We start from the raw sequence: 53,627 nt of genomic DNA on the forward strand, positions 1-53,627 counted from the left end.
ATCAGAGATGTGTATAAGAGACAGTCTTTATACTGTCCTTTGACATCGAATTTCCGTCCCGTTCGCGGGTCGAGCGCGAAATGATCGGTCGGAACCGCCCGCGAGACCGCCCGTTCGATAGTCACCCCGGGACGTCGTGGGCTATCGTAGCAATAATATGATATAAACACAGAAGTCATTGCATCGGACACGTCCGGGTATGAGTCTCGAACAGGATCGTTCCGAGACGGACGAGGCCGACCCGTTCGACGCCTTCCGGCAGTTCTTCGCGCTCGAACGGGACGTGCTCGTGCTCTCGATCGCGATGTTCGCGTTCAGTCTCGGCTTTCAGATGACGAGTCGGTACATGGGCGAGTACATGTACGCCCTCGGCGGGACCGCGTTCGTCGTCGGCCTGTTCGGGACGTTCGGAAATATCATCAGCGCCGTCTACCCCTATCCCGGCGGCGCGATTTCGGACCGGATCGGCTCGCGGTACGCCCTCACCGCGTTCGGGCTCTGCTCGACGCTCGGCTTTGCGATCTGGCTCGCCGCGCCGCTGGTAATGGATGTCGCCGTCGGGCCGACCTCGCTCGGAATCCTCGCCGTCTTCGTCGGGCTGATCTTCTCGCAGGCCTGGAAATCCTTCGGCCTGGGGGCCTCCTTCGCGATCGTCAAACAGGCCGTCACACCCTCGCGACTCGCGGCCGGCTTCGCGAGCACCGAGACGTTCCGCCGAACGGCCTTCCTCGTCGGCCCGCTGCTCGCCACCGCGCTGTTCTTTCCGTTCGGCTCGACCGACGGCGAGGTACGACTCGCGTTCCAGTTCATCCTCGTCGTCGCCGTCGTCTTCGGCGTCCTCGGCACGATCGTCCAACACCTCCTCTACGAGGCCGACGAGGACGGTTTCGGCGAGAAATTCGAGGGCGTCTCCCAGTTGATCACCGATCTGCGGGAAATGCCCGCCGAACTCCGGCCGCTGCTGATCGGGGATACGCTCGTCCGCTTCGCCAACGGCATGGTCTACGTCTTCTTCGTCATCGTCGTCACTCGGTTTCGCGAGGTCGGGCTCACGCTCTCGCTGCCCGCGGCCGGGACGCTCGAACTCTCGCCGCAGTCGTACTTCGGCATCCTGCTCGGGATCGAGATGCTCGTCGCGCTGCTGGTGATGGTGCCGGCGGCCAAGGCGGCCGAACGAGTCGGACTCAAGCCGGTCGTCACGCTCGGCTTCGCAGTGTACGCCGTCTTTCCGGTGGTGCTCATCAGCGCGCCGCCAGACGCCGCCGTTCTCGCGGTTCTCTTTGCGTTCTCGGGACTGCGCTTTGCCGGACTGCCCGCCCACAAAGCGCTCATCGTCGGTCCGGCCGAAACGGGTGCCGGCGGCCGGGTAACCGGTGCATACTACCTGCTGCGGAATCTGATCGTCATTCCGAGCGCCGCGCTCGGTGGACTCCTCTGGGATGGTTTCGATAACCCGCTGACCGGCGACGCGGTCCTCACCGGCGATCCGGTACTCGCGTTCACCACCGCGACGGTTATCGGCCTGCTCGGCACCGCATACTTCCTCGTGTTCGGCGAGGAGTTCGATGCGTACCGGCCAAATCGCGCCTGACTGAGAGCGAAGGCGGCTCGTCCGCCACCTCGCCGTTCACGGAACTCAGCCCGAGCGACGATACACGGCGTACGAGATCGCGATCACCGCCGCAGCGACGCCGAGTACCGTCGGCACGAGTTCGGTCGAACCCCACTCCCAGCCGAGGACTTGCGTGCCGACGACGGCGATCAGGGCGACGAGGATGCCGAGCGTCGTGATGAGGTCGGATCGGGTTTCGACCAGGGCTCCGAGTGCGAGGACCATGGGTGACTCTATTGTTCTCGTATCACATAGTAGTTCCTCGAAAACGGCCGTGTAGCGGTGAGAACGCTCGGTTGGACCGAGAGCCGAGAGCCGGTAGTCGGGGGATCGAGAGCCGAGCCTACAGGAGCACGTCGTAGTAGTACGGACTCACGAAGCCCTCGATCACGGCCGCAATCGCGAGGAGGAGTCCCACGCCGACGAGCACCCAGAACGCTCGCTCGAGTTCGTCGGCGAACGCGACGCGGCCGGTTCGCCCGCGGAACGCGCGCCAGCCGGTCAGTCCGAGCGTGATGCCGACCGCGGAGGCGATGAAGATCGCCGGAATCTCGAAGATACCGTGCGGGAGGACGAACGCAACGAGATCGGCGAGTTCGGCCTCGGTCTGGGCGTAGAATCCCATGTAGACGCCGTTGAACACGAGCGAGGCGATCGTCGGGAGCACCAGCGCGAGGCCGCCGAAGGCGGTCGTGATCGCGACCAGCCAGTTGTTGGCGAAGAACTCGAGGGCCGCGGCCGGCGGGAGGTGGCCCTGGAGGCGGGCGGCGATCGAGGTTTCGACGCCGAGATCGGCGAGGGGGGCACCGGCCCGCCAGCCGACCCAGAAGCTCGCGACGGCGAGTGCGACGACCGTGAGTTGGAGCAGCGGCGTGTGGCGAACGTACGCGGTCATCTCGTGCCAGCCGCGGCCCAGACCGGCGCGGAGTTGTGACGGCACCGATCGGTCCGGCGGGGCGGGCGGCGTCAGCCGACCCCGATAGCCGACGTAGAGAGCGGTCTTCAGCAAGTCGAACGCCGGTAGCAGGACGAGCATCGTCAGCAGCGAGGGGAACGTGACCACATCGACGAGAAACAGGACACCCGAAACGGCCGACAGCGCGAGGAGCGAGCCGACGGCGAGGGCGTAGTAGAACAGCGCGCCGATCGGTTCCGACCGGATGAATCCCGCCGTTTTCGAAAGCGAGCCGAAAACGCCCGCGTCGTCGACGACGACGGCGACCGGCGCGAACGCGAACAGCGCTCGGACGAGTGCGAACAGCGCGATCATGACGAGCCCGCCCAAGAGGACGACGGGAATGCCAAGCGCCGTTGCATCCGTCGCCACCGCAACCGCGCCCGTCGCGACGGCCGTCCCGATTCCGACGACGAGGGCCACGACCATCCACAGGATGAACTCGAGGATGAACAGCCCGAGAATGCGTAGCCAGTAGCGGCGCGCGCCAGCGATACCGGCGATGAGTCCGCGTTCGTCGCGAACGCGACCGTAACAGGCCCCGAGCTGTGCCGCCGAAGTGATGGCATACAGCAGCGCCACGACGACCAGACTAACGAAAACCGCCGCGATGAGGAGGGCGATCGTCGCCGGCGTCACGAGGAGGTCGACGAGCGGCTCGAACTGGCTCGCCCAGGCCTCGAACGCCGCGGATTCCGGGTCGCTCGGCGGCGGTCCGAGGTTCATCTCCTGCAGGCTATTCAACAGCGAGTCGAGTCGGCTCGTTCCCGCCAGGTAGAGCACCCCGATCAGGAGTGCGGCCATCGGGACGACGCGGACGACGGCCGGAGCCGCGGCCCCGAGCAGGTACAGCGGGAGGAGGTCCGACGGACGACGCCGGAACACCGACACGACTGCACCGACGGCATCGGAAAGGGACATACCCCGCCTTCGAACCAGTATCAGTTAAATGAACCTATCGACCGCACGGAGCCTCATGCTTGGCTTCTCGCTCAGACGAACACCGTCATCGGCCGGGTCCGCTCGGCCAGTTTCCGGCATCGTGGCACCTGCGCGGCGAAACTTACGTCACTCGCGACCGTACGAATCACTATGGTCACCACACTCTCCGCCGACCGGCTCGCAGAACTCCGGGACGAAGGCGCCGAGTTCACCCTCGTCGATACGCGACCCGAGGACAGCTACGAAGCCTGGCACGTCCCCGGTGCGATCAACTTTCCGTTCGGGCTCAACGAAGCACTCGACGGCCGGCTCTCGGAGTTCGAGGAGACGGTCGGCGACGCCGAGCGGGTGATCACCATTTGCGCGAAGGGGCTCTCCTCGGGGAACTTCGCGACCGAACTCGAGTCGGCCACCGACGAATACGACGTCCAGACGGTCGACGGCGGCATGAAGGGTTGGAGCGGCGTCTACGACCACGTCGACCTCGGCGCTGAACTCGAATTTGAACTCGACGACCGCGAACTGACGATCGTCCAACTGCAGCGCCGCGCGAAGGGCTGTCTGGGCTATCTCGTTGGATGTGCAGAGACCGGCGAGGCCGTGGTTGTCGATCCAACCGCGGACGTCGACGAGTTCGAGGTCGCAGCCGAAGAGGCCGACCTCTCAATCGTCGGCGTGATCGACACGCACGTCCACGCGGACCACGTTTCGGGCGGCCGCGACCTCGCGGACAGCCTCGACGTACCCTACTATCTCGGCGCGCGAGCCGACGAACGCGATGTCGAGTTCGACTTCACGGGACTCGAGCGCAACGAGGTGCTTCCCGTCGGCGAGCGGGAACTCAAGGCCCTCGCCGCGCCCGGCCACACGAGCGAGATGATCAACCTCCTCGTCGACGACGCCGCGCTGTTGACCGCCGACACGTTACACGTCGACTCGACGGGGCGAACCGAACTCGAGTTCAATCAGGACGAGGGCGAGGAAGGCGCACGGATGCTCTACGAGACCCTCCATCGAACGATCCTCGCGGAACCCGAGAGTATCGTCGTCCTCCCGGGCCACGTCACGGTCACGCCGGAGGGCGAGTTCGAACACGGCGCGCCCGGCGACCCGATCGCGACGACCGTCCGCGACGCGCGAACCGGTATCGACCTGCTCGCGATGGATGAGGAGGCGTTCGTCGATCGCATGGCCGACGCCGGCGAGGAGCCCTCGAACTACGAGGAGATCATCGACCGCAACCGCGGCGAACTGGAACTGGCTCCCGAGGACCGAGTCGAACTCGAACTCGGTCCGAACAACTGTTCGGCGTGAGACGAGAGTATGGGTTTTTGTACTGTCACTTCGTAGTGTGTCTTATGGTATCATAGAGCGTGTCAGATCGACTCCACCGATTCCGGCAGTTTCTCGACGAGCATCCCGTAATTCGTTGGTTCGCTATCCCGCTCGTTTTCATGGGCAGCGTGATCACCGCCGTTTTGATGGTCTTCGCGAACGCGACGACGAACGAACTCGCCCAGATCGTCGGCCTGTTCCTCGTGCTCTCGGATGCCGTCGTCGCGCTCGGACTCGGGGTCGAACGGGCGCTTAAAATGGGTTTCACCCGAAACCGGCTCAGGCCACGTTAGCGCGAATACGTCTCGAGACGTTCGATCCGTGCTGTGCCTTCATCGACCGCGAAGAAATCCGCGAACTCGAACAGAACTGTCGAGGCGTTGCGGACCCGTCCGCGGACGGCGACCGTCGAACCGTCGTCGTCCCCGCTCTCGGCCGCAATCACCGCCTCCAGTTCGTGTGTCGTCTCCGAGTTCGGCCGCTCCTCGCGCATGAACGCGACGAACGCCGCCCGGCTCTCGAAGCGCCGATCCGGGCGGCGCTGGGTGAACTCGGGAGCGAGCACCGCCTCGAGTTCGTCGTAGTCGTGGGCGTCGAGCGCGTCGTAGTAGCGTCGAACGAGACCGGTGGCGTCCATAGCTGGCTGCTTTCGGCTCGACCGTAAAAAGGATGCGCGCCTGCGGTATTGATACTGGCAGTTGCGACTGGCTTCGGTTCCAGGAAGGCCATGAACTCGTGTTCAGTACAACGGTACAACGGTAGACCCTCGATCTATCAAAAATTTAATCAAGTGTGTTGTCAATATGCGCACATGGTGGAAAACGGATACCGCTCTGTGGTCGCCGTGACTCGCCTCCCGCCGCTCACAATCGGGAATCTGGCCCTCGCCCTCTTTGGATTACCGCTAGTTGTTATCCTGCTACGAGTGACTAATACGGAGATCACGCCGGTCGTTACGATCGGAATCTACTGGGCGCTGGCTCTCACCGTTATCGGGATCGCCGTGAGCGGCGAGGGCCTCTCGTTGCCCGACCTCGGGTTCCGGCGACCAGCCCTCGTCGATCTCGGATACATCCTCGTGACGAGCGTCAGCATTCTGTTCGTATACATTGTGACGCCACCGCTCATCGAGGCGGTGGGCCTCCCGGTGAGTGAGGGTGCTGGCACGATGGGTGCTGGTGTCGGGATCGGCATGGCGCTCGCTCAGTCCGTGACAGTCGGGATCGTCGAGGAGATTCTTTATCGAGGATACCCTATCGAGCGACTGCTTGCGTACACGGAGAGTTCGCTTGTCGCCGGCGGGATCACGTGGATCGCGTTCACGGTCGCACACGCTCTGAATTGGCCGCTTGGGAGCCTCCTTCAGACCGCACTGGTTGCCGCTGTTCTTACCGTCGTTTACCTCCGTCGGCGGACGCTCGTTCCCGTTGCCGGCGCACACGTCCTCGTCTGGGTCTTTGCGGCCCTTGGCCAGTTCTACGCCTAACCGTGTCGATGATATGGTTTTCTCATTTAGAATTCCGCCTCAAACCAAGGCGATTGATTCGGCACGTTCGTGTCCTCCAGTAACATATTTTCCAGTATCAAACCTATCGTTACTATGAACGCTGTGAAGGGCCTCTACAACCGCGCTGATGAATGGGCAAAGGGGCTCTCTCGCGTGTCGTATGCAGCCTTCTTAGGGCTGTCAGCAGGTATTGGTGTTCTCGTCGTCAATCTACTGTTGAGTGCCGAGCTCGCCCTCGTTCAGTCTCTCACGATGGCGCTCGTCATGTTCAGTTTGAAGTGTGTATTCGGGTTGCATCAGACGACCGAAGAGTGAACGCGATGACTACGTCCCGCACTTCTCACCGGAATCTCCGAATACCGAACTCGGCTACGTTCTCCCGAGAAAGACAATGGTGACAGATAGTCTACCAAAACGACGTTCAGCGAACGTTTACACGGTTCTGCGTCGATGCGTTCGGTATGGCAACAACCGACGAAGACGGCGACGGACCGGACGACGAGTTCAGTCCCGTCGTCGCACTCGATGAACTCGAGGAGGCGGGCCGCGAACTGGCGAGTATCGACGGCACGCCGCTGGCCATCTTCCACCACGAAGGCGAGATTCGAGCCGTAAACAACCGCTGCCCGCACATGGGGTTCCCGCTGGTCGAGGGCACGGTCGACGACGGCATCCTCACCTGTCACTGGCACCACGCGCGATTCGAACTCTCCTGCGGCGATACGTTCGATCCCTGGGCGGACGACGTACAGACCTATCCCGTTGCGGTCAGGGACGGCACAGTCTACGTGAACCCGAAGCCGACACGCGAGTTGCCGCCCGCGGAGCACTGGAGCGACCGCCTCGAAACGGGGCTCGAGGAGAACTTGCGACTCGTCACCGCAAAGTCTGCGATCGGATTGATCGACGCCGGCGTCGACTACCAAGAACCGATGGCGACGACGCTCGCGTTCGGGACCCAATATCGGGACTCGGGCTGGGGGCCCGGACTCACGATTCTCGGCTGTATGGCGAACCTGATCGACGACATCGACCCCGACGACCGAAAGCGGGCGCTGTACACCGGGGTTCGCCACGTTGCAGACGACTGCGCGGGCGAACCGCCGAGTTTCGATCAGCCCGCCTTCGACACGACAGAGGTCACCTTCGACCGCCTGCAATCCTGGTTTCGGGACTGCATCGAGGTTCGAGACGCCGACGGAGCCGAGCGCTGCCTCCGCACCGCCGTCGCGGCAGGCTATTCGAACGCCGAGGTCGCCGAACTGGTCGTCGCCGGCGCGACCGACCACCCCTACCTCACGACCGGCCACGTCCTCGATTTCGCGAACAAGGCCTTCGAGAGCCTCGAGCACACGGGCTGGGACCACGCCGATACGACGCTCGCGAGCCTCGTCGAACCGCTCGTCACCGCCTCGCGCAGCGACGAACAGTCGTCCTGGCGACAACCCGTCGATCTCATTTCCCTGCTCGAAGACGCCTACGGCGGCAGCGTCACCGAGACGAGCGGCCTCGAAGAACTCGCGGCAGCGGGCGACGACCGCTCGTGGAGCCCACCCGCCGACCTCCAGGAAACGCTCCTCGGCGACGACCCCGAGGCCATCGTCGACGCGCTCGCCGACGCAATCCGACAGGGGGCGACGCCCGCCGATCTCGCCGCCGAAGTCGCCCACGCCGCCGCGACGCGCGTCGCGCAGTTCGGCACCGCAAACGAGTTCAACGACTGGAACACCGTCCACCACACGTTCAGTTACGCCAACGCGGTCTACGGGTTCGCGCGGCGAACGGACGCGATCGAACTCTATCGCGGCGTCTTCGACGGCGCGCTCTCGGTTTACCTGGATCGGTTCCTCAACACGCCACCCGCGCCGATTCCACCGGTGGGCGAGAACGACACCGGCCGCGAGCCCGATGCCGTACTCGACGACCTGCTCGAGACGTTCGACGCCGAGGGCGAGGTAGATAGAGCGGGACGGCTGGTCGCCGAGTTCTTCGACTGCGGCGGCGACGCTGTCGACCTGAAACGGACGCTCGGCCACGGCCTGCTGCGCGAGGACGCCGGCTTCCACACGCTCCAGAACGTCGAGGCGGCGTTCCGGCAGGCTGAACTCGCCGACTCGTCGTCTGCCCCCATGTTGGCAGACAGCGGCGAGGGCGGCGAGAGCAGCGAGGACGGTGACGGCAGCGACGAGTTCGTTCCCGGCCGTGAGCAGCGTCGGCGAGTCCCGCTGATCGCGACCGCCCGCTATATGGCTGCCCACTTCCCGACCCGCCGGGAGGCCGAACAGACGTTTACGATCGCCGCGCGACTCAACCGCGGGGAGACGATCCACGAAGCGTAAGCCGGTATCGGGCGATCAGTGCGGCGAACGGCGTCGCCGGCGGTAGTGTCGGCGTCATCGTTGGCGTCGGCGTCATCGTTGGCGTCGGCCTCAGCATCGATGTCGGTCGCGGCGCTTTTGGTTCACCCCTGCATTGACACGCACGTGGAGTGTCACATCTACTACGAGGGCGACGACGACCCGGAGAAGTGCACCGCCCGCCGCCTCGAGCAGTTCGACGAGGCGACGCTTCACCGCACGATGGGGCAGGTTCCCTACGGCGTCGTCCTCAACCCCCACGCCGACCGGGCACTCTCGCCGGCCGACGCCGAGGACGGCCTCGGGACACTGGTCGCCCTCGACTGCTCCTGGGAGTCCGCCGAAGCGGCCTCCTTCAAAATGAACGGCGTCCACCGGGCCCTTCCCTTTCTCGTCGCCGCAAACCCGGTCAACTACGGCCGGCCGTTTCAGCTCACAACTGTCGAGGCACTCGCCGGCGCGTGCTGTATCTTCGGTGACCAAAGCCGGGCCGAGGACCTTCTCGAACCCTTCCGCTGGGGCGAAACTTTCCTGACGCTCAACGAAGAGCCGCTGCGCCGGTACAGCGAATGTGTGAACTCGAGCGACGTCGTCGCGGTGCAGGACGATTATCTGGCCGACGACGACCCCTCATCTGGCGAGGAGATGACATAGGTCAATGCCTGCTCCATGCGACAGCAGGTACGACGCCACGACAGGACCACAGCGGTTATATGCACCACGAGCAAACGGAGCGACATGCCAAGTTTCGACGCGGCCGAAGATCGGATGCTCCAGAAACTGATCTGCATGCGCTGTAACGCACGAAACGCACCGGAATCCGACCGCTGCCGCAAGTGCGGCTACAAGAACCTGCGACCGAAGGCCAAGGAACCGCGCGCAGCATAATCTGACCGTCTCTCTCCGCGTTCTCTCGCACCCGATAGCGTCTCGCTTCAGCTTATGGGTAGCTCAGCCCCATCTTTCTGCTCGATCGTATCGAAGAATTTAATTTATCTATGACTAACTTGCTACTATGTACACATCACATTTCGTGAGTGTTTGTGGAGAGAAATACCGCAGCCAGGACGGTGATCGCCAATGACGCCACTGGTCGTCGACGCGCTCCAAACCGAACTCGAGGCCGTCACTGTCGACGCGTTCGCGTTTCTCATGGCCGCGTTCGTCGCCGCCATCTTCATCGCCGTCGGCGTCTTCGCTGGACGCAAACTACAGCCGATCGTTCGTCGGTTCGGCCGGCGAATCGAACTCGACGCCCGCGTTCGCGAAACGCCGTTCGGTGAACTCTTTGCCGACGAGTCAACGGCGGTCTCGAACGCTGCAGGGGAACTTGCCAAGTACTACGTCGTTCTCCTGGCGGCCTTCGCCGCCGCGACGTATCTCGGCCTGTCGTCCGTGAGCGACTGGATCGAGTTCATCGTCGGCTTCGCGCCGAGGGGGGTCGCCGGCTTTGCCATCCTCGTCGTCGGATTCGTCATTGCCGACCCGATTGCGACGATCGTCCGCGAGGCGGAGGCGGTTCAGGAGAGCAGAGTTGCGCCCCTCGCTGGCGGTGTGACGAAGGCACTCGTTTGCTTCGTAGCCGCGGTTATCGGTCTCGATACGATGGGGTTGAACGTGGCGATCCTCTATACGTTCGGCCAGGCGTTTGCGTTCGCCGCCGCGCTTGGTATCGCCCTGGCGATCGGCATCGCCTTCGGCTGGGGGGGCAAAGAATACGTCGCTGCCAACGCTGACGACTGGTTTGGCCAGTCTCCGGAATCGCGCGCCGATCCAGCGGCGGTTTCGGACGACGACTGACGACTGACCGTCGATTTTCCCGCTATCGAGGGATGCTCGTCCCGCAAAACGCGTGCGACGAGCGGTGTGGAGTGCCAGCGGTAGGTACTGCCAGCGTCACTCGTCCGGATACTTCGGCTCGCGTTTCTCCGCTCGGTCGAGTGCCGTCTCGACGACATCGCGAACGTCACCCTGGAAGACGTCGCCGTGGCCCGCGTACATGTACTCGACGCCATCCGGTAGTCGATCGAGGAGTCGGTCGATGCTCTCGATGAGTTGTTCGCGGGACTGTCCCGCCATGTCGGTGCGCCCGAAACTTCCGTAGTCGAACGCGCCGTCGTCGTGGACGACCACGTCGCCCGAGAACAGCGCCGTCTCCGAGACGAACGACACGTGGTCGTCGGCGTGACCCGGCGTGTAGACGACGGTGAACTCGTCGTCGCCGATCTGGACGGTCTCCCCGTCATCAATCGAGTAATCCCGTTCGGGATGGTGATCGTAGGCGTACACCTCGGGGTCGAAGGCATCGCAGACGGCCTCGAGTTCACCGACGTGGTCGCCGTGCTGATGGGTCATCACGACAGTATCGACATCGTCCGTGTACGTGCGAATCTCGTCGACGACGCCGTCCCAGGCACCTGCATCGACGAGCGTCGTTCGGTCGCCGACGACGAGGAACGCGTTACACGTGAACGTTTCTGCGGCTTCCGTAACGTGGTGGACCTCCATGTGTGCCCAGTCGAGACCCGGCATCAAAATCGTGCCGTCCGCGGTCGCCTGTCGTCTTCCCGCTGAAATGGCTTATTCGCCGTTCCTCCCGGTATACCCCTCGATATCCGAGAATTCATAAACGAATATAAACGTGTACCCCCGGAACTTTTGAACCGGTAGGTCCAAGTAGATACTGTATGGGATTCGGGAGCTACGACGAATCCGAGCAACAGGAAGTTGATGCTGATTTTGACGACGATGACGCTGTCAAATCCGGAGAGAACAGCCACGACGGAACGATCGAGTTCGAAAACGGCGCGTCCAGCGACGAACTCCTCGACCGCCTCAAGGAGATCAAAGACGAGGACGACGACGGCTAACGCCGAACTCGATTTCAGCCAGTGCCGATGAAACCCGGGGGACGAGCACTGGGAATCGCCGAGTCGTATCGCAGGGACCACAGTCACGATTCGACGAGCGACCGCGATCGAAGTACGCTCGCAGGTGCCGTCGTTCGGGCCGACTGCGTCGTCGACGGGCTGGCCTACGAGCACTGTCGCGTCGGCGGAACCGATGCAACCGATAGCGTCGGCTCGCTCCTCGAGACGGTGGCTCGGCCCGACGTGCAATACGTCCTGCTCGGTGCCATCGCCCCGGCCTGGTACAATTTTTTCGACCTCGAACGGATTCACGAGGCCGCGGCTCGTCCAGTGATCGCCGTCACGTTCGAGTCGAGTTCAGGACTCGAATCGGGGCTTCGCGACGCGTTTTCGGGTCCCGAACTCCGGCAGCGACTCGCGGTCTATCGGCGGTTGCCGACGCGAACCGAACTGACGGTCAACGATGAGACGGTCTACGCGCGGTATCTGGGATGCGATCGCGCCGAGGCCGTCTCCGTTCTTCGTGCGTTTACGCCGGACGGCGGGCGTCCGGAGCCGCTTCGCGTCGCGCGGCTTGCGGCACGGGCAGGCGATTCGTACGTCGATGCGGTCGGGGCCGAGTAAGTGCACAGGAGTGATACGGACTGCTGTCAGTCATTTCCGGCGCAACCGCAGGACGGGCGCGGTTGCGCCGATAAATCGTTACAGCAGACCGTATGAGTCACCGCGAGTCGTCGCGAGTGCGCACAGGCCGGAGAGACCGGGGAGCTGTGGCGAGATTCATCGGCTGACATGACCACGGTGAGCGAGCGTTCGGCTACCGAGGCAGCAGCTGCGACCCGAAAGACGTAGTAGGTGGCCCGCGGACCCACACCCATGGGAGAGATGGAGGACTTCTGTGTCACCGAGTGTACGCGCTGTCCAGCACTCGTCGACTCACGCAGCCAAATCGTCAACGGCACCGGCCCCGAGGATGCCGACATCCTGTTCGTCGGCGAGGGCCCCGGTGCACAGGAGGACAGCCAGGGCGAACCGTTCGTCGGCCGCAGCGGCTCCGTCCTCGACGACCAGCTCCGAATCGTCGGCCTCGATCGCGACTCGGTTCGCATCACGAACTGCGTTCGCTGTCGCCCGCCTGAGAACCGCGATCCCAATACGGATGAACTCGAGAACTGTCGAGGCTACCTCGAGCAAGAAATCGACCTGCTCGACCCAGACGTAATCGTCACGCTCGGGAAGGTCCCAAGCGAACACCTGCTCGACCGCTCGGTTGCCGTCACGAAAGAGGCCGGCTCCGTCGAGGAGATTCGTCTCGGCGGCGCGCCCCGCCGGCTGCTGATCTGCGTCCATCCGGCGGCGACGCTGTACGATCGGAGCCAGGAGGAGACGTTCGAATCGGCGCTCGAACGCGCTGCCGACCTCGCCGGTGTCGACGGCAGCGCCGGTGGACAGACGCGACTCGACGGCTTCTAACGGCTCTAGACCTCGTCCCGATCCGTAAACGTATACCGCCGGGCGATTTGCCCCTCCTCGAGTTCGTGAACGTCGGCGAAGTCGAACTCGACGCGCTCGCCGTCCTGCACGCCGGAGAACGTACCCCGAACCGCTGCAGTGGTCCCGTCGACGAGGACGTCGTGGATTTCGTGGTTGCCGTCTTCGAGGGGGCGGCCGGTCAGATAGAACTCGCGGAGTTCCTCTCGACCGCTGATCGAACCCTGTCCGGGGCGTTCGTATCGAACGTCGTCGGTGAAGAGCGAGACGAGTTCGTCGTAGCGTTCGGCGTCGACGGCGTCGTAGTAGTCGCGGACGACGGCTTCCGGGTCTGCGTCGGCGGCATCAGTGTCGGTATCTGCCATACGGGAGCATCGTTGTCGGGAAGCCTAATGGCTGTGTTTTTCCGGAGTTGCGGGGGAAGAGTTGCGAGTTGTGAGCCGGGGGCCACGAATTGTGAGTCGAACATTGCACGAATGGCAATGCACTTCAACACGCCCCTCCGAGTTCAGGTATGAGCACCCTTGCTGCTGACACCGAGCAGTCCCTGGCCTCCGTCGTCGTCGTCGACTACGGACTGGGGAATCTGCGAAGCGTCACGCGCGGGTTAGAACGGGCGGGTGCCGACGTCGAGATCACCGACGATCCGGACGCGTTCGAAGACGCTGACGGCGTCGTGTTGCCCGGCGTCGGCGCGTTCCGCGAGGGCGTCGAGAACGCCGCCCCGATCCGTGAGGACCTCCTCGCGGTCGCCGAGCGCGGTCAGCCGCTGTTCGGCATCTGCCTCGGCATGCAGATGCTCCTGACCGCGAGCGAGGAGGGCGCAACCGACGGCGAGGCCGCCGTCGAAGGACTCGACCTCATCCCCGGAACCAACGTCCGATTCGACGACGGACAGAAAGTCCCGCACATGGGCTGGAACGAACTCGACGTCGAGCGCGATCACCCGCTCGTCGAGGGTATCGACGGGGAGTACGCCTATTTCGTCCACTCCTACTACGCGGTGCCGGACGACGAGTTCAGCGCGCTCGCGAGCACCGACTACGAACGCGAGTTCCCGTCGATCGTTGCCAACGAGGCGGGCAACGTCTTCGGGACGCAGTTCCACCCCGAGAAGAGCGGCGAGACGGGGTTACAGATTCTACGGAATTTCGTGGAGATTTGCGCTGACGCCGACACCGACACCGATACCGACTCGTAGGAACATTCACCAGCGCGGCTGTTTTCGCTCGGAGGGAATCCTAGGACAGGAGCGACTCGAAGCGATCGATCGGGGTCTCACCGCGACTCCTGCTGCACTCGAGCTCCGTGCCGCTCGAACGCCGCCACCACCTGCGGCGTATCGCACGCCCCGAGCATATCGACCGCGGTGAGCTGTGGCTGAAACGGCGGCAGCCGGCTGGTGGCCATCTCGGCGAAACTCGGGCCCAAATCGCGCGTCACGACCCGGTCGACACCGTCTCCGTCGGCGCCTTGGCGGCGTCGTGGTGGCCACAGAGAAAGAGCACCGCCGGATGCGGCCCGTCGCTGGCCGGAACGTAGCAGTTCGCCGTGACGTGGAAATTCGGTCGGCTCTCGAACACGACCGACTCGATGCGGTAGCCGTCCCGTCGGACGAGTTCAGTCGTCCGGACCGTCGGCTCGGTGACGCGGTCGGGAAGGCCGCCGAGACGCGACCGAAACAGCGTTCGCAGCCGGTCGCGCCGGTCTTCGAACGCAGCGCGGGAGTCGACCGTTTCTCGGCGCGCTCGGCTTCGAAATGTACGGCTGCTCGCGTGGAGACGTATCGCGGGAGTTGGTCGGCAACGTCGACGTACCCGTCCACGGCGGGTCCAAATCCGTCCATGGGCCCGCAATTATATGACAGCGGTGATAATTGTTCGGTGAGCGGTCCCGGCGACAGGCGATGGCGGCGCGCTCACGATGGCTGATCGCTTTTGTTTCTCACGCGCGTACGACACGACAACATGAGTCGGCTCCAGCGCCAGGTTAGCCTCGTGCTCGGACTCGTCCTGTTCGTCGTCTTCGGTGTCACCATCATCGGCGATCTGCTTGCGATCGAGCGGGGCATCATGCCGCTGCCTGAACTCGGAACTGGGCCCGGAACCGGACCTGGACCCGGCGTCGATGAGAGGGCCGATAGACCGATCCATCCCGAGGGCGCGCCACTCGCGCCGCTGTCAGTCGTCGGAGCCGTACTGGTCCTCCTCGGGACGAGTTCACTGTTCGTTGCCGGATGGCGCGAATCGGTACGGCTCGCGGGCAGAGAGATCGGCTGGTGGCAGTGGATGAACGTCGGATTCTGTCTGCTGGCGCTCGGCTGGATCGGGCCGTTGCTTTCGACGGTTCAACCGGCGATGATGTCCGGGCTCGTGGCCCTTGCCGTCGCCGTTGCGACGCTGGTGTTTGGAGCCGTTCGACTCACTCGAGAGCCGCCAGTGGAAATGGCTGACGGCGACCCGTTTCCGGTCGAAACGGCGACGACGGTCATCGTCAGCGGTGTGCTGGTGATCTTCTCGGTTCTGTACGTCCAGCTCTTTTTCGGTCTCCACTGACGCTGCGCCGCGGAAAATTAACCTCCTCCGCCCCAGCCCGCTCCTCACGCGTTCACAGTCACGGTCGCAGACAGCGGACCGCGACAGTCACGGCACAGTCACAGTAGCTCTCGAACGTCCGAATACCACATATCGTGGTAGTCGACGTGACCCACCCGGCGAGCGATCGCAACCGCGAGAACGTGCCAGCAGAGGTCGGTCGGGTCGTCGGCATCGAGATTGAACTCGCTATCCTTGCAGGTACAGCCGCCGTCCTCGACGATGTACTCGTCGTCGTAGCCGACGACGATCGTAAAGTCGCGGTAGGTCTTGACCCGGTTCTCGCCGACGGCCTCGATCGCCCGGACGCCGCGATCACCGTGGAGACGCGAAATCTGATCGACGAGTTCGGGCGTCAACTCGCTGGTTTCCTCGAGTCGGGCCTGCCAGCGCTCGACGGGCGTCGCATCCGGCACAGTCGTGACTGTGTCCCGGACTGTAAAGTCGGTTTGGTTGTCCGCGCGCCACGGACACCGGCAGGCCAGACCACGTCGCTTTTCGTCCGCTACCGACGAGAACCACTATGCGCGTCACCGAGGGTGAACTCGAACTCGAGGTCCCCGGAGAGCAGACGGACGGTATCGAGGAGTCGGTGTTCTACAACCCGCGCCAAGAACTGAATCGAGATCTGACGATCGCGACGCTGCGAGCCTACCGCGAGCGGGAGGACCGCGCAGAAACCTATCTCGACGCGATGACCGCCAGCGGAATCCGGGGCGTTCGAGCCGCCGCAGACGGCTGGGACGCGACCTGCTGTGACGTCAACGAAGACGCGGTCGAACTCGCACGGGCGAATCTCGCTCGCAACGACTGCGAGTCACGAGCGACCGTCGAACACCGCAACGTCAACGCCCTCATGCACGAGCAGGTCTTCGACGTGATCGACCTCGACCCCTACGGAACGCCGATGCCCTTCGCCGACGCCGCGTTCGCGAACTGCCGCGACCTGGTCTGTATCACCGCGACCGACACCGCCCCGCTGTGTGGCGCACACTTCAACAGCGGCGTTCGCTCGTACTCCGCAGTACCGCGAAACACCGACTACCACGCCGAGATGGGCGTCCGCATCCTCCTCTCCGCGCTCGCTCGCAGTGCCGCCCGCTTCGACGTCGGCGTCGAACCCATCCTCACCCACGCGACCAGCCACTACGTCCGCACCTACCTCGAACTCGAGCACAAGGCCACCGCCGCCGACGCCGCGATCGACACCCTCGGTCATATCTCCCACTGCGAGGACTGCCTCTACCGCGAACACGAGTTCGGGCTGCACGCCGATCCGATCGAGGAGTGCCCCCACTGCGGCGGGAATCGCATGCTCACCGCGGGGCCCGTCTGGCTCGGCTCGATCCGCGACGCCGCGTTCGTCGCCGCGGTTCGCGACGAAATTCCCGACGCGTTCGGCACGGCGGAGAAGGCGCGGGACTTGTGCACGACGCTCGAAACCGAACTCGACGAGCCGACCCACTACGACCAGCACAAACTCTGTCGCAACTGGGGCCTGCCCGCGAACGCGATGGACGAGTTCCTGGCCGACCTGCGGGACGCGGGCTATGCCGCCTCCCGGGCCCACTACGGCGGCACGACGTTCAAGACGGACGCGAGCGTCGGGGAGATCCGCGAGGCGACGGCGGCGAGCCTCGAGTGACGGCCTGACGCCCCACCCGTATTTGGTCGCTCCCCGCGTCTAGACGCACGTGCTCGATCGCAGGGAAGCTGAACTCGAGACGGCGAGACGGATCGTCAGCCTCGCACGGACCCAACAATTGACGCTGCTGTCGGCCGGCGTCGCCTTTTACGCGTTCATCTCGCTCGTCCCGCTGATGTTGCTCGCGCTCGGCGTCGCCGCAACGCTGGGTGGAGAAACGCTCGCGAACCGAATAACGACCGCAGCGAACGACGTTCTCACGCCGGCGGCCCAAGAGTTGCTCGCCGAAACGATCGTCGACGAGACGGGTCGCCAGAGCGCGACCGTCGTCGGGGCGCTTGGCGTGCTCTGGGGCTCGAGTCGCGTGTTCCGCGGACTCGATCGGGCATTCTCGGCGGTGTACGGAACGGTGGCGTCGAAGTCGTTTCTGGATACGTTCTGGGACGCGACGGTCGTCCTGCTCGTGATCGCGGTCGGGCTCACGCTGGTCGGCACGCTCGAAGTGCTGGTCGAGTTCGTCCCACTACTTCGCGTCATCGGGCCGCTGTTTATCGTGCTCGGACTGTTCGTCACGTTTCTCCCGCTGTACGTCGTGTTTCCCGACGCGGGCGTCGACGTTCGCGAGGCGACGCCGGGAGCGCTTCTCGCCGCGGTCGGCTGGTACGTGCTGAGTCACGCCTTCTCGCTGTACGTCGAGTTCGCCGGCGGCTATGCACTGTACGGAGCCCTCGGGGCCGTCTTTCTCGTCCTCATCTGGCTGTACGCCGGGGCGATTATCCTCGTCTTCGGCGCGGTCTGTAATGCCGTCCTCGCCGACCGTGAAGTGGATCGGCAGCTACAAAGTCCCGGCGCTCGACAGATTCGACCAGAAGCGATGACCGACGACGCCACGGGGGCCGACGAGGGGACGCCGGCGGACCGCTCGGACCCGACCGAAACGACCGCGAGCGACGGACCGGACGGATCGACTGACGAGTTCAGTCGCGCCGGCCAGGGGCGTGCGAGCGCTCGAACGCGAGATCGCTCGGACGACCCCGAAGCGCTCCGCGAGGAGATCGAGCGCCTGCGCGACCGCGTCGATACCTTCGAGTCGAACGTCGAGCGCCGAACCGTCGAGCGCGACTCTCTCGAAGGCGAACTCAAGCGGTACGTTCGCAGTCGCGTTCGACACAGCCACGCCCACGGCTGGGGGCCGTATCTCGTCTTGCTCTACGGAACGCTCCTGGCGATTGCCGCGTTTCGATTTCTCGACGGCGGGTGGGCGATCCTCGCGATGTTCGTCGTCTGGACGTCGACGCTCGGCGTCTACATCCTCATGGTCCTGATCGGAGCGGGCGTCTCGCTGCTCGGCTTGCCGGGCCGGTTGCGAAATCGGATCGGGCAGTGGCGGTCCTAAGCGGGAAACGGCGATTTACAGGGACCATCGACAGGAACCAAACAGCGAGCGACGAACAGAGTCTGTGTTCGGGTAGGACACGCAAAACGAAGACGCCAGATCCACTCCCATTCTCACTCCCACTTCTACTCCGACTCTCTCCAGGTACGTCCTCAGAACGTCTCGAGATACCGATCGAGTTCCCACTGGGAGACGTCGACCAGGTACTCTTCGAACTCTTGGCGCTTTGCGTCGACGAACTTGGAACTGACGTGTTCGCCGAGTGCGTCGACGATAGCCTCGTCCGCTTCCAAGGCGTCGACGGCCTCGCCGAGGTTCGACGGCAGCGTCGTGATGCCGTACTCCTCGCGCGTTTCCTCGTCGAACTCGTAGATGTTCTCCCGAACCGGATCGGGACACTCGAGGTCCTGCTCGATCCCGTTGAGGCCCGCGTGAATCATCGTTGCGATGGCGAGGTACGGATTACACGAGGGGTCCGGCGAGCGCAGTTCGACGCGCGAGGCGGCGGGAACGCGCGCGGCCGGCTTGCGGATCAGCGACGAGCGATTGCGGTCGGACCAGGCGACGTAGACCGGCGCTTCGTAGCCCGGCACCAGCCGCTTGTAGCTGTTGACCGTCGGATTCGCGACTGCCGTGATCGCCGGCGCGTGCTCGAGGATGCCGGCGGTGAAGGCGCGAGCCTCGTCGCTCAGGTCGAACTCGTCGTCGCCGTCGTGGAACGCGTTCTCGCCGTCCTCCGTAAAGAGCGAGAGGTGAGTGTGCATCCCCGAGCCGTTGATCTTCGGGATCGGCTTGGGCATGAACGTCGCGTGGTAATCGTGCTGGGCAGCGATGGCGCGAACGACAGTGCGGAAGGTGGCGACGTTGTCCGCCGTCGTCAGCGCGTCGTCGTATTCGAAGTTAATCTCGTGTTGGCCCTCCGCGACCTCGTGGTGGCTGGCCTCGACCTCGAAGCCCATACTCTCGAGGCCGTAAATGATGTCCCGGCGCACGTCGCTCGCGAGGTCCTTCGGCGCGAGGTCGAAGTAGCCGCCGGCGTCGTTGGTCGTCGTCGTCGCGCGACCCACCTCGTCCTCCTCGAACAGGAAGAACTCCGGCTCTGGCGCGGCGTTGACCGTGTACCCCATCTCCTCGGCGCGGTCGAGAGCGCGCTTGAGCACGTAGCGCGGATCACCTTCGAACGGCTTACCCGTCGAGGTGTTCACGACGTCGCAGATCAGGCGAGCGGATGCGCCCTCGTCGCGATCGCGCCACGGCAAGATTGCGAACGTCTCCGGATCGGGCGTCAGTCGCATGTCCGATTCCTGAATCCTGACGAAGCCCTCGATCGAAGAACCGTCGAAGTAGATGCCCTCGGTAAACGCCTTCTCGGCCTGACGGGCAGGGACCGAGACGTTCTTTACCGTTCCAAGAATATCAGTAAACTGGAGACGAAGAAAGTCAATATCGTTCGCCTCGATTTCGTCGAGAACCTCCTGTTCGGCACTCGTAATGTTTCCGCTTGTCATCTTTCTCGTCGTGGTAGCCAAGTAACTCGCCGACTAAAACCCTACTGCTCTAAGCAAATCTTCGATCACTCCGCCGGAATTGTATATTCGTAAATTTCTAAAGGCCAGGCTGAGTGGATAGACGTGATGACGTACGAAAATCTCGATGCAAAATTAGTAAATGCCCTTCTGGGCGACGGGCGTGCGAGCCTCCGCAGCCTCGCCGAAGAACTCGACGTCTCCGTGACGACCGTCTCGAACCACCTCTCGGATCTAGAGGAGCAGGGCGTCATCGAGGGCTACACCCCTCGAATCGATTACGATGCGGTCGGCTACGACGTTACCGCCGTCATCCAGCTCCAGGTCGAAGGGAACGCGCTCCCGGACATTACAGACACGCTCCGTGACCACCGCCAGATGATCAGCGTCTACGAAGTCACCGGCGACTACGACGTGATCGCTATCGGCAAGTTCAAAGACACGGACGGCATGAACGACCAGATCAAGGAACTACTGACGGACCCGGACATCAAAGCCTCGAACACGAGCGTCGTCCTCAACGCCGTCTCCGAGAACGAACAGTTCGAACTCGACGTCGATCGCTCCTAACGGACCGTTCGGGCCGCTCACCCGGACGAGTGGCTCGGTCACCGGTCATCACCGGCGCAACCGGCGGCGGACTCGACAGCGTTGTCTCATACGGTCTGCTGTAACGATTTACCGGCGCAACCGCAGGACGGGCGCGGTTGCGCTGGAAATGACTGACAGCAGTCCGTATCAGTCCGCTCCAACTGTGATCGTTCTCGTGCGTATTCGCGGTCATAATTCATAACGTGTAATTTAGGGCCCAGTAGCCGCCGTAAATGACGAGTAACACTGCACCGCCGAGACGGGTTACGCGGCCACGCGCCAGCATGCTCGTTACGATGAACAAACAGACCAGAAAGACCGGCCAGTGAACTGTCATCACAGCGCCCGTCGTCTCGACCGAGTGAAGAGCGGCAATGAGGCCCGCGTTTGCGGTCACATAGAAGACCGTGCTCCCGACGATGTTCCCGACCGCGAGTTCAGGACGGCCTCGCCGAACGGGTTCGACGGTGAGTGCGAGTTCTTCGATCGAGGCGACGAAACTCAGGACCGTCGCGCCGAAGGCGAGTTCGGAGATGCCGAACGCGACGAAGATGGCCTCGGCGCTGAGGACGGTGAGCAGCGAACCCGCGGTCAGACCGACGGTCGCGACGACGGCGACGCCGAGGGCGAACGCGCCACTGCGCTCGTCGAGGGTCGGAGTGAGGATGAACTCGTCGAGGTCGAAGTCTCGCCCGTCGTGTGCCTCGCCCGCTTCCGACTGCTCGTCGGCGGTCACCGGCGGTCGGTCATCGGTAGTGTCCTGGGGTACGGGAGAGTGACCGTCCGCTTCGTCGCCGGAGCCGTCGTACTCGACGGGCGTCTCGCCGTCGGTCGATTCCGTCGGTGGGGTTCGGTCGTTCGGTTCGTCCGTGTAAGTGATAACGCCCTCGAGTTCGTCCGCGAGCAGGTACGTCGTCTCGGATCGGCGCTCGTACCAGTAGATGCCGACCAGCAACGGGACGAACAGCAACGTTAGCGCGACGCCGTCGATTCGATCGATCGTTCCGCCGAGCGAGAACACGAACGCCGGGAGCGGGGCGAGAACGAGGAGCGCGATATAGACGGTCGGAACGTCCATGCGGAACGGGACGAGCAGCCCGGCGATACCGACGGCGACGGCGAGGACGAACAGCGCCTCACCGAAGACGGTTCCGAGTGCGAGATCGGGCAGGGAGACCGCGGCTGCCGTAACGCCGAGAACGCCATTTTCGAGGTCGACACCGGCGAGAACGACCGCGAGGAAGAACCCGGAGACGCCGAGCGAGACCGCGCTTCGGGCGACGGCGTCGATGAACACCTCGACGGAGTAGACGACAGTCACTACGCCGAGAAAGAATAGACCGAGGAAGGCTGCTTCCTGGGCGACCATACGCGTCTAAACGTGGGGAGACACTTAATTCGAAACGCCCGTCCGAAAGCGGTGGTCTGTGAGCAAATCGGTTACGCGCTGCGAACCGATTCGGGACGATGCAAGACGTTTCGAGACGACGTGAAACGTCCTTAGCCCGGAGCCGGAATCCCGCCGAAGACGAGCAGCGCGATGAGCCAGTAGGCGACGTAGAGACCGACGAGCGTGTATCCGTGCCACCGCCGGAGTCGTCCGGTCGAGACGAAATACGCGGCGAGTCCGGTCAGTGCAATCACCGCCGGGAGGTGAAAGACGATCACGGCGCGCGGGATCACCACGTCGCCGACGAACATGATGACGCCGACGTTCGCCGTCACGGAGAAGATCACGCTCCCGACGATGTGACCGATCCCGATCTCCGGAATGCCCCGCCGGACCGGCTCGATCGTCAACAGGAGGTTCTCGAACGTCAACACCAGCGTCAGGACGGTCGCACCGAACACCGTCTCCTCGATCCTCCACGCCTCGACGATCACTTCCGAACTCGTCTCGAGCAGGATCGCCCCTGCGACGATACCGACGAGCGACACGATCGCCAATCCGAGCCAGAACAGCCCCTCGTACGCCCGGTCGGCGACGTACCGATCCTCCGGAATCTCCTCCAAGACGGTCCTGATATTGACGTCCGAGATCTTGAGTTCGTCTATGGCGACGCCACCGTCCGCTTCGATGCGCTCTGCGATCTCCGAGTCCCGAAAGACCGGCACGTCGCGCTGGAACTCTCGAGACACGATATACCCGAAACACACGATGAAGATGCCGACAAGCGCCACTCCGTGAACGACGGTTAACGTCTCGACGAACAGAAACGGGACCAGTACGAGCGGCGACACGGCGAGCAACAGCAGATAATCCCGCGGAATCTCGGCCGGGAACGGTCGATAGATCGCCGCACCGGCGAGCGTAATCCCCGTAATCGCCAGCGCAGTCCCGAGCGCCGTCCCGAGCGCCACCTGCTCGAGTTCTCCCGCCCCGAACACCAGTGCGATCGCGGTGTCGTCGAACTCGATGCCCGTAAAGACGATCGCCAGTGCGAAGATCGAGACGCCCAGACCGAGCGCAGCGCGCGTGAGATAGCTGATGAGCTTTTCGACGCTATACGTCAGTACGATGGCCCCCAGAAGTAGTACCACGTACGCCATCCACTCCCCCTGTGACTCGATAAGCTCTTCGAGCGCGGCCTCGATCATACCTATTCCACGACGAAAGAGCGCATATAGCTATCAGCCCGTATAGACGAGTTCAGTGGAATTCTATACACGGCGGTGAGACACTGCCGAGACGAGCGGTAGCACCCGTCGATACCTACGGCTGTGAACTGGAGTAATCCGTCTCGCTGATCGGATCGGCCTGCAGGACGAACGTCCGTTCTGGTGGCGGCGCGAGTTGCAACTCCACGGCCGCCGTGAGCTGATAGTACTTCCGATTCCCCCGCATATACCAATCGACCAGTTCGGCTTCCTCTAACGTCGAGAGGTGGTGTGCCGCCGTCTTGCCGTCCATCCCGATCGCGTCCGTCAATTCCGAGACGTACTTCGGTTCCCGAGAGAGTTCCCGCAGGATCTCGAGTCGAGTGCCGTTGCCCATCGCCTCGATGAGTGACATACGTTCACATTCGATGCGTGCCCACAGAAGCGTTGTGCCGGTACGGAACTCGTACTTACCGGATTTCGTGTACGTCGGTCCACACTTATACCCGTCGTCGTCGTACTCCGTTCGTATGAGCGACCGCGTCAACGTCCCCGACGACACCGACCGCGACTCCCGAACGATTACGGACGGCTTTTTCGAACGGGAGATCTACCTGTCCCGACAGGAGACCGCCACGTTCCTTCGCGACCTCGCGGATCAACTCGAGGCAGAGTCGACCGTCACCGTCGCCGGCTCGGACTGGGAAATTCCCTTCGACTACCGCGAACCCATCGAAGTCGAAATCGAGTTCACGAAACAGCGCGAGCGCGAACTCGAAATCGAACTCGAGTTCAGCGAGGCCGAAGACGGATCGGGGTTGTCGGTTCGGTAGTTATCGTAGTCAGGTTTCGCTCTGCAGGGGTCAAAGGGGCCCAAGAGCCCGAAGCGTGTGCTTCAGTCAGGACGGAGTATGGAGTACGGACGAAAATGCGAATGTCACGTCGGGTCCGGATAATGAGTGGTCGAAACGCGGGTCGAGTTCGGTTGCGAGTGCGGGTGGGGTTTTGGCAGTGAGTATCGCGGCCTGACTTACATCATGCCGCCCATGCCGCCGCCCATACCGCCCATGCCGCCGGCACCCGGTGCGCCGCCTTCGTCGTCTCCCTTGTCGGTCGAGAGGTCGCCGGCGGAGATGATGTCGTCGATTTTGAGCACGAGGTTCGCCGCTTCGGCGGCGGACGTGACTGCCTGCTCTTTGGCGTGGGCCGGCTCGACGACGCCGGTCTCGTTGGTGTCTTCGATATCTCCCGTGAAGACGTTCAGACCGGCTTCGACGTCGCCCTCGTCGTGGGCCGCACGCAGGTCGACGAGCGTGTCGATGGAGTCCAGTCCGGCGTTCTCGGCGAGCACGCGCGGGACGAGTTCGAGCGAGTCGGCGAAGGCCTCGACGGCGAGCTGTTCGCGACCGGAGACGGAGTCGGCGTAGTCGCGCAGGCGCGAGGCGAGTTCGACTTCGATTGCGCCGCCGCCGGCCAGGACTCGGCCGTCGGAGACGGTCTGAGCGACGACGTCGAGCGCGTCGTTGACGCCGCGTTCGAGTTCGTCGACGACGTGGTCGGTCGAGCCGCGCAGCAGGAGGGTGACGCCGTGGGCGTCCTCGCCCTCGACGTAGAACAGTTCGTCTTCATCGTCGCGGGTGAGGTCTCCGTGGCCGAGGTCCGCGGCGGTCGCGCTGCCGAGGTCGGAGACGATGGCCGCGTTGACGACCTCCGAGAGGAACTCGAGGTCGCTCTTTTTCGCGCGGCGGACGGCGAGGATGCCTTCCTTGGCGAGGTAGTGCTGTGCGAGGTCGTCGATGCCCTTCTGGCAGAGGACGACGTCGGCACCGAGGTCGGCGATCTGCTCGACTTTCTCCTGGAGCTGTTTCTCCTCGCGGTCGAGGAACTGCTGGAGCTGATCGGGGTCCGTAACCGATACTTCGGTGTCGATGTCGGTCTCTTCGACCTCGATGGGCTCGTTCAGCAGCAGGATGTCGGCGTCCTGGGCCTCGGTCGGCATGTTGTCGTGGACCGGGTCCTTGTCGACGATGCCGCCCTCGAGGAGGTCGGACTCGCCGGTGCTGTGACCGGTCTGGGTCTCGATGTTCAGGAACTCGAGGTCGACGACGTTGTTGCCCTCGTCGTCCTCGACGGTGACCTGGCGGATGGCCTCGACGATGAGTTCGGCGAGGTGTTCCTTGTTGACCTCGGTGCCCTTGCCGGTCATCGAGGTTTCGGCGACCGAGCGCAGGAGGTCCTCGTCCTCGGTGTCGACTTCGGTCGCGATGTCGTTGATCTCCTCGCGGGCCTGCTCGCTCGCCATGTGGAAGCCCTTGATGATCGCCGTCGGGTGGATGTCCTGTTCGATGAGGTCCTCGGCGTTCTTCAGGAGTTCACCGGCGATCGAGACGGCGGTCGTGGTGCCGTCTCCGGCCTCGTCTTCCTGCGTTTCGGCGACCTCGATGATCATCTCGGCCGTCGGGTTGTCGATGTCCATCTCCTGAAGGATGGTGACGCCGTCGTTGGTGATGGTGACCGACCCCATCGAGTCGACGAGCATCTTGTCCATCCCTTTCGGGCCGAGTGTCGATTTGACGGATTCAGCGACCGCACGAGCGGCGCTGATGTTGTAATCCTGCGCGTCCTTATCCTTGACGCGCTGGGAGTCCTCGCTCATGACGATCATCGGCTGTCCCTGCTGCATTCGCTGGCTCATAGTCAGACGAACCATTGATTGTGCTTCTACATAAATCCATCGCTATCGACGCATTTCAACTGTCGAACGAGACCCGCTCGCAGCCGAGAAAACCACAGTAGTGCGCGCCGGTGATCGATCCACAGCGATGAACTCGTTCACGCACGAGGATGGGTCACGGAACGAAAAACCCCACCATATTTAAGTATAACCGGGTCACGCTCGCGTCGATTCGACGAGCGACGGTGACTCGACACTCGGGTCGTTAACCGCGGTTGAGACCGGATAGGCGTGCATTTCTTCGGCTGGATAGGGCTGGAGAACGTCCGACGGGTCGTCGTCCGAAAGCCACCGCCGTTCGTCGGCCGGATCGAGAATCGCGGCCATCCGGTGGTGCAGGTCCGCCACGAGTTCGTTCGGCTCGGTCGTGACGATGGTGAACGTCTCGAGCGGACCGCGTTCGGGCGCGTCAGCCGTGCCGCCGCCGAACGCGTCGAGGCCGGCCTGGGTCGTCTCGGCCCCCTGCTCCGGTTCGCGGCGGACCCACAAGCCGGCCAGAGCGAACGGCCGGTCGTCCTCGAAGGCGACCCGATAGGGCTGTTTGCCGTCGTCGGTCTCGGTCCATTCGTAGAACCCGTCTGCTGGCACGAGACAGCGACCTGCAGCCGGCGTTTCGGGTTCGGGTTCGGAACCGGCGTCGGACCCGACTCCGGATTCCGCCGTTTCGCCACCAGGAGTCCGCTGTCGGTACGCATCCCGGAAACTCGGCTTCTCGGCCACCGTCTCCGCACGCGCGTTGATGATCCCGCCGGCATCGTCGTCAGCCCACGAGGGAACCAATCCCCACTCGAAGCGCTGGATCGTCTCCGGCGCGTCGCTCGTGATGACCGGCAGCTGTTGGCTCGGAGCCATGTTGTACCGCGGGGTGAACGACTCGGCTTTCGAACCCGAATTCGAGTCGGCCGTCGCGTCGGCCCCGGGCGCGAACCGTGCCCCGAATCGATCCTCGAGTTCATCTCGCTCGAGGGTGAGTGTATAGCGACCGCACATACTGTCCCCATCGCGTGGCACGGCTAAAGCGTTGTCCGCTCGCGAGTGCGATACTGTTGCGTGCGGGACAATCGCGAGCGAAAGACGGTCTTCGTTCCGCGTATGTCATCCTTACCGTCACGAGCGCCGGTCGTAGGGCCATCGTTACGATAGGGATCCTCGGCGGAGTTCGCGACAGGATGACCGCAACCGAGACCGAGGGCGGCCGCTACGAAACCGTGGTCAGGCAAGACGGACTATTCGAGATCAGAGACCGCGACGAAGCCAACTGCTGGATCGCAACGGACGCGCCCGCTGAACTCGAGCGGTGAGGCTTTACACTGCCGCTGCGCCACAGGCATGAGACGGGAGCTGACGGGTGGCTCCGCTCGGAGTCAAACACCCTCGCAGAGAACGCAATGGAAAGCGCCAGGACAGGGATTTGAACCCTGAATCCCAAAGGGAACACGCTTTCCAGGCGTGCGCCTTACCGTTCGGCCATCCTGGCTCACTTATCCGTAACCACGTCCGTCGTTTAACTCTTACTTTTACCGTCGGACGACGGCTCGGAGTCCACCCTGGCTGTCGCCCGCGCTGCGAGACGGTGCTCCAGAACGTAGGCACCGATACCCGTCGCGGTTCCGACGCAGACGGCGATGACGACTCCCGCGCCGATCGACACCAGCGGCTCGACGACCAGGGCGTACCCCTGAAGGAGGACCAGAAACGCCATCGCGCCGACTGCACCCCACAGGAGGGCGGATTTGAGGCGTGGATTCATGCGTTCCATTGGAATTGGACCGGGTCGCTGGCCGGTTACTCGAGTGACGCAATCGCTTCGACCTCGATCCCGACACCTTTCGGCAGCGCGGCGACCTCGATCGCACTCCGGGCCGGCGGCTCGTCGTCGAAGTAACTCGCGTACGTCTCGTTCATCGCATCGAACGACTCGATGTCGTCGAGGAAGACCGTGACCTTGAGGATGTCCGAGGGGGTCGCGCCCTCGGCCTCGAGTACCGCGACGAGGTTGTCGAGCGCCTGCTCGGCCTGCGTTTCGATCGGTTCGTCGTCGAGCACTTCGCCGTCCGTCGTAAGCGGAATCTGGCCGGCCGTAAACAGCAGCGAGTCGTCGGTCGTCGCCTGGCTGTACGCGCCCACGGCGGCGGGTGCCTCGTCGGTTTGGATAATCCGTTTCATAGGCACCAACTCTCGACGGTCGGCCTTAAATGCAAGCGAAACGGCTTCGCCCCGCGACAGGGTGTGGCTACGCCAGCGTATCGACCGGGTAGCCTTCCTCGCGGAGTGCCTCGAGAAACGCATCGACATGGTCGGGACCGCGCATCTCGAGTTCGATTTCGACTTCGGTATCGCTCATCTCGACCTCCCGCGAGGTGCGGTCGTGGTGGATCGCGTAGATGTTAACCTGATACTCGGTGAAGATTTCGAGCAACTGTTCGAGCGCGCCGGGTTGGTCCTTGAGGACGGTCCGAATCTTCAGGTAGCGGCCGGTTTCGACGAGGCCGCGGACGATGACGTTGGTGAGCGTGTTGAGGTCGATGTTACCCCCGGAGAGGACGGGGACGATGGTTTCGCCCTCGTCATAGTCGAACTTCTCGAACAACAAGGCGGCAAGCGGGACCGCGCCAGCGCCTTCGACCAGCGTCTTCGACCGTTCTAACAGGTAGACCGTCGCGACGGCGATTTCGGGATCCGAGACGGTGACGACCTCGTCGACGTACTCCTGAATGTGGCGAAACGGCTTCTCGCCGACGCTCCGCGTCGCGATTCCGTCGGCGATCGTGTCGACGCCGTCGAGCGCGATCCGCTCTCCCTTCTCGAGCGATTTCGCCGCGCTCGAGGCACCGTCCGCCTGGACGCCGATAACGCGGGCGTCCGGCTTGCGCTCCTTGATTGCGGTCGCGACGCCGCTGATGAGTCCCCCGCCGCCGATCGGGACGACCACGGTGTCGACGTCCGGGCAGTCCTCCAGAATCTCGAGGCCGATCGTTCCCTGGCCCGCCATGACGAACTCGTCGTCGAAGGCGTGGACGTAGGTCCGATCCTCCTCGCGTTCGAGTTCGTGTGCGCGCTGGGCAGCCTCGTTGTAGTCGGTGCCGGCGAGGACGACCTCGGCACCGTAGTTGCGGGTCGCCTTGACCTTCGAGATGGGGGCGTGCTCGGGCATGACGATCGTCGAATCGACGCCGGAGCGCGTCGCGGCGAGGGCGACGCCCTGGGCGTGATTCCCCGCGCTCGCGGTAACGACACCGGCGTCTTTCTCGGCGTCCGAGAGCGTCGCGACGCGGTTCGTCGCGCCGCGGATCTTGAACGAGCCAGTACGCTGGAAGGTCTCGAGTTTCAGGTGGACATCGGCACCGGTCATCGACGAATAGGTGTGTGAATATTCCAGTGGTGTGTGTCGGGATGTTTCACGGACTCGGTCGAGAGCCTCGAGAACGGCAGTAAGATCGAGCATATGCGTGACTATCGGGCAACTACTGTAAGACTGTCGGGGAAGACTCGAGCGGGCGGCCCCACCCCCACCCCGACAGGACAGGAGCGTGTTGCCGGTCCGGCAACACGACAGGGAACAGGGAATGCACGGCGTGTGACGTGCGAGTGTAGACGGGAACGCAGGAACCATAAAACCCACCCCTCCAAAGTGAAAGTGAAATCGCCGGACTGCGGCGGGAAAGATGGGGCGTCAGACATCCGGCGGACGGCTGTCATCTGTGGCTGAAAGGAGGTATACTATTTCGAGCATGATACGTCTCTCTCCCTGTAGGGAAGTGCAATTCACTGCATCGGCGCTCGGTGCTCGGTGCTCGCCAAAAAAGACCGATCGGTCGGTCGAACGCGATGCCCGTTATCGGTCGTCGATCGGGACGAACTCCCGTGTGTCCGGACCGGTGTAACGGGCACGTGGGCGGATGAGACGGTTATCTTCCTGGTATTCGAGGACGTGTGCGATCCAGCCTCCGGCGCGACTCATGGCGAAGATCGGGGTGTACATGTCGATCGGGATGCCGAGCTGGTAGTAGACCGAGCCCGAATAGAAGTCGACGTTCGGGGCGATCCCCTTCTCGACTAAGCCCTTCTCCTCGGTGAGGTACTGTTCGATGGTCGTGGTGTAGTTGTACCACTTGGATTCGCCGTTTTCGGCGAGTTCTTCGCTGCGTTCTGCGAGGATCTTCGCTCGGGGGTCCTTGACGTTGTAGACGCGGTGGCCGAAGCCAGGAATCCGACGGCCTTCCTCGGTGGCCTGTTCGATCCATTCGCGGTGATCGAGGTCGCTCTCGTCGATTTCGATCAGCACTTCCATGACGTCCTGATTCGCGCCGCCGTGGAGCGGGCCGGAGAGTGCGCTGACGCCGCCGGTGACGGCGCTGTAGATGTCGGCCATCGTCGAACCGATCACCATCGACGTGAAGGTGGAGGCGTTCAGGCCGTGGTCGGCGTGCAGGATGAGCGCCTGGTCGAACGTTTCGGCGGCGATGTCGTTCGGTTCCTCGCCCGTCAGCATGTAGAGGAAGTTGGCAGCCAGTCCCAGGTCGGGGCGGGGATCGACCGGCTCGTCACCGAGGCGATAGCGTTCGAAGGCGGCGAGTGCGGTCGGGATTTTGGCGGTGATGCGCCGCCCCTGCCGGAGCGTCGCATCGAGGTCTTCGGGATCGGCGTCCGACTCGGGTTCGGTCGCCGAGAACATCGAGACGGCAGTTCGGAGCGCGGCCATCGGACGCTCCTCGGCGTCGGCGAGGCGCTCCATCGTCGAGAGCACGTCGTCGCTAACCGTCCGCTCCTCGGTCAGTGCATCGGTGAACGACGCGAGTTCGTCCGCGTTCGGGAGGTGGCCGTGCCAGAGGAGGTAGAGGACTTCCTCGTAGGATGCGCCACGGGCGAGATCCTCGATCGTGTAGCCGCGGTAGATTAGCTGTCCCGCGTCACCGTCGATCGAGCTCAGGTCGGACTCTGCGACCAGCACACCCTCGAGCCCTTTTTTAAGGTCGTCTGCCATACCCTGGAATTTCCGTCGCCCATGGAAAAGTATTATCGTTTTCTCCTTCTTACCGGTCAGATCTGCTGCTATCCGGTGTACTGGCCGATTTGTGGCCGTTGAGAGGATATCACAATGGTTTGTGGAGACATACCGTGTCTGATTCGCTGCCGCGACTCTCACTCAGACGGCGGCTGGCGGCCGAATCGTCACCGGTCCAGTCGCTCGACGAGTTCAACGACGTAGCCGTTCGGGTCTTCGACGAACGCGACGCGGCGGTCGATGTGGCTCATCGTCTCCGGCTCCGCCTGCACTGGCGGGTCCGCTCGTTCGAGCAGGCGTTCGAAGGCATCGTCCGTGCTCTCGACGCCGACGGCGACGTGGGCCATCGTTCCCGGGTCGATACCGGGGCCGCCCTCGGGGTCGTACTTGAACTGGAACTCCGCGTTCTCGCCGCCGATATAGACGTTTTCGACGCCATCGTCGGTCGTGAACGACCAGTTCTCGGCCAGCCCGAGTCCGTCGCAGTAGAACTCGCGCGTTCGGTCGAGATCGGAGACCCAGAGCGCCGTGTGGATAACATCCATGCGTCTCGGTGATGCGTTCGAGCGGCAAAGCACTACCGACGGTCACGACGCTGTATCGGGTGCGGGTGACAAAGCGGGTCCAGTTCAGTACAGAAATCGATCGCGACGGAGATAGAGACACCGATTACAACTGCTGTCCCAACTTCTCGCGACTAATGCGCACGCCGGTCGGCGTGATGATCATCTGATCGTCGCCCTTGCGGACGATGTCGCCGTCGACCTCCTGTGCCACCTGCCGGAGTTCGTCGACGATGTGTTCGACCGTACTATCCTCGGTGCGCAGTCGGGTGATGTCCGCAATCACGATATCGCCGTCGTAGATCGCGTCCTTGATATCGATCGCATCAGCCTGACTGGCGACTTCCGCGATGTGAACCTGCATCGCCGCCGCGTCGGCTGAACTCGCCGAAACGTCGTCGAGATTCAGTTCGACGTAGTCCTCGGCGGTCCGGGACTGGCTGCCGCCGAGAATTTTGCTCATAAGTCCCATTGGCGTTACCCACCGGGGCCGCCAGTATAGTTCTTACGTCAGACGGACCCTCAGCCAACGGTGACTGTCGAGTAATTTTCAACCGGTTGAAACGGATCGGAGACGACGGCTGCGTGTGAACGCAGCACTGCTACCGCTTTTGAGGGCTCGTGTCCCCGCTTAATGATTCTAGCATCTGCCTCCACGAATCCTATACGACCAGGATATCCCTCGCGGATCTCGGGGAGACGTATGAACTCGTCGTGCAGGGCGACGAGGCTCTCCTCAAGCGATACGCGAACGCCTACGCGGCGGATTCGCTGAACGAGGCACCAGAGCAACTCCCGGATTCGGAACGCCGATTGCATCGTGTTCCGAGTCACGAGTTCAATCGACTGTCTAGTGCGGCGATTCAGTCGTTCGCGGTGAAACGGAAAAAGGGACGGCGAGTTAGTTCTGCAGCGCCCAGCGGTCGGAGTAAGCTGTTCCACAGGTACACTGTGCGTAGGCGTGGACGACATCTCCCTCGGCGTAGATGCCGCCAACGTCGTCGTTTTGCTCCTCGGCGAAAGCGAAAATGAACTGCGGATCGTGGGTGTCGCCGGAGGCGGTGGTCTCCGCTTCGGGTTCATCATTCGCTCCGTCGTCCGGACACTGTCCGTCCGTGAGATCGCCGTCGATGACCCCTTCGACACTCATTGCGGACTGGGCGAACTCCATGGCCTGCTTTCCGGTCGCTGCCTGGAACGCGTTCCGGCCGCGTTCCCCGTCGACGACGAGTAGAACGCCGTTATCGACCGCCTGGCCGAACGATTCGAGTCGGTCGTCCGAGACGTACGAGTCGGCCAGAAACAGTGCGATATCGTCGGGCCGGTCACCGGCCAGGAACTCCTCGCGTGCGGTCGTCATACCCATCAATTGGCTCTGGACGTGGAAAAGGCCGCTGTTGTCGGTCGACATGGTGTGGTGTGCAGTTCGAAAACTACCAGTCGATTGAGACTGCAGGGAAAACTCTGCAACGCAGTCGCGATACTGCGACCGTTTCCAGGGAACCGAACCCGAACTCTCGACTCCTCTCCCCAACCTATCAGACCGCGTACGAAAGTCGATCCAGCACGAACGCTGTGGCTTCCAGATGCGCGCAGTATCGTGGCTACGCTGGTTAGCTGTGGTAATTACTCCCTTATCGGCCATAACACTTATCAAAATAAATCTAATCTGCCTAAAATACATATACTAATGGTATAATTGAGAGAGAAAGTACATATATGGTCTGCTAATTCACGTAGAATATTTCATTCGAACTATCGAAGACAACTGGAAGTTATTATGTTAATTCATGTTTCTTGATTTATCCACAGTCTGTGTGGTCGGTTCCCTGTCGTTTATACACCGGTAGACCCAGACCTTCACTCGACGTGACTGGTACTCGCCGTTCTCGGCAGTGCGTGGCTGGGTGGCGGGCGATACCATTCACAAATGGGTGATCGTGCATGCGTGAGAATACACAGAATACTGAGTCCGTCTTCGAAGCACTCTCGAAGACGGCTGCGGCCGAGGCGGCAGGGGGACAATCGCCGTCTCCCGCCGCAACTAACGGCCCACCTGACGATATCGAGCGTGAACTCGACGACCTCCTGGCACAGGCGCTTTCGGTCTTGCCGACCGAGGATATCGAGTTCACTGACGAACTGATCAAAGAGAACCTCGATGAGATCCTGCTGGTGCTCATCACACTCCACGATGGCACCCACGGGGACGAACTCCTGTCGGATCTGTCGCGGTACTTCGATACGACGCTGAGCCCGGGGACGGTGTATCCGGCGTTACACGCCCTGGAGGAGTCGGGGTATCTCACATTGCAGCGGAAGGTACGGACCAAAGAGTACTCGATCGCCGAGGACGCGACCGTTCGGTCGATGGTCGAAGAGACGATGATCCAACAACTGGCGTTCGGGTTGTTGCTCTCCGCGTTCCTGGCGCGGTACTGAGCCGTGATTCGTTTTCGAGTGCGTTTTTTCTCGTCCGCTACTCGTCGAGATCCTCCGCGATAGACGAGAGGCTCTCGTTCGGCGGTTCGTACGCGTCGTAGTACGCCGTTGCGCCGGGTTCGCGGATCCCGTAGAGGTAGTCCGGTTCGACGATATCGACCAGCACTGAACTGCCGGGATCGATGCTGTGGTCATCGGCCCACTCGGCGAGTCGGTCGGTGCCGCCGCTCGGATCGCGGGCGAGCGACGGCGTCTCGTAGATGCCGGTGACAATGAGGGTGTCGTCGACTAGCGCGCGCTCGATACGGGCGAACAGTTCGTCACCGTCGAGGACGATTCTGACGACTTCGTCCGCCGTGAACGCGTCCCGTTCGTCGGCGGGAAGTTCCAGTTGGACGCCCGTTGCGGTCTCCGTACACGTCGACCGAACCGTCTGTACTGACGGGTGGTCGCTCGCAATTCGATCTGCCATTGGCGGAAAAATATCGGCGGGTCGTTACTCGTCGGCGTCGTCGCCGAGGAGGTCGTCGATGTCGGTGCTGCCGCGGCCGACGATTGCGGCATTGATCTGCGCGACGGCGTCCGAAACCTCGCTACCGCGGACGGTAATCCGACGGCGTTCGCCGTCACGGGACGGGCGGAAACCGGTCTGTCGGCCCTCCATCAGGACTTCCGTCAGGTTCGCACCGGGGACCTCTCCGTTGAGCGGTCTCCCGGCGTCGTCGGAGCCGCCCGTGATTTCGAGCGTGTAGCCGTCGAGGCCGACGGCGCTGCCGTCGACTTCCTCGCCGATTGCCTTCCCAACGAATCGGTTTGCATCCTGTTCTGCTGCCTCGAGCTGGTAGGACGACCCGGAGTCGGGGTCGCCAACGACAACAGTGAAACTTGCCATGCACGGGAAAAAACGGTCAGTGCTCAAAAACACATCGAAACATGAGCCACATCGCGTCGGGACGGCGGTTGATCGAACCCGCGTGAGCGAGCGGAACCGACGGCACCGCGCCGTCGACCGGAACGCGCTGGCTCGCTCACAGGGACGGGTCACGCAGCGACGCCCACCACACAGAACCGTCGACACGACACGGTCACGGTTAGATATCAACGATCGCGGCAAGCTCCGATGCGCAACCAAGACGTAGGTGTCTCGAACCCCTACACTGCCCATGCAACTCGATCCGGACCAACTCGAAAATCGCCTCCACGACGAGTTCAGCGCGACGGAATCGCAGGTTCGGGTCGTCGTCCGCCAGGCGATCGATCTCGCGGAAACGGGCCGGTACGAGGCCGACGTTGGCACAGCGGTGACCGCTGCCGTCGTCGTGGCTGAACTCGGCGATGCGCCGTCGGGGACGGTTCCCGAGCGATGGAACTGGTGGATCGGCTCGCTCGAACTCGCCTTTGGCGGCTACGAACGGTTCAGTATCAGGCGATATCGGACGTGACAGTGGGAGGGAACGAAACGACTTTTATGCGTTCCTGACCAAAAGGTCAGTAGTGACCGAGACCGACGTTCGTGACGCGATCATGACCGCAACTTACGAGGCGCTGTGCGAGCACGGCTACACCGATCTCACGGCCCAGCACATCGCCGACAGAACGGACAAGAGCAAGTCCCTTCTGTTCTATCACTACGACTCAAAGGAGGATCTCATTGCCGACTTTATCGGCTACCTGACCGAGTGGTTCGACGAACGCGTCACCCAGACGGCAGGCCAACCGCCCGTCGATCGGCTCGCGATGATCGTCGACTGGTTCCTCTACGGGTCACCCGACGCCGACAACGAACGCCAGTCATTTCACACGGCCATGCTCGAACTCCGGACCCAGGCGCCGCACAACGAGCAGTACCTGGAGCAACTCCGCCGGAGTGACGATCACCTTCGAGAGACGATCGAGGAAATCCTTGCGGACGGAATCGAGGCGGGACAGTTCGTCGACCACGATACGGAAGAGATCGCGCTGTTGCTGATCGCAACCCTCGACGGCGCACGCATTCGCCAGCTCACGCTCGACCGCGATCGGTACCTCGACCAGGTGCGTGCCAGCACGGTCACGCGGCTCTTTGCGGACATTCTAGCATCTGATATCGAGTTCCCGTCCAAACTCTCTCGCGACGATATCTCTCCCGCGCACGTCTCCGTCGAGCCCGATTCAGATGGCGAGCGGGACGCTGAAAACGGAACGGGAGCCGGGGGCGAGGACGCGGGCAATGATGGAGACGAGACGACAGTCGAGAGCGAGAGTGAGAGTGAAAACAATGCCGGCGACACTGACACCGGCCGAGAACCGAACCCCGACACCGCCAGCGGCCAAGATCCGAACCACGACACTACCGATCCAACGGAATGATCGACGGTCGACCGACCCACTAGCCACCACGTACTCAGCAAGCTATGAGCAACTATCCCTCCACAGACGAGCCGACCCGGACTACTGACGACCTGCTTTCCGACCTTTCCTCCCCAATGCGGGGCGTCGTAGCCGATGCAGTACCACCGCACGATCGCTCGCTTCCCGTTACACTCTGTCACCTCGCAGCTGAACTCGGCTCTTCGTCTCCCACCGACCCCCTCCTCGAGTCGGTGACGACCGCCGTCTCGCTCTTTGAAGGGTACGTCCAACTCAGGCTCGAACTGCTGGCTGGTGACCGCTATGCGGGCGACCGGTCCCGCGATACTGCCATCCTCGCGAGTGACTACCTCCATGCCGGCGCGTACGAAGCAATCGCTGACGCCCCGATTCCCGACGCTCGGACGCTCGATCTCTACCGAACGCTTACGTCCGCCTCGACGACACTCTCCCGACAACTACTGACACTCGTCGATTCGACCGAGTCCCCCCGATCGAGACCGGCCGATGAGCGTCTGCGAGAGCCGGAGTCGCCCGAGGACGCCGCGGTAGCTATCGACCGACGGACAGCAGCGCCACGCTCGAGTTCACAACCCGGCGTCCCTCCCTCCCGCGGGGACGGGAACGGGGACTGGGACGGGGATGGGGACCACTCCGGGCGATCACAGCAGTCCTCTCGCGCCCCCACTCGGACAGATCGCACACCGTCGACGCCCTCACAGTCACGTTTCGACGCCACCGGGCTGTCCGCGCATCCGATACCCACCCTCGCCGCAACCGCTGCTGAACTCGGTGCCGCCGCCGTCGGCGCACCGGCGGAGACGAGAGCCGCAGTGGCGACCTACAGCCGCTCGCTTCTCGCTGCACTCACCGCCCGTTCCGTCGCGGCCGGCGACGATGCCCCCCTTGAAATTGCGCTCCGTGAACTCTCGGGACAGGGCGACCGTGGGCGGTCAGAGTCCGTCGTCGCCGACGAGTTCACCGTCGTCTCCTACACTGAAAGAGAGAGCGCCGAGCGAGCGGGAGACGACGTGGATGGACCTGAAGCCGCGGACCGGGACCGGGATCGGGATCGGGATCGGGATCAGGGGTCACGAGCGCTGAACTCGGGTCGCGGGACTCCCGCGTCGGTGTCGGTCTGGCCCTCGTTGGCGGTGGTTTCACAGTCGGTGTCGCTGGTGGGCCACTCGCTGGAGCCGGATCCGGGGGCGGGGACAGGACCAGGATCAGCATCAGCAACCGAGCCTTCCGAGACCGATAGAGAGATAGACACTGCTGATGAACGTGGGGTGAATACTGATGCCCTCAAGCGTGCACGGCAGGCAGTCGAGGCGATCACTGTCGAGGCTTCGGGGCCGTCCGACGTTCAGCAGCTCCAAGACCACCTTGACCGAGCGACACGACTCCCCTTCGAAGCAGATGGGGATGGGAAACCGGCCGGGTCAGACGACGAGCAAGAACGGGCTGTCAGCGATGATTCGGAGTGACTGCACCGACGGGAAACCGGTGTCGAAACCGAACCCAAACTCGAACTCGAGATCGGGGACTGAACTCGCCAGCAATCACGGCAGACGAGACTGACTGCGACGGGAACCACACCGATACCACTACCACTACCGATGTCACAGATTCAGCTCCAATCGTCTAATCGGCCACGCTGGCCCGCATATCTGCTGTCCGCATTTATCGCCGGCCTCGGACACTGGTATCTGGGCTACTGGAAACGCGGTGCGAGTTGGTTCGGGCTCTACGTGCTCGCGCTTGCGTTCCTGAGCGCACGGACGGTTTCCGGTGCGTTCGAACCCGGTGACCCCTTCGTCGTTACCGCGCTGCAGTTCGATGCCGTGACCTACACCGACGTTGCAGTCCCGCTTGCCGTGTTACTGGTCTGCCTTCTCGACGTCTATCTGCTCGGCCTCGCGACGGCCCGATCGTCCGAGGACCCGACGACGTCTAACTCGTAGCTGCATGCTGTGATCGGGACGAACTCGGCTACCGGTCGACGCGGACGCGCTTCGGCGGGCGAAATCCCACGTCCGATTCGCCACCGGTCGCGACAGCCGGCACAAGCGCATCCGAATCAGAACACGGCGATTGTAACGACAAGCGGGATGCTCGGAACCGAAGCTCCGCTAGCAGTTGCTGCTTGACCCTCATTTTTCACGCAGATTTTCAGAGCGCAGTTCTCCCTTCGCGTGCCACGTCCGGGGGCGAACAGCAGTAATAGCTGCACCGAGATAGAAAAGTACCACAATTCCCACCACGATAGACCCGGGAATCATCCCGATCGCAGCACTTGTCACCCACGGCTCTGGAGAGAAGGCGGTGATACGCACGAGCCACGCAGCGAGTAATACAGTGAAAAGCGGCAGGTATACCCGTCGGAGACGGTGTGCTATCGCTTCCTCTGTGCTAATCTTGATCGTCGGTTCCCGATAATCCTGACTCAACGTTTCACGCCAGTTGGAATCAGGTAGTCCAGCGGAGGGGTCGAGCCCGTATGCGAAGACGTTTTCTTGCAATTTCCGGACTCTGCTTCGCCAGATGTCGTATCCCCGATACCGACGGGCTTCGATCAGCAGGAACACCGAGAGCGTGGCCACACCGATGAGAAGGATATAGTGAGGAATATCGGGCCGTGAAAACGCCCACGTGAGGATTCCAGAGATGACAAGAACTGCCCAATTCGTCGTCCGATCGAGCCGCTCTCGCCAAAATTTCATGCGATGGATCTCCCCGCGGTAGAGGTGAGCCGTTGCCGAGCTCGGCGCCATCTCTTCTTCGAGAAGACCCTCTCCCAGCTCCCTGTGTTCCGAGTCGCCGGGATCGATCTCCTTGGCTGATGATCGAGACATTAGACGAGAAGTTGGATGTCGGATTCGGCCATGTCCTGAATCGCTGTCGCCGCCCCGACGCCGACGGTGACGCCATCGTAAAAATCGTTCTCGTCGTAATCCATCAGGTCGATCGTCATCTGGCACGCCTGGAACTCGACGCCCATCTCCAGCGAGGTTTCGATGAGTTCTTCGATCGTGGCGGTGTCGTTGTCCTCGATCTGCTTTTCCATCATCTTCGTCGACACTCGGTCCATGCCCGGCAGTGCTGCAATTGCGTTTGGAACGGGCATGTTGGGATTTCCGACCGAACTCAGCTTCAGGTCCTTCGACTTCGCCTCGTGGAGGATGTCTAACCCCCAGAACGTGTGAAAGACCGTCACCTCGTAGCCGAACGCTGCGGCCGTGCTCGCGAGAATCAGCGGCGGATACGCCATATCGAGCGTCCCCTTCGTCGCGATGATGGACATCTTCGGCTGTGTGTCATCGTTTTCGGTTTCCACGGCGTCGAGCCGGTCCTCGAGTTCATCGATTCTCTCTTCGAGCGCTGCGCGGCGCAGTGTCTCATCGTCGGCGGTGGACGCCTGTGTGGTGTCCGTACTCATCGTATTACTCCGCCTTGCGGACGTAGTGCGTGAAGACGTCGTCTCCCTCGTCCTGATCGACGAGTTCGACGCCAGCAGTCGTGTCTGCCCAGCCAGCGATGTCGCTCATACTTCCTGGGTCGGTCGCGAGGACTTGCAGAACATCACCTTCCGCGAGGTCGTCGATGTTCTGTTTCGTCTTGACGACCGGCATCGGGCAGTTCTGTCCCTTCACGTCGAGCGTCTCGGTGATTTTGAATTCGGTCATGGTATTGACTTCACTGCCCAATACCGTTGCCGGTAGTAAAAGCGTGTTGGTGGTATCCCAAATACTGGGCACTACTATATCACCACCTATGCAGTATAACAGTCATAAATACGCATAGAGGGGAGAATTGCTGAATAGTATTGTGTAGATGTAGATCTACTATGCAAAGTCTTATTGGAGAGCCGTTGGTAGAAGGGAGTGACGATGACCGAAGGGAACCTTCTCGACGCCGAGGACGCAGTCGCATCGATCACGCCGAAGGACCTGAAAGAGCAAATCGACAGCGGTGAGGACACATTCATCCTCGACGCTCGCTCTGAGAGCGACTTCGAGGAGTGGCACATCGACGGTGAGAACGTCGAGATCGTGAATTACCCCTACTTCCAACTGCTGGACGGCCTCCCGGAGCAACTCCTCGCAGAGCTTCCCGAAGAACAGCAGATCACAGTCCTGTGTGCGAAAGGCGGTTCCAGCGAGATGGTCGCCGAAAGTCTCGAGGAAGAAGGGTACGACGTCAACCATCTCGAACGCGGGATGAAGGGCTGGGCGCGCATCTGCGAGTACACTGAACTCGACGTCGAGACCGATGCGACGATCGTGCAGTACCAGCGTCCGTCGAGTGGCTGTCTCGCGTATCTCGTCGTTTCGGACGGTGAAGCCGCAGTCATCGACCCGCTACGAGCGTTCACTGACGACTATACCCAAGACGCTCGAAATCTCGATGCAGAACTCTCGTACGCGATCGACACGCACGTTCACGCAGATCACGTCTCTGGAGTTCGGGCGGTCGCCGAGCGGACAGACGCAACTGCGATTATGCCCGAAGCAGCTGCGGCGCGCGGCTTCGAGTACGACCGCCGGTACGAAACCGTCGAAGACGGCGACGCGCTCACAGTCGGAGACATCGAGATCGACGTGTATCACACGCCCGGCCACACGACGGGAATGACCGCATACAAGGTTGGGAACGTCCTGTTTACCGGTGACGGACTATTCACCGAAAGTGTCGCACGTCCTGACCTCGAAAACCCCGAGGCAGCGCAAGACGCCGCGAGGACGCTCTACGAATCGCTGACCGAGAAGGTGGTGATGCAGTCTGACGATACGATCATCGCACCTGCGCACTTCAGCGATTCCGCAACGCCAAACGAGGACGGCACGTACACCGCTGTACTCGGTGAACTGCGAGACACGATGGACGCACTGTCGATGGACGAAGAGTCGTTCGTCGAGTTCACCGCCTCGGACATGCCGCCGCGACCGGCCAACTACGAAGAGATCATCGCCACCAACCTCGGTCGGGAATCGCCCGACGACGAGGAAGCGTTCGAGCTCGAACTCGGGCCGAACAACTGCGCAGCCGGCGAGCAGGGGCTACTGAACTAAGATGAGCGAATTCACACCGTTGTTCGCGCTCGGTGAACTCTTCCCGCGAGGGATCCTGCCGTATCTCTTCGGCGGACTGCTCGTCGGACTCGGCGTCGCAGTCATCTACCTCGCCACGGGGATCATCGCCGGCGCGAGCACGTTCCTCGAGTCGACGCTGTCGTACGTCTCCGACGTGCCCCGGTACAACCGGTTCAAGTACGTCCAGTCGCGAGACTGGCGACTCGTATTCACGGCGGGCATCGTCACCGGCGCCGCTGTCTACGCCGTCCTCTTTCAAGGAGCGATCTGGACGACCGAGGTCCAGTGGTGGCGGTTGCTCGGCGGCGGCTTTCTCGTCGGCGTCGGGACGCGCCTCGGCAAAGGTTGCACGTCGGGCCACGGCGTTTGCGGCGTCGGCTCGCTCTCGAACACCTCGCTGGTGAACGTGGCGACGTTCCTCGCTATCGCGATCGGGACAGCCCAACTCGTCCAAGCGATGGGGGTGGCACCATGAGCGGCACCCGCCGTAGCCCGTTGTTCATGCCGATAATCTACGTAGGTGGGCTGATCTTCGGCTTCGGCCTCGCGATCAGCGGCATGGCTCGCCCCGAGGTCGTACTAGACTTCCTCCAGTTCGAGGACTTCGGCCTCTTGTTCGTCATGGGTGGTGCAGCCGTCGTGACGGGGGTCACGTTCGCCGTCGCCACCCGCTATCTCGATCAGGCGCCGTTGACGGCTAGCGAGTACACGCGCCGAGTAAAGGAGTTCGACCGCAACGTCGTCATCGGAGGGACAATCTTCGGCGTCGGTTGGGGAGTCTCAGGAATCTGCCCCGGAGCCGCATACGCGAGCGTCGGTATCGGTAACTATCCGATCCTGTGGGCGGTCTTCGGAATGTTCCTCGGCGCGTACGCACAGGGCTACTGGCGAACACTTCGCTCGAACACGATCGACGACGTGACCGAAACTGCTTCCAGCTAACCGTCGATGGACCTACGGAATCACCTGATACTGGGTGATCCAGAGAACGGACTAACTCGCTCGGTATTGAGGCATTTAATACGGTGTACCTCGAACTCTTCTCCGGTGCGACGATCGTGGTTAGCACTCCGATCGTGCTCGCTCTAATCTGTGTACTTCGGCAGGAGTGAACCGGAATATGGGTTCGGCTCGTATCGTCATAGATTGGTGCAGTATTGTGGTGGCTATACAAATAATTTGTATAGGTAATACCTAATACCTATAACTTATGCCCGACTCGATGAGTGAAATGCTTCGGCGGGATATGCGGTGTGAGGGCCTGCTGGATTGTTTCCACAACCTCAAAGAAATCGACAAAGACGTGTTCCGACTACTAAACGAAGCCGACGAGCCGCTCACCGTTGACGTAATCGCCGACGAGATCGCCCAGGAGATGCAGCGGATGCTCAACGACTGGTACGCACAAATGGGCCAACTCACCGGTGAATTCAGCGAAAAATACGGCGGCACGTCCAGACAGACGCCGACCGTCGAAAGCTGATCTCTCTATTTTCGAACTCCGACGAGAATGAACGCCTCAGTTCGTGTCGCTTGATGTCGAATTTTGAAGTCGCGATCCCGGAGCGAGGAACTGTCTCTTCGGCAGTAAATCGTTCGTCTATGAGTGGACCTGTTTCTTCAATTCCCTTAGCTGACCAGTCAGCGATAACGAGACGACCACCTGGACGAACGACCCAATCGAGAGTCTCGGGCAGGTCATCAGGAGCGTTTGTTCCGATCAACCGATGGCGTCAAGCGGGCGGAATCGTTACGTGTCGACGATGGATATTCGGTTTCTGGGCGGTGCGGGAGAAGTTGGCCGGAGCGCGATTCTCGTCAACGGCCGACTCCTGCTCGACTACGGAATGAAATCGGAGGACCCGCCGCAGTTCCCGGGCGACGTCGACCCGGAAGCGGTCGTGGCGAGCCACGGCCACCTCGACCACGTGGGAACGATCCCGTCGCTGCTGAGCGGCAGCGCCCGGCCGCCGATCCACTGGACGCCGCCGACGCGCGAGCTCGCACTAACCCTCGCGCGGGACACGTTGAAACTGCACGGGGGCACTCTCCAGTGTCCGTTCACCGAGACGGACGTTCAGCGTGTGACGCAGGTCTCGAAGACCCACGGCTATCGCGAGACGTTCGAGGCCGCTGGCCACGAGGTGACGTTTTTCGACGCCGGTCACATCCCCGGCTCGGCACACGTGCTTGTTGACGACGGGGAGACTCGACTACTCTATACGGGCGATTTCCACACTGACGACCAGCAGTTAGTGTCCGCCACGACCGCCCGCCCCGACGCCGACGTGGTGGTCTGTGAGAGCACCTATTCCGACGTCGAACACGAGGAACGATCGACGGTCGAAAGCCGGTTCGTCGAAAGCGTCGAGCGGACACTCTGGGAGGGCGGCACCGTCGTGATCCCCGCCTTCGCTATCGGACGCACCCAGGAGATGCTACTGATCTGCGAGCGACACGATATTCCCTGCTACGTGGACGGGATGGGAAAACGAATCACGGAGATGCTGCAGCACCACCCAACGTTCGTCCGCGACGCAGACGCGCTTCAGCGGGCGAAATCCCACGCCCGATTCGTCACTGGCCGCGACGGCCAGCGCAAGCGCATTGCGGAGCAGAACACGGCGATTATAACGACCAGCGGGATGCTCCACGGCGGTCCCGCGATGACCTACGTCCCGGCGATCCGCTCGAATCCCGTCAACAAGATCGCCATGACCGGCTACCAGGTCGAGGGAACGCCCGGCCGCGACCTGCTCGACACTGGCAGTGCCGAGATCGACGGCCGGCGGATGCCCGTTAGCGCCCGGGTCCAACAGTTCGACTTCTCCGCCCACGCCGACCGAGCGGGCTTACTCGAGTTCATCGAGTCCTACCGGGACGAGACGATCCTCGTGAATCACGGCGACCGCTGTGCGGACTTCGCAGCGGAGCTCCGTGCCGACGGCTTCGATGCGAGCGCCCCCGAACGCGGCGACCGCTGGTGCTGGTGCTGGTCCGACGCCTGAGAACCCGGACCCGCGCGGTGACCCCACTCACAGGACGCCGACCGAACTCCCGACGACGATGCAGGCGACCAAGAGCGCAAGCACGCTTCCCACAGCCAGGGGAACGTTCTCCATGGCCTTCTCGTGAACCGCCATCGCCGCATACTCCTCGCGGAACGCCTCCCGATTCGCCTCGTCGTAGAAGTACTTCCGGCGCAGCGCGAACCGTTCGGTGACCGCACAGCCGGTACAGACCGGCTCGTGCTCGACTCGCTCCGTCTCGATGTGGTCGTCGCAGTTGATGCTGCCGCAGTTCGCACAGTACGTGTAGGTCGCGTCGATGCCGTCCGCCCCACAGTGGACGCACTCCCGGAAGTCGTTCCTGGTCGTCGACCGTGCCGACCCGGCCGCGTCGAACTCGTAGCGATACGCGTACTCCCCGAGTTCGACGCGCGAGTGAACTCGCGGGAGGTAGATGGGGTCGATCGACCGGATCGACACGTCCGAGCGCGAGGGCGTGCAGGTTTTCTCGTAGTCGACGTTGTTGTCGCCGGTGTAGTGAACCGTCGTCGTGTGGGCCTGTCGGAGCCGGTCGACCGCCCACTCTTTGTACGCCGTTTCGGTTCGGCCGAATCGCTCGCGCTCGACCGCGTCGACGGCCGCGTCGACGGCCGCGTCGACGGCCGCGTCGACGGCCGCGTCGAGTTCAGTCCGGCGATCCTCGAGATCGATGCGCGGTGCGGCCCGGTTCGTGACGAGGGCGCTGCGCTCGCCGCGTGCGACGCGCGGCTCGTCGTCGGCGGCGTGGACGACTAGTTCGGTCGTCTCGTTCAGACTGTGGATAACGCCGACCGACGTTTCGAAGGTGGCGCTCGTGCTGGCCGAGATGGAGACCATCGGCTGAAACGTGACGCTCGTCTCGGGCGTCGGAATCGTGGCGGGGTCGATGTTCTCGATCTCGCGGACGACGTCGAAGACGGGCGCTGCAGGGCCCGTGTTGGGAGGGAACGGGGCGAGTGCCTCGTCGCAGAGGATCTCGATGCGGCCGTTGTAGAGGTCCATCCCGATCTCCTCGCCGATTTCGCGCAGGTCCGTACCGTCGACGAGTTCGACGCCCCCGTCGCTCTCGGTGCCGAGTTCCTGCGCGTACTCTCGGGCCGGGCCGGTGAACCGCCCCGTCGTCGCGACCATGCCTCGTTTCGGGCCGCCGTAGTCGTAGGTCGCGACCGCGGAGTGGAGTTTTTGGACGACGGGGCGGCTGACGGTATCGGTGTGCTTGCACTCGACGACGACCGCGCGCCGTCGGCCGTCGACGACCTCCTCCATCAGAATGTCCCGTCCTTCGTCCGCCGTCCGTGCTGACTGGCTGACGTTCTCGTAGCCGCGGTGACGGAACACGTCGACCATCAGATCCTCGAACTCGTAACCGGAGAGGTCGTCTAGGAGTGCCATCGCAGATAGCGAGTCTTTCCGTGGCGGTGCCGACAGTCTTTCGGCCGCGACCGTCGGTCCGGCGGGTCGGTCGTGCCGGGATCGACGCTGAACTCGACCGGTTGTCGTCCGCTCGGCGGCCGCCTGTAAGGTGCAGCCTTTTCCCCGCGGGCGAGGTACGCACGACACATGAGTTCCGTCGAAACCCCACACGAGACGGCGCGGGGATTCGGCCTCTCGGGCCGAGAGGTGCGCGTCATCGGCGGTGCGAGCGTGCTGATGGCGATCAACGTCGCGTTGATGTACGCCTTCGTGGCGACGCCGCTCGCTGTCGTCAACGACTACCTGTTCGGCATCGCGCCGATTCTCGGCGTGGTCGTCTACGGTGCGGCGATCACCGGCGGCCAGCTCGTCGCGGAACGCGGCGTCACCAATGGCGACACGGGAATCGCGTTCGTCGGAATGGTTCTCCTGCAACTCGCGTTCGGCGTCTTCGGGGCCGGCGTCCTCTCGGTCGCCCCTGCAGACGCACAACTTCAGATTCTCGGACTGACGGCGGTCGTCGTCGCCGTCGTCACGGCGCTGATCTCGGGGTACGTCTACGCGCGCAGTACGACCTTCGAGCACTGGGGCAAGTTCGCCAACTTCGCGTTCCTCGGTGGCATCGGCGTCATCGCAATCGGAAGTTTCGTCCTTCCGGAGTTGCTGCTCGTCGGCTTCGTGCTGGTATTCCTGGGCTTTCTGCTTCGACTCGGCTACGAAATCTGGCAGGTCAGGGACAACCGGAACGCCTCAATCGGCCTGCAGACGATCGGCGTCTACATCGCCGTGGCCGGCGTCTTCGTCCACGTGCTCCAGCTCGTGTTGCGGTACGTGCTCTCCCAGGAGTAGCGGGTCGTCGCGTTCACCCTATTCGTCGTCTCCCTCGTTGGCTTCCTCAGTGACGACGGTCCGGAACGCATCGAGGATCACCTGTTTCGTCACCGCACCGCGAGACGTCCAGTGGGTCGCGTAATCGAGCATGTCGTCGTAGATATCGGGCTTACAGCCCGCCGCCTTCGGGTGGCCGCCGCCGTTTACCTTCCCCGCAACCTCGTGGCAGCGGTCGAACTCGTCCGTGCCGCGGATCGACGCGGAGCCGGCGGGCTTGACGATCACCGACGCGTCGGCTCCGTCCTCGCGCATCGCCTCGGCCACCTCGTTCTGCGAACACCGACCGTAGGTGATCCCGACCGTGTAGCCGCCGATCTCGCGGAACTCGGCCCGCCCGAGCGCCTGCTCGATCAGTTGTTCCTTTTCGACCCGCCGCTCCGCGATGAACTCCTCGACCCAGGCGGGCAGGTCGACGCCGAACTCGCGGACGACCTCCACGTACTCCGCCGGATCGGTCCAGTAGGCGTAGTCCGCCAGATCGTCGCTGCGCGGATCCTCGCGCAACCAGAGGTCGTGATCCCGCGTCACCGCCGCGAGTTCTTCGTACATCTGGTCGAACTCGAACTCGAGCGAGCGGTAGACCACGTCGGCGGTACACTCCTCGTCGGAGTCGCCGACGACGAGTTCAGCGCCGGCCTCTCGCACGGCCGCGGCTACGTCGTCGTCCCACTGGTGGTGGTCGTACCAGGCGACGCTGTCGGCGGTTTCGAGCGCGGCATCGAGTTCGGCCTCGACGTACTCGTAGCGGTCGGGACAGAGGTCGCAGACGAAGAGGTCGATGCCGTCGGGGCCGAACTGGGCGACGCGGGCGAGTGCGTCCTCGACGTTGTGGGGGCTGGCGGGGACGAGCGCGACGGAGTGAGGTGTTGGCTCGGGTTCCTCGAGCGGTTTGTCGGCGTCCCCGGTGGCGAGTGCGATGTTTGCTTCGTCGGCGTCGTCGACCGCGTCCGCGACCTCGCCGTCGTCGTTCCCCCCGGGGTCCGGTTCCGGGACGGCCTGCACGTCGTCGTAGGCTTCTCGAATCAGCGCGACGCAGGCGAGGCCGTCGGCGTCGGGGTCCGCGATAACGGCGGCGTCGGCTCCCTCGAGTACGGCTTCGATCTGTTCGTCTTCGATGTCCTCCTCGAGTTCGTCGGGGAGGAAGAAGCCGGTGCCCGGCAGGACCGACTTGCGGGCGAGCGGGAGGTCGCCGCTGTCGATGAGTTCGTCGTACATGGCGACTAGTCGGATGTGAAGGGGGAAGTACTCGCTGGTCTCCGGTGGCCCGTCGGGGGCTGGATGCGGAGACGGATTGTGACGTGACAGTGACGGGCGCTCAGACGGGGGCCGTCGACTCGTCCGCGTCCTCGTCGGGCTGTTGCATGGATTCGAGCTGTCGCACCGTCAGCACCGGAACCGGCGAGGTGCGGACGATTCGTTCGGCGACGCTGCCGAGTAACAGCCGGTTCTCGCCGTGACGACCGCGCGTGCCGGTCGCGACGACGTCGGCGTCGACCTCGCGGGCGTACTCGCAGATTTCGACTGCCGGACGTCCCTCCCGAGTTGCGGTCGTGACCGCGTGGTCTGCGTGGTTCTCGACGGTCGCGAGCGCGGCGTCGGCGGTCGTCTCCAGCGCGGTCCGGAGTTCGTCCCGAAGTTGCTGTGGGGAGGCGTCGACTTCGCTGGCGTCGACGACCGAGAGGGCGTGGACTTCGGCGTCGAACCGGTCCGCGAGGTCGAGCGCAACGTCGACGGCCCGCGTGACGCTGTCGGAGCCGTCCGTAGCGACGACGACGGTATCGAACATGGCCGGTGGTTGGACGGCGGCCGGTATAAAGTCACGGCCCCCGACCAATTCTCCGTTCGCACCCCTGCGGCGTCACTCGGCGGTATCGTCGTCGAGTTCGGCGTCGGTGAGCGCGTTCACGAGCGTCTCGTACTCGAAGTCGTTGACCGCCAGGGGCTCGTCTTTGAGCGTCGTGATGACGAACTTCGAACTCGTGCGGCGGATCTCGTCGATGGCCTCGTAGTCGGCGACGAGCGACTCGACCATCTGCCGGTTCGGAACGTGGGCGATGACGACGAAGTCCGTCTCGCCCATCGTGAAGTAGACCTGGTTGACGCCTTCGATGGCGGTGAGTTTCTCGCCGACCGTCTGGTGATACCCCTCGTCGAAGGTCGCCCAGATTTCGGAGACGAGCGTGATCGACAGCCCCAGTTTCTCGAGGTTCATGTCGTAGCGGTCGTTCTCGAGCACGCCGGCCTCTTGCAACTGATCGAGTCGGTAGTGGACCGTCGATTTCGGAATGCCGGTCTCCTGATGGATCTTGTCGGGACTGGTGACGCCCGTCGATGCGACGGCCTTGAGAATTCGAACGTCCTTTTCGTCGAGATCGACCGTATCGCGTCCTGTGTCATCGCTCATTGTAGGTTCCTCCCGTGTCCGTCCTCCCGGGACGACACTGGTCTCTCTCTACTCTGTCTGCGCAACTGCTGTAATTGTTTCTCTCGCTGGCAATGAACGCAGAACGAGTTCACTGCACGATAGATCGAATCGATGGTTTTGGTTGTCTATGGTCTCTTTCTCACATAGAATGTAGAACGATGTCTAATAACGCCAGTAGCGATAGAATTTTATGCAATTGATCTTATTGGCACGTGTATGTCAGACACTACCGAAACCGGACTCGCGCGCACGCTGTCCAAACGGGATACGTTAGTCCTCGCGTTCGGGGCCATGATCGGCTGGGGCTGGATCATCCTCTCGGGCACGTGGATCGACCAGGGCGGCCCCCTCGGCGCGATCGTCGCCTTCGTCATCGGCGGCGTCATGGTCGGCGTCGTCGCCATCCTCTACGGTGAACTCGCCTCCGCGATGCCGCTCGTCGGCGGCGAACACGTCTACAGTTTACGTGCGCTCGGACCCCTCGGGGCGTTCGTCTGTACGTGGGCGATCGTCTTCGGCTACGTCACCGTCGTCGCCTTCGAAGCCGTCGCCTTGCCCTCCGCGATGGCCTTTCTCGTCCCCGGCTTCGACGCGATCGAACTCTGGTCGGTCGCCGGCGACCCCGTCTACGGCACCTGGATCCTCGTTGGCGTCCTCGGCACCGTCTTCATCACGGCCCTGAACTACGTCGGCATCCGCCCCGCTGTCCAGTTCCAGATCATCATGACCCTCGTGATCGCGCTCGCCGGTGCCGTCCTCATCGCCGGCGCGATCGGCAACGGCTCTCCCTCCCCCGACCCCGCGTTCACCGCCGGCACCGCCGGCATCTTCGCCGTCATCCTCCAGACGCCGTTCATGTTCGTCGGCTTCGATGTCATCCCCCAATCGGCCGAAGAAGCCGACGTTTCCCCGCGCTCGCTCGGCCTCCTCGTCATCGCCGCCGTCGGCCTGGCGACGCTGTTTTACATCGCCGTCATCTGGGGTGCCAGCCGCGCCCTTCCCGGCGCTGAACTCGTCGATAGTACGCTCCCGGCCGCCGAAGCGATGGCTGCACTGTTCAACAGTCAGACGATCGGACAGCTCATGGCGCTCGCCGGCGTTGCGGGCATCCTCACCAGCTGGAACGCCTTCATCATCGGCGGCAGCCGCGCCATCTTCGCGCTCGCCGAGAGCGGAATGCTCCCGGAACCGTTCGCGAAGATCCACCCCGAGTACAACACGCCGAGTAACGCGATCCTCTTCATCGGCGGCCTCTCCGCGCTCGCACCGCTGTTCGGCGAGCAGATGCTCACCTGGGTCGTCAACGCCGGCGGACTCGGCATCGTCGTCGCCTGGCTCCTCGTCGCCGTCTCCTTCCTCGTTCTGCGCTTCCGCGAACCCGACATGAACCGCCCGTACGAGGTCCCGGGCGGCACGGCCGTTGGGCTCCTCGGACTGGGACTAACCGTCTTCTTCGTCTACCTCTACTTACCCGGCGGTCAATCCGCGCTGCTGTGGCCCTACGAGTGGGCGATCGTCCTGCTCTGGTGCGTACTCGGAGCCGCCTTCTACGCCGTTTCCGAAGGCCACTCCGAGGAACACGAACAGGCCGCACTCGATCGCATCGAGCAGTTGCAAGACGGCTGATCGCCCGCCGAACGAATCGGTTCTACCAGCCTGCTACCGGGCCGAGCCTTTTTGTCGACTGCGCTCACATCTCCCCGCATGGACGACAGCGAGCCGTTTGCCGTCGATACCGTTCTCGCTCCCGTCGACGGCAGCGACGAATCCGCGACCGCCGTCGAGTACGCCGTCGCCATCGCAAACCGCTACGACGCCTCCGTCCACGTCCTGTACATCCTCGGTCGGGGGGTTATCCGCGGAATGGACGCCGGCACCGTCGACGAAACCGAGGTCGCAGACAGCAGCCAGGGCTTTCTCGAAGACATCCAGTCGATCGCCGCCGATGGCGATGTCCCCCTCTCGACATCGATCGACGACGGCTTCTCACAGACCCGGAAGACGCGACACCCGGGGAACGTCGTTCTCGACACTGCAGACGATATCGACGCCGACTTCATCGTCCTGCCGCGCGAACCCGTGACCGACACCGCATCCGCCGAAGTGCTCGAAAAAGTCGCCGAGTACGTCCTTTCCTACGCGAGCCAGCCGGTGCTCTCCGTCTGAGCCGCACGTTTCAGGAGAGATTATCCGCTCCCGTCCTCGCCCTCCAGCACGATCGCCATCTCCTGCTCGAAACTCTCCGACCCCGTCGCCTCGAATCCGACCCGCTCGTAGAGCGCAATCGCCGGATTGTTCCACCGCTCGACGGTCAACCAGACCCGCTCGATACCCACGTCGCTCGCGTGCCCGAGCAGATGCTCCAGTAGCTGCGTCCCGATCCCCGCCCGCTGGTACGCCTGCAGGACGAAAATCGCGAGTTCCCATTCGATCTCGTTTCGCTCTTCGATCGCCGCCGGTTCGTCCACGTCCGGCACGAGCGTCGCGTGGGCAATGACGGCCCCATCGTGGCGCGCAATCACGTTGACGCTCTCCTCGGCGATCGTTTCGAGCCAGTCCCGAATCCGCTCTTCTCCCGTGGGCGGAATCCCCTGCGCTCGATCGCTCGGATCGAACTCGTCGTACATCGCGACGACGTCCTCGAGTTCAGTCGTCAGATCGTCGGCGGCCCGGATCTCGATCGGGCGGCCCTCTCGGTCGTCGATCGTCGTCGGTGGCGACGGAAACGGTCCCGAGCGGTCGTCGGGGTAGATTCGCGTCGGCTCCATTGTTATCGCACCAGTTTGACCGTCGTCGGCGAGTTCAGCAGGACGAACTCGGTGATCGGGCCGAGTTGAATTTTTCCCATCGGGCTGAGGGTGCCGCCGCCGATGACGAGTTGGTCGAACTCGCCCTGTTCCGTGTAGTCGACGAGGGCGCTGCCGGGGTCTCCTTCGAGCCGGACGAGTTCGGCGTCGATGTCGGCCTCGGTGAGTAGTGTGTCGGCCTGCTCGTACATTTCGTCCTGACTGCGTTTGGCCTCGGGTTTCTCGAGGATGGCGACGGTGAGGTCGTCGCCGACGGCCTGTGTTCGGTCGATCGTTTGGCGGAGCGTTTTGATCGATTCGTCGCTGCCGCCGAGTCCCACGAGTACGTCCATACGGATGGGTGTGGGCCGGGGGACGAAAGTCGTTGTGCCGGGTCGCGGTCCGAGAGCTGAAAGACGTGTGACGATGTAGCTGTCGCGAGGTCGTTTCCCGGCGAGCGGTAGCGCCGCACGCTGCGACGAGAGGGGTCGTCGCGTTCTGGGGAAAGTCTCTGATGGGGACTGTCGTGTGCCCGGGTACGTGACGATTGCGTGACGACGCTGTTAAGAGCGTGTGGTGAATACGATGACCGAATGAGTAATGCGGCGCTCGATGTCGTGGAGTTTCTGCTCACGACGAGCGTGTATTCGGACGACAGGACGCTTGACGAGAACGATCTTCCGCCGTCGTTCCGCCGGGTATTCTGGACCGGTGGCGTCGATGAGAGCGGTGACGGCGAGGAGAGCGGCGACGATGGTACCGGCGGCGCTGGCGGGAGCGGGAGTGCGAACGCCGGTCGCCGCCACGCCGGGATTCGTCGACCGCTCTCGGCGACGAATAGTACCGCGCGCGAGGCGACGGGCGTCGACCGACCGTGGGATGCCGTCTCCGAGTTGATGTTCACCGAGCGCGACGAGTTCTCCGGCTCGATTTCGCTCACTCAGCAGGAGATGGCCGAATCGTGGTTCGCAGAGCGCGTCGAGACGGAGCGATTGCAAGAGAACCCGACGTTGGCGAAGCACTTCGAGGATCACGAGGCGTTCGACGGCGAAGTGAGCCACGAAGAAGCCAGGGAACGGAACCGACCGATTCAGGCGGATCGGGTCTGGATCGACAGCCTGCTCGAGGAGTACTTCGACGACGAGGACGACGAGGACATGCTCGACCTCGTCGACGTACGCGCACCCGAAGAGGTCGATGTGACGCTCGACGACCTGGTCCTCACCGGGGATCAGGAGGCCGAAATCGACAAGATTTCGAAGGCGATCGAACACCGGGATTACCTCGCCGAGATCGGCCTTCGAGAGATCGGCAAGTTGCTGTTCGTCGGCCCGCCGGGAACTGGCAAGACCTCGACTGCACAGGCGCTGGCGCGGGATATGGACCTGCCGTTCGTCGAGGTCAAACTCTCGATGATCACGTCCCAGTACCTGGGCGAGACGGCCAAAAACGTCGACAAG

Annotated in this window: 64 protein-coding genes and 1 tRNA gene (1 of these 65 running past the window's edge); 33 read left to right on the forward strand and 32 right to left on the reverse strand. The window is 63.0% G+C overall.

What is annotated here, in order from left to right; all coding sequences use genetic code 11:
- Positions 1–199 precede the first annotated feature (199 nt).
- On the forward strand, positions 200–1,591 hold the full coding sequence (locus C480_RS11115) for an MFS transporter (RefSeq protein ID WP_006665708.1): 1,392 nt from the start codon (positions 200–202) through the stop codon (positions 1,589–1,591).
- 45 nt (positions 1,592–1,636) lie between these two features.
- Here the strand turns inward: C480_RS11115 and C480_RS11120 are convergent, their stop codons facing one another.
- Together C480_RS11120 and C480_RS11125 are read right to left on the reverse strand one after the other, a co-directional pair.
- On the reverse strand, positions 1,637–1,837 hold the full coding sequence (locus tag C480_RS11120) for a hypothetical protein (RefSeq protein ID WP_006665709.1): 201 nt from the start codon (positions 1,835–1,837) through the stop codon (positions 1,637–1,639).
- 118 nt (positions 1,838–1,955) lie between these two features.
- Positions 1,956–3,488, reverse strand: a complete 1,533-nt coding sequence (locus C480_RS11125; protein ID WP_006665710.1) for a stage II sporulation protein M — start codon at positions 3,486–3,488, stop codon at positions 1,956–1,958.
- Between the two features lie 171 nt (positions 3,489–3,659).
- Here C480_RS11125 and C480_RS11130 point away from each other — a divergent pair, with 171 nt between their 5' ends.
- The gene (locus C480_RS11130; RefSeq protein WP_006665711.1) at positions 3,660–4,823 is read left to right on the forward strand and encodes an MBL fold metallo-hydrolase; all 1,164 of its coding nucleotides are present in this window, start codon (positions 3,660–3,662) and stop codon (positions 4,821–4,823) included.
- Between the two features lie 59 nt (positions 4,824–4,882).
- Positions 4,883–5,137 (forward strand): hypothetical protein, encoded by a 255-nt coding sequence (locus C480_RS11135; protein ID WP_241433819.1) that lies wholly within the window; start codon positions 4,883–4,885, stop codon positions 5,135–5,137.
- On the opposite strand, the gene C480_RS11140 is transcribed toward C480_RS11135, so the two are convergent.
- Positions 5,134–5,481: a nuclear transport factor 2 family protein gene (locus C480_RS11140; RefSeq protein WP_006665713.1), complete on the reverse strand. Its 348-nt coding sequence runs from the start codon at positions 5,479–5,481 to the stop codon at positions 5,134–5,136. The genes C480_RS11135 and C480_RS11140 overlap by 4 nt on opposite strands.
- Before the next feature lie 174 nt (positions 5,482–5,655).
- On the opposite strand from C480_RS11140, the gene C480_RS11145 reads away from it, so the two are divergent.
- The 6 genes from C480_RS11145 to C480_RS11170 all read left to right on the forward strand — a co-directional run bounded on the left by C480_RS11145 (position 5,656) and on the right by C480_RS11170 (position 10,508).
- A complete protein-coding gene (locus tag C480_RS11145) occupies positions 5,656–6,330 on the forward strand; it encodes a CPBP family intramembrane glutamic endopeptidase (RefSeq protein WP_049903596.1) in 675 nt (224 codons plus the stop codon).
- A 114-nt stretch (positions 6,331–6,444) separates the two neighbouring features.
- Positions 6,445–6,666 (forward strand): hypothetical protein, encoded by a 222-nt coding sequence (locus C480_RS11150; protein WP_006665715.1) that lies wholly within the window; start codon positions 6,445–6,447, stop codon positions 6,664–6,666.
- Positions 6,667–6,812: 146 nt separating this feature from the next.
- A complete protein-coding gene (locus C480_RS11155) occupies positions 6,813–8,690 on the forward strand; it encodes a Rieske (2Fe-2S) protein (RefSeq protein WP_006665716.1) in 1,878 nt (625 codons plus the stop codon).
- Between the two features lie 144 nt (positions 8,691–8,834).
- Positions 8,835–9,362, forward strand: a complete 528-nt coding sequence (locus C480_RS11160) for a DUF367 family protein (RefSeq protein ID WP_049903680.1) — start codon at positions 8,835–8,837, stop codon at positions 9,360–9,362.
- Positions 9,363–9,446: 84 nt separating this feature from the next.
- Positions 9,447–9,596: a 50S ribosomal protein L40e gene (locus C480_RS11165; RefSeq protein ID WP_006107874.1), complete on the forward strand. Its 150-nt coding sequence runs from the start codon at positions 9,447–9,449 to the stop codon at positions 9,594–9,596.
- 192 nt (positions 9,597–9,788) lie between these two features.
- The gene (locus C480_RS11170; protein WP_006665718.1) at positions 9,789–10,508 is read left to right on the forward strand and encodes a hypothetical protein; all 720 of its coding nucleotides are present in this window, start codon (positions 9,789–9,791) and stop codon (positions 10,506–10,508) included.
- 96 nt (positions 10,509–10,604) lie between these two features.
- On the opposite strand, the gene C480_RS11175 is transcribed toward C480_RS11170, so the two are convergent.
- Positions 10,605–11,216: an MBL fold metallo-hydrolase gene (locus C480_RS11175; RefSeq protein WP_006665719.1), complete on the reverse strand. Its 612-nt coding sequence runs from the start codon at positions 11,214–11,216 to the stop codon at positions 10,605–10,607.
- A gap of 179 nt (positions 11,217–11,395) precedes the next feature.
- Between C480_RS11175 and C480_RS11180 the strand changes: the two genes are divergently transcribed.
- The 3 genes from C480_RS11180 (at position 11,396) to C480_RS11190 (ending at position 13,051) form a co-directional block, all read left to right on the forward strand.
- Positions 11,396–11,578 (forward strand): DUF5786 family protein, encoded by a 183-nt coding sequence (locus tag C480_RS11180; protein WP_006665720.1) that lies wholly within the window; start codon positions 11,396–11,398, stop codon positions 11,576–11,578.
- 27 nt (positions 11,579–11,605) lie between these two features.
- Complete coding sequence (locus tag C480_RS11185) at positions 11,606–12,202, forward strand: endonuclease dU (RefSeq protein ID WP_006665721.1); 597 nt, start codon at positions 11,606–11,608, stop codon at positions 12,200–12,202.
- A gap of 252 nt (positions 12,203–12,454) precedes the next feature.
- Positions 12,455–13,051, forward strand: coding sequence for a uracil-DNA glycosylase (locus C480_RS11190; protein ID WP_006665722.1), 597 nt, complete (start codon positions 12,455–12,457; stop codon positions 13,049–13,051).
- 5 nt (positions 13,052–13,056) lie between these two features.
- On the opposite strand, the gene C480_RS11195 is transcribed toward C480_RS11190, so the two are convergent.
- Entirely contained in the window at positions 13,057–13,434 is a 378-nt protein-coding gene (locus C480_RS11195) for a nuclear transport factor 2 family protein (RefSeq protein ID WP_006665723.1), read from the reverse strand.
- 149 nt (positions 13,435–13,583) lie between these two features.
- Between C480_RS11195 and hisH the strand changes: the two genes are divergently transcribed.
- Positions 13,584–14,270, forward strand: a complete 687-nt coding sequence (gene hisH, locus C480_RS11200; protein WP_006665724.1) for an imidazole glycerol phosphate synthase subunit HisH — start codon at positions 13,584–13,586, stop codon at positions 14,268–14,270.
- A 238-nt stretch (positions 14,271–14,508) separates the two neighbouring features.
- Here hisH and C480_RS11205 read toward each other — a convergent pair whose 3' ends face one another.
- Positions 14,509–14,925: a hypothetical protein gene (locus tag C480_RS11205; RefSeq protein WP_006665725.1), complete on the reverse strand. Its 417-nt coding sequence runs from the start codon at positions 14,923–14,925 to the stop codon at positions 14,509–14,511.
- Positions 14,926–15,036: 111 nt separating this feature from the next.
- Here C480_RS11205 and C480_RS11210 point away from each other — a divergent pair, with 111 nt between their 5' ends.
- Positions 15,037–15,624 carry a hypothetical protein gene (locus tag C480_RS11210; RefSeq protein ID WP_006665726.1) on the forward strand — a complete coding sequence of 196 codons (588 nt, stop codon included), beginning with the start codon at positions 15,037–15,039 and terminating at the stop codon, positions 15,622–15,624.
- A 98-nt stretch (positions 15,625–15,722) separates the two neighbouring features.
- On the opposite strand, the gene C480_RS11215 is transcribed toward C480_RS11210, so the two are convergent.
- Complete coding sequence (locus C480_RS11215; protein WP_006665727.1) at positions 15,723–16,079, reverse strand: zinc finger SWIM domain-containing protein; 357 nt, start codon at positions 16,077–16,079, stop codon at positions 15,723–15,725.
- 107 nt (positions 16,080–16,186) lie between these two features.
- Between C480_RS11215 and C480_RS11220 the strand changes: the two genes are divergently transcribed.
- Both C480_RS11220 and C480_RS11225 read left to right on the forward strand, forming a co-directional pair.
- A complete protein-coding gene (locus tag C480_RS11220; RefSeq protein ID WP_006665728.1) occupies positions 16,187–17,308 on the forward strand; it encodes a tRNA (guanine(26)-N(2))-dimethyltransferase in 1,122 nt (373 codons plus the stop codon).
- A gap of 49 nt (positions 17,309–17,357) precedes the next feature.
- Positions 17,358–18,704 carry a YihY/virulence factor BrkB family protein gene (locus C480_RS11225; protein WP_006665729.1) on the forward strand — a complete coding sequence of 449 codons (1,347 nt, stop codon included), beginning with the start codon at positions 17,358–17,360 and terminating at the stop codon, positions 18,702–18,704.
- 152 nt (positions 18,705–18,856) lie between these two features.
- On the opposite strand, the gene glnA is transcribed toward C480_RS11225, so the two are convergent.
- Positions 18,857–20,212: a type I glutamate--ammonia ligase gene (gene glnA / locus C480_RS11230; RefSeq protein ID WP_006665730.1), complete on the reverse strand. Its 1,356-nt coding sequence runs from the start codon at positions 20,210–20,212 to the stop codon at positions 18,857–18,859.
- Positions 20,213–20,338: 126 nt separating this feature from the next.
- Here glnA and lrp point away from each other — a divergent pair, with 126 nt between their 5' ends.
- Positions 20,339–20,800 (forward strand): HTH-type transcriptional regulator Lrp, encoded by a 462-nt coding sequence (lrp, locus tag C480_RS11235; RefSeq protein WP_006665731.1) that lies wholly within the window; start codon positions 20,339–20,341, stop codon positions 20,798–20,800.
- A 217-nt stretch (positions 20,801–21,017) separates the two neighbouring features.
- Here lrp and C480_RS11240 read toward each other — a convergent pair whose 3' ends face one another.
- From C480_RS11240 to C480_RS11250, 3 genes are all read right to left on the reverse strand, one after another.
- Positions 21,018–22,190 (reverse strand): sodium:calcium antiporter, encoded by a 1,173-nt coding sequence (locus C480_RS11240; protein WP_006665732.1) that lies wholly within the window; start codon positions 22,188–22,190, stop codon positions 21,018–21,020.
- A 131-nt stretch (positions 22,191–22,321) separates the two neighbouring features.
- Complete coding sequence (locus C480_RS11245) at positions 22,322–23,419, reverse strand: sodium:calcium antiporter (protein ID WP_006665733.1); 1,098 nt, start codon at positions 23,417–23,419, stop codon at positions 22,322–22,324.
- 115 nt (positions 23,420–23,534) lie between these two features.
- Positions 23,535–23,834: an ArsR/SmtB family transcription factor gene (locus C480_RS11250; RefSeq protein WP_049903682.1), complete on the reverse strand. Its 300-nt coding sequence runs from the start codon at positions 23,832–23,834 to the stop codon at positions 23,535–23,537.
- 115 nt (positions 23,835–23,949) lie between these two features.
- On the opposite strand from C480_RS11250, the gene C480_RS11255 reads away from it, so the two are divergent.
- Complete coding sequence (locus C480_RS11255; protein ID WP_006665735.1) at positions 23,950–24,252, forward strand: amphi-Trp domain-containing protein; 303 nt, start codon at positions 23,950–23,952, stop codon at positions 24,250–24,252.
- A gap of 197 nt (positions 24,253–24,449) precedes the next feature.
- Here C480_RS11255 and thsB read toward each other — a convergent pair whose 3' ends face one another.
- Together thsB and C480_RS11265 are read right to left on the reverse strand one after the other, a co-directional pair.
- Positions 24,450–26,102, reverse strand: coding sequence for a thermosome subunit beta (thsB, locus tag C480_RS11260; protein WP_006665736.1), 1,653 nt, complete (start codon positions 26,100–26,102; stop codon positions 24,450–24,452).
- Positions 26,103–26,309: 207 nt separating this feature from the next.
- Positions 26,310–27,143, reverse strand: a complete 834-nt coding sequence (locus C480_RS11265; RefSeq protein WP_006665737.1) for an SOS response-associated peptidase — start codon at positions 27,141–27,143, stop codon at positions 26,310–26,312.
- 179 nt (positions 27,144–27,322) lie between these two features.
- On the opposite strand from C480_RS11265, the gene C480_RS24540 reads away from it, so the two are divergent.
- Positions 27,323–27,454 (forward strand): hypothetical protein, encoded by a 132-nt coding sequence (locus C480_RS24540; protein ID WP_006107914.1) that lies wholly within the window; start codon positions 27,323–27,325, stop codon positions 27,452–27,454.
- A 95-nt stretch (positions 27,455–27,549) separates the two neighbouring features.
- On the opposite strand, the gene C480_RS11270 is transcribed toward C480_RS24540, so the two are convergent.
- The 8 genes from C480_RS11270 to C480_RS11310 form a co-directional block, all read right to left on the reverse strand.
- Positions 27,550–27,630 (reverse strand) — tRNA-Ser (locus C480_RS11270).
- Between the two features lie 27 nt (positions 27,631–27,657).
- Complete coding sequence (locus tag C480_RS11275) at positions 27,658–27,903, reverse strand: hypothetical protein (protein ID WP_049903684.1); 246 nt, start codon at positions 27,901–27,903, stop codon at positions 27,658–27,660.
- Between the two features lie 35 nt (positions 27,904–27,938).
- Positions 27,939–28,319, reverse strand: coding sequence for a Rid family detoxifying hydrolase (locus C480_RS11280; RefSeq protein ID WP_006665739.1), 381 nt, complete (start codon positions 28,317–28,319; stop codon positions 27,939–27,941).
- A gap of 67 nt (positions 28,320–28,386) precedes the next feature.
- On the reverse strand, positions 28,387–29,598 hold the full coding sequence (ilvA, locus tag C480_RS11285; protein WP_006665740.1) for a threonine ammonia-lyase: 1,212 nt from the start codon (positions 29,596–29,598) through the stop codon (positions 28,387–28,389).
- A gap of 390 nt (positions 29,599–29,988) precedes the next feature.
- Complete coding sequence (gene citZ / locus C480_RS11290) at positions 29,989–31,137, reverse strand: citrate synthase (RefSeq protein ID WP_006665741.1); 1,149 nt, start codon at positions 31,135–31,137, stop codon at positions 29,989–29,991.
- A 188-nt stretch (positions 31,138–31,325) separates the two neighbouring features.
- The gene (locus C480_RS11295; RefSeq protein ID WP_006665742.1) at positions 31,326–31,703 is read right to left on the reverse strand and encodes a VOC family protein; all 378 of its coding nucleotides are present in this window, start codon (positions 31,701–31,703) and stop codon (positions 31,326–31,328) included.
- A gap of 124 nt (positions 31,704–31,827) precedes the next feature.
- A complete protein-coding gene (locus C480_RS11300; protein ID WP_006665743.1) occupies positions 31,828–32,193 on the reverse strand; it encodes a cell division protein SepF in 366 nt (121 codons plus the stop codon).
- Positions 32,194–32,622: 429 nt separating this feature from the next.
- Positions 32,623–33,081, reverse strand: coding sequence for a DUF5807 family protein (locus tag C480_RS11310; RefSeq protein ID WP_049903686.1), 459 nt, complete (start codon positions 33,079–33,081; stop codon positions 32,623–32,625).
- Between the two features lie 584 nt (positions 33,082–33,665).
- Here C480_RS11310 and C480_RS11315 point away from each other — a divergent pair.
- Positions 33,666–34,163: a PadR family transcriptional regulator gene (locus tag C480_RS11315; RefSeq protein ID WP_006665746.1), complete on the forward strand. Its 498-nt coding sequence runs from the start codon at positions 33,666–33,668 to the stop codon at positions 34,161–34,163.
- Positions 34,164–34,200: 37 nt separating this feature from the next.
- On the opposite strand, the gene C480_RS11320 is transcribed toward C480_RS11315, so the two are convergent.
- On the reverse strand, positions 34,201–34,635 hold the full coding sequence (locus C480_RS11320; protein ID WP_006665747.1) for a DUF7112 family protein: 435 nt from the start codon (positions 34,633–34,635) through the stop codon (positions 34,201–34,203).
- 24 nt (positions 34,636–34,659) lie between these two features.
- Positions 34,660–35,055: a 30S ribosomal protein S6e gene (locus tag C480_RS11325; protein ID WP_006665748.1), complete on the reverse strand. Its 396-nt coding sequence runs from the start codon at positions 35,053–35,055 to the stop codon at positions 34,660–34,662.
- Between the two features lie 271 nt (positions 35,056–35,326).
- On the opposite strand from C480_RS11325, the gene C480_RS11330 reads away from it, so the two are divergent.
- From C480_RS11330 to C480_RS11345, 4 genes are all read left to right on the forward strand, one after another.
- Positions 35,327–35,605, forward strand: a complete 279-nt coding sequence (locus C480_RS11330; protein ID WP_006665749.1) for a hypothetical protein — start codon at positions 35,327–35,329, stop codon at positions 35,603–35,605.
- A gap of 52 nt (positions 35,606–35,657) precedes the next feature.
- Complete coding sequence (locus C480_RS11335) at positions 35,658–36,512, forward strand: TetR/AcrR family transcriptional regulator (protein WP_006665750.1); 855 nt, start codon at positions 35,658–35,660, stop codon at positions 36,510–36,512.
- Positions 36,513–36,556: 44 nt separating this feature from the next.
- Positions 36,557–37,999, forward strand: coding sequence for a hypothetical protein (locus tag C480_RS11340; RefSeq protein WP_241433820.1), 1,443 nt, complete (start codon positions 36,557–36,559; stop codon positions 37,997–37,999).
- Between the two features lie 132 nt (positions 38,000–38,131).
- Positions 38,132–38,476 (forward strand): hypothetical protein, encoded by a 345-nt coding sequence (locus tag C480_RS11345; RefSeq protein ID WP_006665752.1) that lies wholly within the window; start codon positions 38,132–38,134, stop codon positions 38,474–38,476.
- A 189-nt stretch (positions 38,477–38,665) separates the two neighbouring features.
- Here the strand turns inward: C480_RS11345 and C480_RS11350 are convergent, their stop codons facing one another.
- From C480_RS11350 to C480_RS11360, 3 genes are read right to left on the reverse strand one after another with little or no spacing between them, the layout of a single operon-like run.
- Positions 38,666–39,367, reverse strand: a complete 702-nt coding sequence (locus C480_RS11350) for a DUF2270 domain-containing protein (protein ID WP_006665753.1) — start codon at positions 39,365–39,367, stop codon at positions 38,666–38,668.
- Positions 39,367–39,951, reverse strand: a complete 585-nt coding sequence (locus C480_RS11355) for a DsrE/DsrF/DrsH-like family protein (RefSeq protein WP_006665754.1) — start codon at positions 39,949–39,951, stop codon at positions 39,367–39,369. Before C480_RS11355 ends, C480_RS11350 begins: the two co-directional genes overlap by 1 nt.
- Positions 39,952–39,955: 4 nt before the next feature.
- Entirely contained in the window at positions 39,956–40,198 is a 243-nt protein-coding gene (locus tag C480_RS11360; RefSeq protein ID WP_006665755.1) for a sulfurtransferase TusA family protein, read from the reverse strand.
- 204 nt (positions 40,199–40,402) lie between these two features.
- Between C480_RS11360 and C480_RS11365 the strand changes: the two genes are divergently transcribed.
- The 5 genes from C480_RS11365 to C480_RS11385 all read left to right on the forward strand — a co-directional run bounded on the left by C480_RS11365 (position 40,403) and on the right by C480_RS11385 (position 44,613).
- Complete coding sequence (locus C480_RS11365; RefSeq protein ID WP_006665756.1) at positions 40,403–41,584, forward strand: MBL fold metallo-hydrolase; 1,182 nt, start codon at positions 40,403–40,405, stop codon at positions 41,582–41,584.
- Position 41,585: 1 nt separating this feature from the next.
- Positions 41,586–42,080: a YeeE/YedE family protein gene (locus C480_RS11370; RefSeq protein WP_006665757.1), complete on the forward strand. Its 495-nt coding sequence runs from the start codon at positions 41,586–41,588 to the stop codon at positions 42,078–42,080.
- The gene (locus tag C480_RS11375) at positions 42,077–42,547 is read left to right on the forward strand and encodes a YeeE/YedE family protein (RefSeq protein WP_006665758.1); all 471 of its coding nucleotides are present in this window, start codon (positions 42,077–42,079) and stop codon (positions 42,545–42,547) included. Before C480_RS11370 ends, C480_RS11375 begins: the two co-directional genes overlap by 4 nt.
- Before the next feature lie 268 nt (positions 42,548–42,815).
- Complete coding sequence (locus C480_RS11380; RefSeq protein WP_006665759.1) at positions 42,816–43,088, forward strand: hypothetical protein; 273 nt, start codon at positions 42,816–42,818, stop codon at positions 43,086–43,088.
- Positions 43,089–43,368: 280 nt separating this feature from the next.
- Positions 43,369–44,613: an MBL fold metallo-hydrolase gene (locus C480_RS11385; protein ID WP_006665760.1), complete on the forward strand. Its 1,245-nt coding sequence runs from the start codon at positions 43,369–43,371 to the stop codon at positions 44,611–44,613.
- A gap of 27 nt (positions 44,614–44,640) precedes the next feature.
- Here C480_RS11385 and C480_RS11390 read toward each other — a convergent pair whose 3' ends face one another.
- Positions 44,641–46,044 carry a restriction endonuclease gene (locus C480_RS11390; RefSeq protein ID WP_006665761.1) on the reverse strand — a complete coding sequence of 468 codons (1,404 nt, stop codon included), beginning with the start codon at positions 46,042–46,044 and terminating at the stop codon, positions 44,641–44,643.
- A 168-nt stretch (positions 46,045–46,212) separates the two neighbouring features.
- On the opposite strand from C480_RS11390, the gene C480_RS11395 reads away from it, so the two are divergent.
- On the forward strand, positions 46,213–46,914 hold the full coding sequence (locus C480_RS11395) for a hypothetical protein (RefSeq protein WP_006665762.1): 702 nt from the start codon (positions 46,213–46,215) through the stop codon (positions 46,912–46,914).
- 18 nt (positions 46,915–46,932) lie between these two features.
- Here C480_RS11395 and C480_RS11400 read toward each other — a convergent pair whose 3' ends face one another.
- The 3 genes from C480_RS11400 to C480_RS11410 form a co-directional block, all read right to left on the reverse strand.
- Entirely contained in the window at positions 46,933–48,171 is a 1,239-nt protein-coding gene (locus tag C480_RS11400; RefSeq protein ID WP_006665763.1) for a DHH family phosphoesterase, read from the reverse strand.
- A gap of 100 nt (positions 48,172–48,271) precedes the next feature.
- Positions 48,272–48,742 (reverse strand): universal stress protein, encoded by a 471-nt coding sequence (locus C480_RS11405; RefSeq protein WP_006665764.1) that lies wholly within the window; start codon positions 48,740–48,742, stop codon positions 48,272–48,274.
- Between the two features lie 72 nt (positions 48,743–48,814).
- On the reverse strand, positions 48,815–49,360 hold the full coding sequence (locus C480_RS11410; protein WP_006665765.1) for an Lrp/AsnC family transcriptional regulator: 546 nt from the start codon (positions 49,358–49,360) through the stop codon (positions 48,815–48,817).
- Positions 49,361–49,597: 237 nt separating this feature from the next.
- Between C480_RS11410 and C480_RS11415 the strand changes: the two genes are divergently transcribed.
- Both C480_RS11415 and C480_RS11420 read left to right on the forward strand, forming a co-directional pair.
- Positions 49,598–51,007 (forward strand): APC family permease, encoded by a 1,410-nt coding sequence (locus tag C480_RS11415; RefSeq protein WP_006665766.1) that lies wholly within the window; start codon positions 49,598–49,600, stop codon positions 51,005–51,007.
- 78 nt (positions 51,008–51,085) lie between these two features.
- Complete coding sequence (locus C480_RS11420) at positions 51,086–51,547, forward strand: universal stress protein (RefSeq protein ID WP_006665767.1); 462 nt, start codon at positions 51,086–51,088, stop codon at positions 51,545–51,547.
- A gap of 20 nt (positions 51,548–51,567) precedes the next feature.
- On the opposite strand, the gene C480_RS11425 is transcribed toward C480_RS11420, so the two are convergent.
- Complete coding sequence (locus C480_RS11425) at positions 51,568–52,149, reverse strand: GNAT family N-acetyltransferase (RefSeq protein WP_006665768.1); 582 nt, start codon at positions 52,147–52,149, stop codon at positions 51,568–51,570.
- 2 nt (positions 52,150–52,151) lie between these two features.
- Positions 52,152–52,520, reverse strand: coding sequence for a universal stress protein (locus C480_RS11430; RefSeq protein ID WP_006665769.1), 369 nt, complete (start codon positions 52,518–52,520; stop codon positions 52,152–52,154).
- A gap of 240 nt (positions 52,521–52,760) precedes the next feature.
- Here C480_RS11430 and C480_RS11435 point away from each other — a divergent pair, with 240 nt between their 5' ends.
- Positions 52,761–53,627 carry the 5' portion of an ATP-binding protein gene (locus C480_RS11435; RefSeq protein WP_006665770.1) on the forward strand. The gene runs 615 nt beyond the window's last position, so 867 of the gene's 1,482 nt are visible here — the first part of the coding sequence; its start codon is at positions 52,761–52,763; its stop codon lies beyond the right edge, outside the window.

The sequence above is a fragment of the Natrialba aegyptia DSM 13077 genome (assembly GCF_000337535.1).
GTDB classification, from domain to species: Archaea; Halobacteriota; Halobacteria; order Halobacteriales; family Natrialbaceae; genus Natrialba; species Natrialba aegyptia.

What these genes read in the sequence shown, in the direction of transcription:
- C480_RS11115 (WP_006665708.1), top strand. Translation starts at nt 200, where the DNA reads ATGAGTCTCGAACAGGATCGTTCCGAGACGGACGAGGCCGACCCGTTC.
- C480_RS11120 (WP_006665709.1), bottom strand. Translation starts at nt 1,837, where the DNA reads ATGGTCCTCGCACTCGGAGCCCTGGTCGAAACCCGATCCGACCTCATC.
- C480_RS11125 (WP_006665710.1), bottom strand. Translation starts at nt 3,488, where the DNA reads ATGTCCCTTTCCGATGCCGTCGGTGCAGTCGTGTCGGTGTTCCGGCGT.
- C480_RS11130 (WP_006665711.1), top strand. Translation starts at nt 3,660, where the DNA reads ATGGTCACCACACTCTCCGCCGACCGGCTCGCAGAACTCCGGGACGAA.
- C480_RS11140 (WP_006665713.1), bottom strand. Translation starts at nt 5,481, where the DNA reads ATGGACGCCACCGGTCTCGTTCGACGCTACTACGACGCGCTCGACGCC.
- C480_RS11145 (WP_049903596.1), top strand. Translation starts at nt 5,656, where the DNA reads ATGGTGGAAAACGGATACCGCTCTGTGGTCGCCGTGACTCGCCTCCCG.
- C480_RS11150 (WP_006665715.1), top strand. Translation starts at nt 6,445, where the DNA reads ATGAACGCTGTGAAGGGCCTCTACAACCGCGCTGATGAATGGGCAAAG.
- C480_RS11155 (WP_006665716.1), top strand. Translation starts at nt 6,813, where the DNA reads ATGGCAACAACCGACGAAGACGGCGACGGACCGGACGACGAGTTCAGT.
- C480_RS11165 (WP_006107874.1), top strand. Translation starts at nt 9,447, where the DNA reads ATGCCAAGTTTCGACGCGGCCGAAGATCGGATGCTCCAGAAACTGATC.
- C480_RS11170 (WP_006665718.1), top strand. Translation starts at nt 9,789, where the DNA reads ATGACGCCACTGGTCGTCGACGCGCTCCAAACCGAACTCGAGGCCGTC.
- C480_RS11175 (WP_006665719.1), bottom strand. Translation starts at nt 11,216, where the DNA reads ATGGAGGTCCACCACGTTACGGAAGCCGCAGAAACGTTCACGTGTAAC.
- C480_RS11180 (WP_006665720.1), top strand. Translation starts at nt 11,396, where the DNA reads ATGGGATTCGGGAGCTACGACGAATCCGAGCAACAGGAAGTTGATGCT.
- C480_RS11185 (WP_006665721.1), top strand. Translation starts at nt 11,606, where the DNA reads ATGAAACCCGGGGGACGAGCACTGGGAATCGCCGAGTCGTATCGCAGG.
- C480_RS11190 (WP_006665722.1), top strand. Translation starts at nt 12,455, where the DNA reads ATGGGAGAGATGGAGGACTTCTGTGTCACCGAGTGTACGCGCTGTCCA.
- C480_RS11195 (WP_006665723.1), bottom strand. Translation starts at nt 13,434, where the DNA reads ATGGCAGATACCGACACTGATGCCGCCGACGCAGACCCGGAAGCCGTC.
- hisH (WP_006665724.1), top strand. Translation starts at nt 13,584, where the DNA reads ATGAGCACCCTTGCTGCTGACACCGAGCAGTCCCTGGCCTCCGTCGTC.
- C480_RS11210 (WP_006665726.1), top strand. Translation starts at nt 15,037, where the DNA reads ATGAGTCGGCTCCAGCGCCAGGTTAGCCTCGTGCTCGGACTCGTCCTG.
- C480_RS11220 (WP_006665728.1), top strand. Translation starts at nt 16,187, where the DNA reads ATGCGCGTCACCGAGGGTGAACTCGAACTCGAGGTCCCCGGAGAGCAG.
- glnA (WP_006665730.1), bottom strand. Translation starts at nt 20,212, where the DNA reads ATGACAAGCGGAAACATTACGAGTGCCGAACAGGAGGTTCTCGACGAA.
- lrp (WP_006665731.1), top strand. Translation starts at nt 20,339, where the DNA reads ATGACGTACGAAAATCTCGATGCAAAATTAGTAAATGCCCTTCTGGGC.
- C480_RS11240 (WP_006665732.1), bottom strand. Translation starts at nt 22,190, where the DNA reads ATGGTCGCCCAGGAAGCAGCCTTCCTCGGTCTATTCTTTCTCGGCGTA.
- C480_RS11245 (WP_006665733.1), bottom strand. Translation starts at nt 23,419, where the DNA reads ATGATCGAGGCCGCGCTCGAAGAGCTTATCGAGTCACAGGGGGAGTGG.
- C480_RS11250 (WP_049903682.1), bottom strand. Translation starts at nt 23,834, where the DNA reads ATGTCACTCATCGAGGCGATGGGCAACGGCACTCGACTCGAGATCCTG.
- C480_RS11255 (WP_006665735.1), top strand. Translation starts at nt 23,950, where the DNA reads ATGAGCGACCGCGTCAACGTCCCCGACGACACCGACCGCGACTCCCGA.
- thsB (WP_006665736.1), bottom strand. Translation starts at nt 26,102, where the DNA reads ATGCAGCAGGGACAGCCGATGATCGTCATGAGCGAGGACTCCCAGCGC.
- C480_RS11265 (WP_006665737.1), bottom strand. Translation starts at nt 27,143, where the DNA reads ATGTGCGGTCGCTATACACTCACCCTCGAGCGAGATGAACTCGAGGAT.
- C480_RS24540 (WP_006107914.1), top strand. Translation starts at nt 27,323, where the DNA reads ATGACCGCAACCGAGACCGAGGGCGGCCGCTACGAAACCGTGGTCAGG.
- C480_RS11275 (WP_049903684.1), bottom strand. Translation starts at nt 27,903, where the DNA reads ATGAATCCACGCCTCAAATCCGCCCTCCTGTGGGGTGCAGTCGGCGCG.
- C480_RS11280 (WP_006665739.1), bottom strand. Translation starts at nt 28,319, where the DNA reads ATGAAACGGATTATCCAAACCGACGAGGCACCCGCCGCCGTGGGCGCG.
- ilvA (WP_006665740.1), bottom strand. Translation starts at nt 29,598, where the DNA reads ATGCTCGATCTTACTGCCGTTCTCGAGGCTCTCGACCGAGTCCGTGAA.
- citZ (WP_006665741.1), bottom strand. Translation starts at nt 31,137, where the DNA reads ATGGCAGACGACCTTAAAAAAGGGCTCGAGGGTGTGCTGGTCGCAGAG.
- C480_RS11295 (WP_006665742.1), bottom strand. Translation starts at nt 31,703, where the DNA reads ATGGATGTTATCCACACGGCGCTCTGGGTCTCCGATCTCGACCGAACG.
- C480_RS11300 (WP_006665743.1), bottom strand. Translation starts at nt 32,193, where the DNA reads ATGGGACTTATGAGCAAAATTCTCGGCGGCAGCCAGTCCCGGACCGCC.
- C480_RS11310 (WP_049903686.1), bottom strand. Translation starts at nt 33,081, where the DNA reads ATGACGACCGCACGCGAGGAGTTCCTGGCCGGTGACCGGCCCGACGAT.
- C480_RS11315 (WP_006665746.1), top strand. Translation starts at nt 33,666, where the DNA reads ATGCGTGAGAATACACAGAATACTGAGTCCGTCTTCGAAGCACTCTCG.
- C480_RS11320 (WP_006665747.1), bottom strand. Translation starts at nt 34,635, where the DNA reads ATGGCAGATCGAATTGCGAGCGACCACCCGTCAGTACAGACGGTTCGG.
- C480_RS11325 (WP_006665748.1), bottom strand. Translation starts at nt 35,055, where the DNA reads ATGGCAAGTTTCACTGTTGTCGTTGGCGACCCCGACTCCGGGTCGTCC.
- C480_RS11330 (WP_006665749.1), top strand. Translation starts at nt 35,327, where the DNA reads ATGCAACTCGATCCGGACCAACTCGAAAATCGCCTCCACGACGAGTTC.
- C480_RS11340 (WP_241433820.1), top strand. Translation starts at nt 36,557, where the DNA reads ATGAGCAACTATCCCTCCACAGACGAGCCGACCCGGACTACTGACGAC.
- C480_RS11345 (WP_006665752.1), top strand. Translation starts at nt 38,132, where the DNA reads ATGTCACAGATTCAGCTCCAATCGTCTAATCGGCCACGCTGGCCCGCA.
- C480_RS11350 (WP_006665753.1), bottom strand. Translation starts at nt 39,367, where the DNA reads ATGTCTCGATCATCAGCCAAGGAGATCGATCCCGGCGACTCGGAACAC.
- C480_RS11355 (WP_006665754.1), bottom strand. Translation starts at nt 39,951, where the DNA reads ATGAGTACGGACACCACACAGGCGTCCACCGCCGACGATGAGACACTG.
- C480_RS11360 (WP_006665755.1), bottom strand. Translation starts at nt 40,198, where the DNA reads ATGACCGAATTCAAAATCACCGAGACGCTCGACGTGAAGGGACAGAAC.
- C480_RS11365 (WP_006665756.1), top strand. Translation starts at nt 40,403, where the DNA reads ATGACCGAAGGGAACCTTCTCGACGCCGAGGACGCAGTCGCATCGATC.
- C480_RS11370 (WP_006665757.1), top strand. Translation starts at nt 41,586, where the DNA reads ATGAGCGAATTCACACCGTTGTTCGCGCTCGGTGAACTCTTCCCGCGA.
- C480_RS11375 (WP_006665758.1), top strand. Translation starts at nt 42,077, where the DNA reads ATGAGCGGCACCCGCCGTAGCCCGTTGTTCATGCCGATAATCTACGTA.
- C480_RS11380 (WP_006665759.1), top strand. Translation starts at nt 42,816, where the DNA reads ATGCCCGACTCGATGAGTGAAATGCTTCGGCGGGATATGCGGTGTGAG.
- C480_RS11385 (WP_006665760.1), top strand. Translation starts at nt 43,369, where the DNA reads ATGGATATTCGGTTTCTGGGCGGTGCGGGAGAAGTTGGCCGGAGCGCG.
- C480_RS11390 (WP_006665761.1), bottom strand. Translation starts at nt 46,044, where the DNA reads ATGGCACTCCTAGACGACCTCTCCGGTTACGAGTTCGAGGATCTGATG.
- C480_RS11395 (WP_006665762.1), top strand. Translation starts at nt 46,213, where the DNA reads ATGAGTTCCGTCGAAACCCCACACGAGACGGCGCGGGGATTCGGCCTC.
- C480_RS11400 (WP_006665763.1), bottom strand. Translation starts at nt 48,171, where the DNA reads ATGTACGACGAACTCATCGACAGCGGCGACCTCCCGCTCGCCCGCAAG.
- C480_RS11405 (WP_006665764.1), bottom strand. Translation starts at nt 48,742, where the DNA reads ATGTTCGATACCGTCGTCGTCGCTACGGACGGCTCCGACAGCGTCACG.
- C480_RS11410 (WP_006665765.1), bottom strand. Translation starts at nt 49,360, where the DNA reads ATGAGCGATGACACAGGACGCGATACGGTCGATCTCGACGAAAAGGAC.
- C480_RS11415 (WP_006665766.1), top strand. Translation starts at nt 49,598, where the DNA reads ATGTCAGACACTACCGAAACCGGACTCGCGCGCACGCTGTCCAAACGG.
- C480_RS11420 (WP_006665767.1), top strand. Translation starts at nt 51,086, where the DNA reads ATGGACGACAGCGAGCCGTTTGCCGTCGATACCGTTCTCGCTCCCGTC.
- C480_RS11425 (WP_006665768.1), bottom strand. Translation starts at nt 52,149, where the DNA reads ATGGAGCCGACGCGAATCTACCCCGACGACCGCTCGGGACCGTTTCCG.
- C480_RS11430 (WP_006665769.1), bottom strand. Translation starts at nt 52,520, where the DNA reads ATGGACGTACTCGTGGGACTCGGCGGCAGCGACGAATCGATCAAAACG.